At 61.2% G+C, this 57,510-nt stretch carries 52 protein-coding genes (1 of these 52 only partly in view); 37 read left to right on the plus strand and 15 right to left on the minus strand.

Annotated features, from left to right (window positions below):
• Positions 1-598: 598 nt before the first annotated feature.
• On the minus strand, positions 599-928 hold the full coding sequence (locus LQ215_RS10275) for an EscU/YscU/HrcU family type III secretion system export apparatus switch protein (protein WP_003199146.1): 330 nt from the start codon (positions 926-928) through the stop codon (positions 599-601).
• The gene (locus LQ215_RS10280) at positions 925-2,496 is read right to left on the minus strand and encodes a flagellar hook-length control protein FliK (protein WP_230149445.1); all 1,572 of its coding nucleotides are present in this window, start codon (positions 2,494-2,496) and stop codon (positions 925-927) included. The genes LQ215_RS10275 and LQ215_RS10280 overlap by 4 nt, the downstream gene beginning before the upstream one ends.
• Before the next feature lie 198 nt (positions 2,497-2,694).
• Here LQ215_RS10280 and ccmA point away from each other — a divergent pair, with 198 nt between their 5' ends.
• From ccmA to LQ215_RS10335, 11 genes are all read left to right on the plus strand, one after another.
• The gene (gene ccmA / locus LQ215_RS10285; protein WP_230149447.1) at positions 2,695-3,330 is read left to right on the plus strand and encodes a cytochrome c biogenesis heme-transporting ATPase CcmA; all 636 of its coding nucleotides are present in this window, start codon (positions 2,695-2,697) and stop codon (positions 3,328-3,330) included.
• Complete coding sequence (gene ccmB / locus LQ215_RS10290; RefSeq protein ID WP_003199151.1) at positions 3,327-3,995, plus strand: heme exporter protein CcmB; 669 nt, start codon at positions 3,327-3,329, stop codon at positions 3,993-3,995. The genes ccmA and ccmB overlap by 4 nt, the downstream gene beginning before the upstream one ends.
• A 94-nt stretch (positions 3,996-4,089) precedes the next feature.
• The gene (locus tag LQ215_RS10295) at positions 4,090-4,845 is read left to right on the plus strand and encodes a heme ABC transporter permease (RefSeq protein WP_003199153.1); all 756 of its coding nucleotides are present in this window, start codon (positions 4,090-4,092) and stop codon (positions 4,843-4,845) included.
• Positions 4,842-5,018 carry a heme exporter protein CcmD gene (gene ccmD, locus LQ215_RS10300; RefSeq protein WP_003199159.1) on the plus strand — a complete coding sequence of 59 codons (177 nt, stop codon included), beginning with the start codon at positions 4,842-4,844 and terminating at the stop codon, positions 5,016-5,018. Before LQ215_RS10295 ends, ccmD begins: the two co-directional genes overlap by 4 nt.
• The gene (gene ccmE, locus LQ215_RS10305) at positions 5,015-5,470 is read left to right on the plus strand and encodes a cytochrome c maturation protein CcmE (RefSeq protein WP_057448504.1); all 456 of its coding nucleotides are present in this window, start codon (positions 5,015-5,017) and stop codon (positions 5,468-5,470) included. The genes ccmD and ccmE overlap by 4 nt, the downstream gene beginning before the upstream one ends.
• Positions 5,471-5,473: 3 nt before the next feature.
• Positions 5,474-7,462 carry a heme lyase CcmF/NrfE family subunit gene (locus tag LQ215_RS10310; protein ID WP_230149449.1) on the plus strand — a complete coding sequence of 663 codons (1,989 nt, stop codon included), beginning with the start codon at positions 5,474-5,476 and terminating at the stop codon, positions 7,460-7,462.
• Positions 7,459-7,995 carry a DsbE family thiol:disulfide interchange protein gene (locus tag LQ215_RS10315; RefSeq protein WP_230149452.1) on the plus strand — a complete coding sequence of 179 codons (537 nt, stop codon included), beginning with the start codon at positions 7,459-7,461 and terminating at the stop codon, positions 7,993-7,995. The genes LQ215_RS10310 and LQ215_RS10315 overlap by 4 nt, the downstream gene beginning before the upstream one ends.
• Positions 7,992-8,465 (plus strand): cytochrome c-type biogenesis protein, encoded by a 474-nt coding sequence (locus LQ215_RS10320; RefSeq protein WP_057448501.1) that lies wholly within the window; start codon positions 7,992-7,994, stop codon positions 8,463-8,465. Before LQ215_RS10315 ends, LQ215_RS10320 begins: the two co-directional genes overlap by 4 nt.
• Positions 8,458-9,660: a c-type cytochrome biogenesis protein CcmI gene (gene ccmI / locus LQ215_RS10325; RefSeq protein ID WP_230149454.1), complete on the plus strand. Its 1,203-nt coding sequence runs from the start codon at positions 8,458-8,460 to the stop codon at positions 9,658-9,660. Before LQ215_RS10320 ends, ccmI begins: the two co-directional genes overlap by 8 nt.
• A gap of 14 nt (positions 9,661-9,674) precedes the next feature.
• The gene (locus tag LQ215_RS10330; RefSeq protein ID WP_230149456.1) at positions 9,675-10,082 is read left to right on the plus strand and encodes a hypothetical protein; all 408 of its coding nucleotides are present in this window, start codon (positions 9,675-9,677) and stop codon (positions 10,080-10,082) included.
• Between the two features lie 454 nt (positions 10,083-10,536).
• Positions 10,537-12,630, plus strand: coding sequence for an LTA synthase family protein (locus LQ215_RS10335; RefSeq protein ID WP_230149457.1), 2,094 nt, complete (start codon positions 10,537-10,539; stop codon positions 12,628-12,630).
• A 62-nt stretch (positions 12,631-12,692) separates the two neighbouring features.
• Here LQ215_RS10335 and LQ215_RS10340 read toward each other — a convergent pair whose 3' ends face one another.
• Positions 12,693-12,845 (minus strand): DUF3309 family protein, encoded by a 153-nt coding sequence (locus LQ215_RS10340; RefSeq protein WP_003183939.1) that lies wholly within the window; start codon positions 12,843-12,845, stop codon positions 12,693-12,695.
• 231 nt (positions 12,846-13,076) lie between these two features.
• On the opposite strand from LQ215_RS10340, the gene LQ215_RS10345 reads away from it, so the two are divergent.
• From LQ215_RS10345 to csrA, 3 genes are all read left to right on the plus strand, one after another.
• The gene (locus LQ215_RS10345; protein WP_230149459.1) at positions 13,077-13,892 is read left to right on the plus strand and encodes an SDR family oxidoreductase; all 816 of its coding nucleotides are present in this window, start codon (positions 13,077-13,079) and stop codon (positions 13,890-13,892) included.
• Between the two features lie 57 nt (positions 13,893-13,949).
• Entirely contained in the window at positions 13,950-14,282 is a 333-nt protein-coding gene (locus tag LQ215_RS10350) for a YnfA family protein (protein ID WP_063325143.1), read from the plus strand.
• Between the two features lie 150 nt (positions 14,283-14,432).
• Entirely contained in the window at positions 14,433-14,633 is a 201-nt protein-coding gene (gene csrA, locus LQ215_RS10355; protein WP_230149461.1) for a carbon storage regulator CsrA, read from the plus strand.
• On the opposite strand, the gene LQ215_RS10360 is transcribed toward csrA, so the two are convergent.
• The 5 genes from LQ215_RS10360 to mnmC form a co-directional block, all read right to left on the minus strand.
• Positions 14,622-14,849: a YheU family protein gene (locus tag LQ215_RS10360; protein WP_003199186.1), complete on the minus strand. Its 228-nt coding sequence runs from the start codon at positions 14,847-14,849 to the stop codon at positions 14,622-14,624. The genes csrA and LQ215_RS10360 overlap by 12 nt on opposite strands.
• 177 nt (positions 14,850-15,026) lie before the next feature.
• Entirely contained in the window at positions 15,027-16,217 is a 1,191-nt protein-coding gene (locus LQ215_RS10365; protein ID WP_436839567.1) for an osmoprotectant NAGGN system M42 family peptidase, read from the minus strand.
• Positions 16,218-16,417: 200 nt separating this feature from the next.
• The gene (gene ngg, locus LQ215_RS10370) at positions 16,418-18,163 is read right to left on the minus strand and encodes an N-acetylglutaminylglutamine synthetase (protein WP_230149462.1); all 1,746 of its coding nucleotides are present in this window, start codon (positions 18,161-18,163) and stop codon (positions 16,418-16,420) included.
• A gap of 3 nt (positions 18,164-18,166) precedes the next feature.
• Complete coding sequence (locus LQ215_RS10375; protein ID WP_230149464.1) at positions 18,167-19,939, minus strand: N-acetylglutaminylglutamine amidotransferase; 1,773 nt, start codon at positions 19,937-19,939, stop codon at positions 18,167-18,169.
• Positions 19,940-20,217: 278 nt separating this feature from the next.
• Positions 20,218-22,200, minus strand: coding sequence for a bifunctional tRNA (5-methylaminomethyl-2-thiouridine)(34)-methyltransferase MnmD/FAD-dependent 5-carboxymethylaminomethyl-2-thiouridine(34) oxidoreductase MnmC (mnmC, locus tag LQ215_RS10380; protein ID WP_230149466.1), 1,983 nt, complete (start codon positions 22,198-22,200; stop codon positions 20,218-20,220).
• 151 nt (positions 22,201-22,351) lie between these two features.
• Here mnmC and pap point away from each other — a divergent pair, with 151 nt between their 5' ends.
• Together pap and LQ215_RS10390 are read left to right on the plus strand one after the other, a co-directional pair.
• Positions 22,352-23,869, plus strand: coding sequence for a polyphosphate:AMP phosphotransferase (gene pap, locus LQ215_RS10385; RefSeq protein ID WP_230149468.1), 1,518 nt, complete (start codon positions 22,352-22,354; stop codon positions 23,867-23,869).
• Between the two features lie 103 nt (positions 23,870-23,972).
• The gene (locus LQ215_RS10390; protein WP_230149470.1) at positions 23,973-25,157 is read left to right on the plus strand and encodes a thiolase family protein; all 1,185 of its coding nucleotides are present in this window, start codon (positions 23,973-23,975) and stop codon (positions 25,155-25,157) included.
• A gap of 188 nt (positions 25,158-25,345) precedes the next feature.
• On the opposite strand, the gene LQ215_RS10395 is transcribed toward LQ215_RS10390, so the two are convergent.
• Entirely contained in the window at positions 25,346-25,543 is a 198-nt protein-coding gene (locus LQ215_RS10395) for a DUF6316 family protein (RefSeq protein WP_230149472.1), read from the minus strand.
• 189 nt (positions 25,544-25,732) lie between these two features.
• On the opposite strand from LQ215_RS10395, the gene LQ215_RS10400 reads away from it, so the two are divergent.
• Positions 25,733-26,683 (plus strand): DMT family transporter, encoded by a 951-nt coding sequence (locus tag LQ215_RS10400; RefSeq protein ID WP_230149474.1) that lies wholly within the window; start codon positions 25,733-25,735, stop codon positions 26,681-26,683.
• Between the two features lie 54 nt (positions 26,684-26,737).
• On the opposite strand, the gene LQ215_RS10405 is transcribed toward LQ215_RS10400, so the two are convergent.
• A complete protein-coding gene (locus LQ215_RS10405; RefSeq protein ID WP_230149476.1) occupies positions 26,738-28,132 on the minus strand; it encodes a class II fumarate hydratase in 1,395 nt (464 codons plus the stop codon).
• 202 nt (positions 28,133-28,334) lie between these two features.
• Between LQ215_RS10405 and LQ215_RS10410 the strand changes: the two genes are divergently transcribed.
• From LQ215_RS10410 to LQ215_RS10440, 7 genes are all read left to right on the plus strand, one after another.
• A complete protein-coding gene (locus LQ215_RS10410; protein ID WP_042732949.1) occupies positions 28,335-28,856 on the plus strand; it encodes a DUF2059 domain-containing protein in 522 nt (173 codons plus the stop codon).
• 12 nt (positions 28,857-28,868) lie between these two features.
• Positions 28,869-29,168, plus strand: coding sequence for a BolA family protein (locus LQ215_RS10415; RefSeq protein WP_014337210.1), 300 nt, complete (start codon positions 28,869-28,871; stop codon positions 29,166-29,168).
• Between the two features lie 279 nt (positions 29,169-29,447).
• A complete protein-coding gene (trhO, locus tag LQ215_RS10420) occupies positions 29,448-30,389 on the plus strand; it encodes an oxygen-dependent tRNA uridine(34) hydroxylase TrhO (RefSeq protein ID WP_003199207.1) in 942 nt (313 codons plus the stop codon).
• A 36-nt stretch (positions 30,390-30,425) separates the two neighbouring features.
• Complete coding sequence (locus tag LQ215_RS10425; RefSeq protein ID WP_230149542.1) at positions 30,426-31,028, plus strand: DsbA family protein; 603 nt, start codon at positions 30,426-30,428, stop codon at positions 31,026-31,028.
• On the plus strand, positions 31,021-32,847 hold the full coding sequence (locus LQ215_RS10430; protein WP_230149483.1) for an ABC transporter ATP-binding protein: 1,827 nt from the start codon (positions 31,021-31,023) through the stop codon (positions 32,845-32,847). Before LQ215_RS10425 ends, LQ215_RS10430 begins: the two co-directional genes overlap by 8 nt.
• 190 nt (positions 32,848-33,037) lie before the next feature.
• Positions 33,038-35,497, plus strand: a complete 2,460-nt coding sequence (locus LQ215_RS10435; RefSeq protein ID WP_230149485.1) for an EAL domain-containing protein — start codon at positions 33,038-33,040, stop codon at positions 35,495-35,497.
• 78 nt (positions 35,498-35,575) lie between these two features.
• Positions 35,576-36,346, plus strand: coding sequence for a TenA family transcriptional regulator (locus LQ215_RS10440; protein WP_436839568.1), 771 nt, complete (start codon positions 35,576-35,578; stop codon positions 36,344-36,346).
• Between the two features lie 284 nt (positions 36,347-36,630).
• Here LQ215_RS10440 and LQ215_RS10445 read toward each other — a convergent pair whose 3' ends face one another.
• From LQ215_RS10445 to LQ215_RS10465, 5 genes are all read right to left on the minus strand, one after another.
• Positions 36,631-37,557 carry a GGDEF domain-containing protein gene (locus tag LQ215_RS10445; protein WP_230149489.1) on the minus strand — a complete coding sequence of 309 codons (927 nt, stop codon included), beginning with the start codon at positions 37,555-37,557 and terminating at the stop codon, positions 36,631-36,633.
• A 355-nt stretch (positions 37,558-37,912) separates the two neighbouring features.
• Positions 37,913-38,653, minus strand: coding sequence for a YciK family oxidoreductase (locus tag LQ215_RS10450; protein WP_064106896.1), 741 nt, complete (start codon positions 38,651-38,653; stop codon positions 37,913-37,915).
• A 192-nt stretch (positions 38,654-38,845) separates the two neighbouring features.
• Positions 38,846-39,517 (minus strand): N-acetylmuramic acid 6-phosphate phosphatase MupP, encoded by a 672-nt coding sequence (gene mupP / locus LQ215_RS10455; protein ID WP_230149491.1) that lies wholly within the window; start codon positions 39,515-39,517, stop codon positions 38,846-38,848.
• A gap of 4 nt (positions 39,518-39,521) precedes the next feature.
• Positions 39,522-40,220 carry a bifunctional 2-polyprenyl-6-hydroxyphenol methylase/3-demethylubiquinol 3-O-methyltransferase UbiG gene (gene ubiG / locus LQ215_RS10460; RefSeq protein ID WP_003199224.1) on the minus strand — a complete coding sequence of 233 codons (699 nt, stop codon included), beginning with the start codon at positions 40,218-40,220 and terminating at the stop codon, positions 39,522-39,524.
• 61 nt (positions 40,221-40,281) lie between these two features.
• Positions 40,282-41,613: a TRZ/ATZ family hydrolase gene (locus LQ215_RS10465; protein WP_230149493.1), complete on the minus strand. Its 1,332-nt coding sequence runs from the start codon at positions 41,611-41,613 to the stop codon at positions 40,282-40,284.
• 106 nt (positions 41,614-41,719) lie between these two features.
• Between LQ215_RS10465 and mtnA the strand changes: the two genes are divergently transcribed.
• From mtnA to tviB, 13 genes are all read left to right on the plus strand, one after another.
• Positions 41,720-42,796, plus strand: coding sequence for an S-methyl-5-thioribose-1-phosphate isomerase (mtnA, locus tag LQ215_RS10470; RefSeq protein WP_230149495.1), 1,077 nt, complete (start codon positions 41,720-41,722; stop codon positions 42,794-42,796).
• A 443-nt stretch (positions 42,797-43,239) separates the two neighbouring features.
• Positions 43,240-45,912, plus strand: a complete 2,673-nt coding sequence (gene gyrA / locus LQ215_RS10475; protein WP_230149497.1) for a DNA gyrase subunit A — start codon at positions 43,240-43,242, stop codon at positions 45,910-45,912.
• A 304-nt stretch (positions 45,913-46,216) separates the two neighbouring features.
• Positions 46,217-47,302, plus strand: a complete 1,086-nt coding sequence (serC, locus tag LQ215_RS10480; RefSeq protein WP_230149499.1) for a 3-phosphoserine/phosphohydroxythreonine transaminase — start codon at positions 46,217-46,219, stop codon at positions 47,300-47,302.
• Positions 47,302-48,396: a prephenate dehydratase gene (pheA, locus tag LQ215_RS10485; protein ID WP_003199233.1), complete on the plus strand. Its 1,095-nt coding sequence runs from the start codon at positions 47,302-47,304 to the stop codon at positions 48,394-48,396. Before serC ends, pheA begins: the two co-directional genes overlap by 1 nt.
• A gap of 13 nt (positions 48,397-48,409) precedes the next feature.
• Positions 48,410-49,522: a histidinol-phosphate transaminase gene (gene hisC / locus LQ215_RS10490; protein WP_230149501.1), complete on the plus strand. Its 1,113-nt coding sequence runs from the start codon at positions 48,410-48,412 to the stop codon at positions 49,520-49,522.
• Between the two features lie 28 nt (positions 49,523-49,550).
• Positions 49,551-51,758 (plus strand): bifunctional prephenate dehydrogenase/3-phosphoshikimate 1-carboxyvinyltransferase, encoded by a 2,208-nt coding sequence (locus tag LQ215_RS10495; RefSeq protein ID WP_230149544.1) that lies wholly within the window; start codon positions 49,551-49,553, stop codon positions 51,756-51,758.
• The gene (cmk, locus tag LQ215_RS10500; RefSeq protein ID WP_436839569.1) at positions 51,752-52,444 is read left to right on the plus strand and encodes a (d)CMP kinase; all 693 of its coding nucleotides are present in this window, start codon (positions 51,752-51,754) and stop codon (positions 52,442-52,444) included. Before LQ215_RS10495 ends, cmk begins: the two co-directional genes overlap by 7 nt.
• Before the next feature lie 120 nt (positions 52,445-52,564).
• The gene (gene rpsA / locus LQ215_RS10505; protein WP_053120388.1) at positions 52,565-54,256 is read left to right on the plus strand and encodes a 30S ribosomal protein S1; all 1,692 of its coding nucleotides are present in this window, start codon (positions 52,565-52,567) and stop codon (positions 54,254-54,256) included.
• Positions 54,257-54,532: 276 nt separating this feature from the next.
• Positions 54,533-54,811, plus strand: coding sequence for a hypothetical protein (locus tag LQ215_RS10510; protein ID WP_230149503.1), 279 nt, complete (start codon positions 54,533-54,535; stop codon positions 54,809-54,811).
• Between the two features lie 135 nt (positions 54,812-54,946).
• The gene (gene ihfB / locus LQ215_RS10515; protein ID WP_003199243.1) at positions 54,947-55,243 is read left to right on the plus strand and encodes an integration host factor subunit beta; all 297 of its coding nucleotides are present in this window, start codon (positions 54,947-54,949) and stop codon (positions 55,241-55,243) included.
• A 26-nt stretch (positions 55,244-55,269) separates the two neighbouring features.
• On the plus strand, positions 55,270-55,494 hold the full coding sequence (locus LQ215_RS10520) for a lipopolysaccharide assembly protein LapA domain-containing protein (RefSeq protein WP_230149505.1): 225 nt from the start codon (positions 55,270-55,272) through the stop codon (positions 55,492-55,494).
• A 179-nt stretch (positions 55,495-55,673) separates the two neighbouring features.
• Positions 55,674-56,711, plus strand: a complete 1,038-nt coding sequence (locus LQ215_RS10525; protein ID WP_230149507.1) for an LPS O-antigen chain length determinant protein WzzB — start codon at positions 55,674-55,676, stop codon at positions 56,709-56,711.
• Between the two features lie 169 nt (positions 56,712-56,880).
• On the plus strand, positions 56,881-57,510 hold the 5' portion of the coding sequence (tviB, locus tag LQ215_RS10530; protein WP_230149509.1) for a Vi polysaccharide biosynthesis UDP-N-acetylglucosamine C-6 dehydrogenase TviB. The gene runs 654 nt beyond the window's last position; only the first 630 of its 1,284 coding nucleotides appear in the window; the start codon lies at positions 56,881-56,883; its stop codon lies off the right edge, out of view.

Here is a 57,510-nt window from a genome sequence, read left to right on the forward strand (position 1 = left end):
CCAGCCAGCGCATAACCCCTGTGGCGAGGGAGCTTGCTCCCGCTGGCCTGCGAAGCAGGCCCCAGCATTCCTTCAGGCTGATCGTATCGTCCGGTTTTGCGACTGCTGCGCAGCCGAGCGGGAGCAAGCTCCCTCGCCACGATTGCCCGCGCGCTGCCGCAGAACTCATGTGGGAGCGAGCTTGCTCGCGATAGCGGTGTGACAGTCAATAGCGATGTTGAATGTGGTCCGTCATCGCGAGCAAGCTCGCTCCCACAGGTTTTTCTGGCGCTTGCTTCTAATCATTCCTGCCAGCGCATAACCCCTGTTGCGAGGGAGCTTGCTCCCGCTGGCCTGCGAAGCAGGCCCCAGCATTCCTTCAGGCTGATCGTATCGTCCGGTTTTGCGACTGCTGCGCAGCCGAGCGGGAGCAAACTCCCTCGCCACGATTGCCCGCGCTCTGCCGCAGAACTCATGTGGGAGCGAGCCTGCTCGCGATAGCGGTGTGACAGTCAATAGAGATATTGAATGTGAGTCCGTCATCGCGAGCAGGCTAGCTCCCACAGGTTTTTCTGGTGCTCACAGGCTGGTTATTCCAACCCAGACACCGCCGCTTTGATCAATAGTCGTCACCGCGGTCGGTCACATCCTTTTCGACACTCGGTGCATTCGGGTCATAACCCTGGGGAAACTTGCCCTTGAGGTTCCAGGCAAAGGCAATGATTTCGGCAATCGTGCGGTACAGCTCTTCCGGGATGCTGTCCCCCAACTCCATCCGCGCCAACAGCTTCACCAGCTCGGCATTTTCATAGATTGGTACTTCGCTTTCGCGGGCGATGCGCAGGATTTCCTCGGCCAGGGCTTCGTCGCCCTTGGCGGTGAGGGTCGGGGCATGGTGGCCGTCATACTTGAGGGCGATGGCCTGGCGGGGTTCGGTGTGGGTTGTCATGCGGTTTCGTCCACCCAGCGTTGTTCCAGGCGAGTCTTGGGGCCTTGGGGCGGGGTGCCAAGATGGCAGTCCAGGTCGCCGACGTTCAGGCCACAGGTCAGCAGGCGTTCACGCAAGGCTGTCAGGTTGCTTTCAATCAGGCTCGCGGTGTACGGCCGCTCGGCCCACAACTGGCTGGACAGGCTGCCGCTGAGCAACTGCGCCTGAACCTGCAGTGGGCCGAGCGGTTCCATGTCGAACGCCAATTCCACCCGCCACAGCTGCTGTTTTGGCTCGCGTTCTTCCCGGCGCTCGTCTGGCTGCTCCCGGGGCGGGGTTTCCTCACGCTGGAACTTGACCTGCAACGGCACGATGTCCTGCAGGTTGCGCATCGGGATTTCCAATTGCCAGGTGCTCATCAGCCGACCGTCGTCGGTCAGGCCGGTCTGCTCCAGGCTCGACAACTGATGGCTTTGCAGGCGTGACACGGCGGCAGCGGCCAGGCGCAGCAGGTGCTCCAAGTCGCCTTCTTCGTCCTGGCCTTTCATCAGGCGCGAGGGCAGTGGAAAGCTGGTGGGTTGCGGCTTGGCGCTGACCTGGCCGAGGGTTCCCAGGGCGTTGCGGACAAAACTGGGCAGCACCTGGGCCAGGGTGTTAGCGGCAATGATGGCCGAGAGGTTGGTGGAGGCGGGCAGGGCCGGGGTCAGTTGGGCGATCAGCTTGAGCAGGTCGCCCTTGAGGTCCGGTGCCGGCCCCGGTGGCTGCCCGGCGAGCAACTTGCTTTCCAGGAACACACCGCTGGCGACCATGGCCTGGGCCAGCCCCTTGGGCGTGCTCAGCTGCTGGACATCCGGCAGGCTGGCCAACAGGCGTGTCACCGCGGCGCGCAGCTCGGCACCGGTGTCGTCGGTGGCCGGCAGGTTCTGCAGGACGGTGATCAGGCTGTCCAGCGAGCCCTGCTGGCTCATTTGCGTGACCAACTGCTGACTCACCGCCAATTGCTCCTGGCGGTTGCTCAGCGGAACGAATTTCAGCGTCTGGGTATCTTGCACCTGGGCACTCAACAGCGTGCCGATGCGCAGCGGCTGCGGGCTGTCGATGTCCAGGGTGCTGCCCGCCTGGGCGGTATTGAGCAAGGTTACCAACGACCGATACACCGCCGGTTGCCCCGGCAGCTGCGGCAACGCCTGGCTGGTCAGCACTTTGCCTTGCAGCAGGGTGCCGACTGGCAATTGCGCGGTGTCGATTCGGGTGAGGGTGGCGACGCTGGAGGCCACGGCCTGTTGCACGGCAATCGCCAGGTTGCTGGCGGACGGCTGGGTCACGGCCAGGCTGGTGCCTTGGGGCAATGGCTGGGTGCTGGTGGCCTGCACGGTGGTCTGGCGGCCGCTCTCCAGGGTGACCTTGAGCAACAGCTGGAAAGTCTGGTCGGCCTGCTTGAGCGACAGCACTTCGGCCTGGGCGGTCTGGCCCGAGCTGATCAGGCCTTCGGTCGGCACCAGCAGTTTGAGCAGCTCGCCACTGACCGCTGGCATACGCGTGGTTGCCGTGGCCTGGGGCAGCGGCAGGATGTTCATGTCGCCTGTCATTTGCGGTCTTACCTTGGGGAAATAAGCTCTCTTGAGAGTAGGTTAGGGCATGTATAATGCCGCCCGTCTTTCAGGGAGTGGCGAAAACCTTGCAATTGTTTGACGCAGCTCTGTGGAACAGGCCGTCAATGCATCTATGCTGCATCTCTTTAACGGCCGCTGCCCCGCCGACTTGAACCGTATAAGGCCCGCGATCCCTTGACCAGTCCTCTCCTGCAAACCGTCGGCCTCGCCTGTGAGCGAGACTTGCGACTGCTGTTCGAAAATCTCGAATTGAGACTCTCGCGTGGCGATATGGTGCAAATCAGTGGTCCCAACGGCAGCGGCAAGACCAGCCTGCTGCGCCTGCTGGCCGGGTTGATGCAACCCACCGCCGGCCAAGTGTTGCTCAATGGCCAGCCCTTGCACAGCCAGCGCGGCGAACTGGCCCGCAATCTGCTGTGGATTGGCCATGCCGCCGGCATCAAGGATTTGCTGACCCCCGAAGAGAACCTCAGTTGGCTCTGCGCATTGCATACCCCGGCCGGCCGCGAAGCGATCTGGCAGGCGTTGGCGGCGGTAGGTCTGCGCGGCTTCGAAGACGTGCCGAGCCATACTTTGTCCGCCGGCCAGCAACGCCGCGTGGCCCTGGCCCGGCTGTACCTGGACAGCCCACCGCTGTGGATTCTCGACGAGCCATTCACCGCCCTGGACAAGCAGGGCGTCGCGCAGCTCGAGGAACACCTGGCCCGGCACTGTGAAAACGGTGGCATGGTGCTCTTGACCACCCACCACACGCTGGCGCGGATGCCGGCCGGTTATCGCAACATTGATCTGGGGAACTGGGCCGTATGAGTGTGTTTGGCCTGTTGCTTGCCCGCGAGGCGCGCCTGCTGTTCCGTCGTCCGGCCGAACTGGCCAATCCGCTGGTGTTCTTCGCCATTGTCATTGCATTGTTCCCGCTGGCGGTCGGGCCGGAGACTCAATTGTTGCAAACCTTGTCTCCGGGACTGGTCTGGGTCGCTGCGCTTTTATCGGTCCTGCTCTCGCTGGACGGGCTTTTCCGCAGTGATTTCGAAGACGGCTCACTGGAGCAGTGGGTCCTTTCGTCGCACCCCCTGGCCCTTCTGGTTTTGGCCAAGGTACTGGCACACTGGGTTTTTTCCGGCCTGGCCCTGGTATTGCTCTCGCCACTGCTGGCGATGATGCTGGGGCTGCCCGGCGCGTGCATGCCGGTGCTGTTGGTGTCGCTGCTGCTGGGCACGCCGGTGCTGAGCCTGCTCGGTGCGGTGGGCGCGGCGTTGACGGTGGGGTTGAAGCGCGGCGGCCTGTTGCTGGCACTGCTGATCCTGCCGTTGTATATCCCAGTCCTGATCCTGGGCAGTGGAGCCTTGCAAGCGGCGTTGCAAGGCATGCCCGCGACCGGTTATCTGCTGTGGCTTGGGAGCCTGACCGCCCTGGCGATAACCCTGACACCTTTTGCAATAGCCGCTGGCCTGAAGATCAGCGTCGGCGAATAATAACGAGGCCTGGTCAAAAATTGACCACTTCTTTGGAAGTAAAGGCTGCCCCGGCGGTTCGTGACGGCGAGCCGCAACCGTGATGGAAACAGCAATGAACTGGACCTGGTTTCACAAGCTCGGCTCACCCAAGTGGTTCTACGGCATCAGTGGCAAACTGCTCCCATGGTTGAGCATCGCTGCACTGTTGTTGATTGGTTCTGGCGTGGTCTGGGGCCTGGCCTTCGCACCGCCGGACTACCAGCAGGGCAACAGCTTCCGCATCATCTACATCCACGTGCCCACGGCGATGCTGGCTCAGTCCGTCTACGTGATGCTGGCGGTGTGCGGTGTGGTCGGGCTGGTATGGAAGATGAAGCTGGCCGACGTGGCCCTGCAATGCGCCGCGCCCATCGGTGCCTGGATGACCGCGGTGGCGCTGGTCACCGGGGCCATCTGGGGCAAGCCGACCTGGGGTTCGTGGTGGGTCTGGGATGCGCGACTGACGTCGATGCTGATCCTGCTGTTCCTGTACTTCGGTCTTATTGCGCTGGGCAACGCCATCAGCAATCGTGACAGTGCCGCCAAGGCCTGCGCGGTACTGGCGATTGTCGGTGTGATCAACATCCCGATCATCAAGTACTCGGTGGAGTGGTGGAACACCCTGCACCAGGGCGCAACCTTCACCCTCACTGAAAAACCGGCGATGCCTGTCGAAATGTGGCTGCCGCTGTTGCTGACTGTGCTGGGTTTCTACTGCTTCTTCGGTGCGGTGCTGTTGCTGCGCATGCGCCTGGAAGTGCTCAAGCGCGAGTCCCGGGCCAGTTGGGTGAAGGCCGAAGTACAGAACAGCCTGGAGGCCGCTCGATGAGTTTCGCTTCATTCGGCGATTTCCTCGCCATGGGCCATCATGGCCTGTATGTCTGGTCAGCCTATGGCATCTGCCTGGTGGTGCTGGCCCTCAACGTGGCGGTGCCGATCCTGGCCCGCAAGCGGTATCTGCAACAAGAGGCGCGTCGTCTGCGCCGGGAGAACGGTCAGTGAATCCGCTGCGCAAAAAACGTCTTGTCATCATTCTTGCGATCCTGGTGGGTGTCGGTGCCGCAGTCGCCCTGGCCTTGAGCGCCCTGCAGCAGAACATCAACCTGTTCTACACCCCGACCCAGATCGCCAACGGCGAAGCGCCCAAGGACACCCGCATCCGCGCTGGCGGCATGGTGGAAAAAGGCTCGCTGGTACGCTCCGGGGATTCCCTGGACGTGAAGTTCAACGTCACCGACTTCAGCAAGACCGTGACCATCACCTATCGCGGCATCCTTCCGGACCTGTTCCGCGAAGGGCAGGGCATCGTTGCCCTGGGCAAGCTCAACGCCGACGGCGTGGTGGTGGCCGACGAAGTGCTGGCCAAGCACGACGAAAAATACATGCCGCCGGAAGTGACCAAGGCCCTGAAAGACAGCGGCCAGTCGGCGCCCGCTCCCGTGAAGGAGGGCTGATCGATGACTGCTGGCATCTTTATACCCGAGTTGGGCCACCTGGCGATGATCCTGGCCCTGTGTTTCTCCCTGGTACAGGCGGTGGTGCCCTTGCTCGGTGCCTGGCGCGGCGACCGCTTGTGGATGAGCCTGGCCCAACCGGCGGCGTGGGGGCAGTTCGCCTTCATGCTGTTCGCCTTCGGTTGCCTGACCTATGCGTTCATGGCCGACGATTTTTCCGTGGAATACGTCGCCAGCAACTCCAACAGCGCCTTGCCCTGGTACTACAAGTTCAGCGCCGTGTGGGGCGCCCATGAGGGTTCGCTGCTGCTTTGGGCGTTGATCCTGGCCGGCTGGACCTTCGCCGTCTCGGTGTTCTCCCGGCAGTTGCCCCAGGTGATGCTGGCCCGGGTGCTGGCGGTGATGGGCATGATCAGCACCGGTTTCCTGCTGTTTTTGATCGTCACCTCCAACCCGTTCGAGCGCATCCTGCCGCAGATGCCGACGGATGGCCGCGACCTCAACCCCTTGCTGCAAGACATCGGCCTGATCGTCCACCCGCCGATGCTCTACATGGGCTACGTCGGCTTTTCCGTGGCCTTCGCCTTCGCCATCGCCGCGTTGCTCGGTGGGCGCCTCGATGCGGCGTGGGCACGCTGGTCGCGTCCATGGACCATCGTTGCCTGGGCCTTCCTCGGCATCGGCATCACCCTCGGCTCATGGTGGGCCTACTACGAGCTCGGCTGGGGCGGCTGGTGGTTCTGGGACCCGGTGGAAAACGCCTCGTTCATGCCCTGGTTGGTGGGCACGGCGCTGATCCATTCCCTGGCGGTCACGGAAAAACGCGGTGTGTTCAAGAGCTGGACCGTGCTGCTGGCCATCGCGGCGTTCTCGCTGAGCTTGCTGGGGACGTTCCTGGTGCGCTCCGGCGTGCTGACCTCGGTGCATGCCTTCGCCTCGGACCCTGAGCGTGGCGTGTTCATCCTGATGTTCCTGCTGTTCGTGGTTGGCGGTTCGCTGACGCTGTTCGCCCTGCGTGCGCCGGTGGTCAAGAGCCAGGTCGGCTTCAACCTCTGGTCACGGGAAACCCTGTTGCTGGGCAATAACCTGGTGCTGGTGGTGGCCGCGTCGATGATCCTGCTGGGGACCTTGTACCCGCTGGTGCTCGATGCGTTGTCCGGCGCCAAGCTGTCGGTGGGGCCACCGTACTTCAATGCGTTGTTCATACCCCTGATGGCGATCCTGATGGTGGTGATGGCCATCGGCATGCTGGTGCGCTGGAAAGACACCCCGGTCAAGTGGCTGCTGGGCATGTTGACCCCGGTGCTGCTGGGCACCGCCGCCCTGGCCGTGGTGGCCGGCGTGGCGTATGGCGACTTCAACTGGGCGGTGCTGGCGACGTTCGTGCTGGCGGCCTGGGTGTTGCTGGCGGGTGTGCGGGACATCTTCGACAAGACGCGGCACAAAGGCTTGATCAAGGGCCTGCCAACCCTGACCCGCAGTTACTGGGGCATGCAGGTCGCACACCTGGGTATCGCCGTCTGCGCCTTGGGCGTGGTGCTGTCGAGCCAGAACAGCGCCGAGCGCGACCTGCGCCTGGCGCCGGGTGAGTCCATGGACCTGGCCGGCTATCAGTTCGTTTTCGAGGGCGCCAAACATTTCGAGGGCCCGAACTTCACGTCCGACAAAGGCACTGTGCGAGTCCTTCGCAACGGCCAGGAAATCACCGTGCTGCATCCGGAAAAACGGCTCTACACCGTGCAGAACTCGGTGATGACCGAAGCCGGCATCGATGCCGGTTTCACCCGCGATCTCTACGTGGCGCTGGGCGAGTCCCTGGGCGACGGCGCGTGGGCGGTGCGGGTCCACGTCAAGCCGTTCGTGCGCTGGATCTGGTTCGGTGGCTTGCTCACCGGCCTGGGTGGGGTTCTGGCGGCGCTGGATCGGCGTTATCGAGTCAAAGTGAAAACCCGGGTGCGTGAAGCCCTGGGCGTGACGGGAGCCCCTGCATGAAACGTTGGTTGATGTTGCTGCCGTTGGCGCTGTTCCTGTTGATGGCGGTGTTTTTGTACCGCGGGCTGTACCTGAATCCGACCGAGTTGCCCTCGGCGATGATCGGCAAGCCGTTCCCGGAGTTTTCCCTGCCCTCGGTGCAGGGCGATAAGACCTTGACCCGCGCCGACCTGCTGGGCAAACCGGCGCTGGTCAACGTGTGGGGCACCTGGTGCATTTCCTGCCGGGTCGAGCACCCGGTACTGAACAAACTGGCCCAGAACGGCGTGGTGATCTACGGCGTCAACTACAAGGACGTCAATGTCGACGCCTTGAAGTGGCTGGCCGAGTTCCACAATCCGTATCAACTGGACATTCGCGATGAAGACGGCTCCCTGGGCCTGAACCTGGGTGTCTACGGCGCGCCGGAAACGTTCTTCATCGACGCCAAGGGCGTTATCCGCGACAAGTTCGTCGGCGTGATCGACGAACAGGTCTGGCGCGAGAAACTGGCCGCCAAGTATCAGGCACTGGTGGACGAGGCCAAGCCATGAAGCGCTGGTTAGCCGCCGCCATCCTCGGCCTGAGCCTTGTCGGCGTGGCCCACGCCGCCATTGATACCTACGAATTCGCCAACGACGGCGAGCGCGAGCGGTTTCGTGAACTGACCAAGGAACTGCGCTGCCCCAAGTGCCAGAACCAGGACATCGCCGACTCCAACGCGCCGATTGCCGCCGACCTGCGCAAGGAAATCTTCCGCATGCTCGGCGAGGGCAAGGACAACCAGCAGATCATCGATTTCATGGTCGATCGCTACGGTGAGTTCGTGCGCTACAACCCCGCCCTGTCCTCCAAGACGGCGCTGCTCTGGTTCGGCCCCGCCGGGCTGTTGTTCGGTGGTTTCGTCGTCATTGCAGTGATCGTGCGCCGCCGCCGGGTCCAGCGCACGGCCGCCCCGGACACGCTTTCTGTCGAAGAGCGCCAGCGCCTCGACCAACTGTTGGATAAAACCAAGCATGATTGATTTCTGGCTCGCCGCAGGTCTGCTTCTTCTGGTTGCCCTGAGTTTTCTGTTGATCCCAGTACTGCGTGGTCGTCGCGCTCAACGCGAGGAGGACCGTACCGCGCTCAACGTGGCGCTGTACCAGGAGCGCGTTGCCGAACTGCAAGCCGAGCGGGAGGAGGGCGTGCTCAACGCCGCGCAACTGGACACTGGTCGCGCCGAAGCCGCCCGTGAACTGCTCGCCGACACCGAGGGCGCCGATGCGCCGCGCGAATCCCGATTGGGCAAGCCGTTGCCGTTGCTCGCCGCCGTGCTGGTGCCGGTGTTGGGCCTGGCGCTGTACCTGCATTTCGGTGCCAGCGACAAGGTCGAGCTGACCCGTGAATTCGCCCAGGCGCCGCAGTCGATGGAAGAGATGACCCAGCGCCTGGAACGTGCGGTGGCGGCGCAACCGGATAACGCCGAGGGCCTGTATTTCCTCGGGCGTACCTACATGGCGCAGGATCGGCCCGCGGACGCGGCAAAGATCTTCGAGCGCACCGTGGCGGTGGCCGGTCGACAACCCGAACTGCTGGGCCAATGGGCCCAGGCGCAGTATTTTGCCGATGGCAAGAAATGGTCGGACAAGCTCCAGGCCCTGACCGACGAAGCGCTGAAGCTCGATCCGAAGGAAGTCACCAGCCTCGGCCTGCTGGGCATCGCCGCTTTTGAGGGCGAGCGCTATCAGGACGCGATCGATTACTGGGGACGCCTGCTGGTGGAACTGCCGCAGGGCGACAAGTCCCGTGAAGCGCTGCAGGGCGGCATTACCCGTGCCACCGAGAAGCTGCAAGCCAGTGGCGGCAAGGTCGCCCAGGCTCCGGTGGCCAAGGCTGCGGCTCTGCTCAAGGTGCGCGTCGACCTGGCGCCGGCGCTCAAGGCCAAGGTGCAGCCGGGCGACAGCGTGTTCATCTTTGCCCGCGCCGTTTCCGGCCCGCCTGCACCACTGGCCGCCAAGCGCCTGACGGTCGCCGATCTGCCGGTCACGGTAGAGCTGGGTGACGCGGACGCCATGATGCCGCAGTTGAAACTGTCGAACTTCCCTGAAGTCCAACTGGTGGCGCGCATCTCCCGGGCCGGCCAGCCGACCGCAGGTGAGTGGGTCGGCCGCAGCCAGCCCCTGGCGAGCAGCACCACGGCGCAGCAACAACTGACCATCGACAGCCCGGACAAATAACAGGAATTCGCACCATGACCGCCATCGCTCGTATCACCCTGCTCACGCTCGTCATGGGCCTGAGCGCTTGTGCGGTCCAGCGTCCGTCGGAGCCGTCGGCGCCGCTGCCACCGATCCCACCGTCGACGCCGACCAGCAAACCGGCCCCGTCCACACCGTCGGGCAAGCCTGTCACACCGAACAAGCCGGCCAAGCCGCTGCCACGTACTTCTGCCAGCTTCGCCCCGCCGCCGGGTGGCAACAGCCATTGGGATGCCAAGCTTGGGGTCTATGTGCTGGATAACCAGACGAACACGTTCTATCGCCAGCGGACCTATTACCGCTGGAACAACGGTTGGAGCCGATCCGTCAGCCCGAATGGTCCATGGGAAGACACCACCATCGAAGGCGTGCCGGCTGGCCTTGGACGCCAGTTTCATTGACAGTGATCGTTTTCATACTGGACTGGAAGTGCTAGGCAACCCTGTGGCGAGGGGATTTATCCCCGCTGGGCTGTGTGTAGGAGCTGCCGAAGGCTGCGATCTTTTGATCTTTCGCTTGGGACTCAAGTGTCTGTGGAAAGATCGCAGCCTCGTTGCACTCGACAGCTCCTACAGAGCCGAGCGGGAGCAAGCTCCCTCGCTACAACAGCGTTCGGCTCAACTTCAGCAGCAGGCTGGGCTTTTTGTGTTTCTGAATATTCTTTGAACGAAATTTTCACCAAATCTTGCGGACAATCCCCCGCGCTCATATCGCCGCCGGTTATTTAATGGCAATGCCATAGCCGTTCGTGCAACATTTGCGCACTCGCGCAAGCCCCGAGGCCAGCTTTGGCCAATAGAGGGCGCGCCGTTGTTTCTTTTTGTCACTCCAACTCCGATAGGGTCCTTAAACGACATGGCAATCCCGGACGCCCTGAGTCAGCAGCGTACTACGCATCGCCTGCTGCAACCGACCGTCAAATCACACCTGGCCTACACGTTGCTCTGCGCCCTGGTGATGATGGTCATGTTCAGCCTGCTGCGCGTGGCGCTGCTGGTCTATAACCGCGAGATGATCCTCGACACCCCGGCCTCGACCTTCGTCGAAGCGTTCGTCAACGGCCTGCGTTTCGACTTGCGCCTGGTGGTCTACCTCTGCATCCCGTTGTTGCTGGCGTTGTTCAGTGCCAGGGCCATGGCCGCCCGTGGGTTCTTTCGTTTCTGGCTGACCGTCACTTCCAGCATCGCGCTGTTCCTGGGCTTGATGGAAATGGATTTCTACCGTGAATTCCACCAGCGCCTCAACGGCCTGGTCTTCCAGTATGTGAAGGAAGACCCCAAAACCGTGATGAGCATGCTCTGGTACGGTTTCCCGGTGGTGCGCTATCTGCTGGCCTGGGTCGGCGGCACCATCATCCTCAGCCTGGCATTCAAGGGCGCCGACCGCGCCACGCGCCCTCGTGGGCCGTTCAGTGGCGGCACCATCGGTACCCGGCAGATCGCCCCGTGGTATGGGCGTGTCGCGGTGTTCGTCGTTTGCCTGCTGGTGGCCGTGACTGCCGCGCGTGGCACCTTGCGCCAAGGGCCGCCCCTGCGCTGGGGTGACGTCTACACCACTGATTCGAACTTCGCCAACCAGTTGGGCCTCAATGGCACCTTGTCGCTGGTGGCCGCGGCCAAGAGCCGGATGTCCGAGGACCGCGACAACATCTGGAAAGCCACCCTTGAGCAACCGCTGGCACAGCAGACTGTGCGCGACATGCTGGTGATGCCTGACGATAAACTGGTGGACACCGCGACAGCCGCCGTGCGCCGCGACTACACGCCGCCAGCGGACAAGACCCTGCCGATCAAGAACGTGGTCGTGATTCTCATGGAAAGCATGGCTGGTCACTCGGTGGGCGCCCTGGGCGCGCCGGGCAACATCACGCCTTATCTGGACAAGCTGTCCAAGGAAGGCTTGCTGTTCGACCGTTTCTTCTCCAACGGCACCCACACCCACCAAGGCATGTTCGCCACCATGGCGTGCTTCCCGAACCTGCCGGGCTTCGAATACCTGATGCAGACGCCGGAGGGCAGCCACAAGCTGTCGGGCCTGCCGCAGCTGCTCAGCGCCCGTAACTACGACGACGTATACGTCTACAACGGCGATTTTGCCTGGGACAACCAGTCGGGTTTCTTCAGCAGCCAGGGCATGACTACATTCATCGGGCGTAACAACTTTGTGAACCCGGTGTTCTCCGATCCGACCTGGGGCGTGTCCGACCAGGACATGTTCGACCGTGGCCTGATCGAGCTCAAGGCGCGGGAAAACGGCAAGCCGTTCTATGCCTTGCTGCAAACCCTGTCCAACCACACCCCTTATGCGTTGCCAACGCCGTTGCCGGTCGAGCGGGTCACCGACCGTGGCAGCCTGAACGAACACCTGACTGCCATGCGCTACTCCGACTGGGCGCTGGGCCAGTTCTTCGAGAAGGCCCGCAAGGAGCCTTACTTCAAGGAAACCCTGTTCGTCGTGGTCGGCGACCATGGCTTTGGCAACGAACGCCAGATCACCGAGATGGACCTGGGCCGTTTCAACGTGCCGATGTTGTTGATCGGCCCGGGCGTCCAGGAAAAATTCGGCCAGCGTAACCACACCGTGGGCACCCAGGTCGACATCGTGCCAACCATCATGGGCCGGATTGGTGGGCAAGTGCGTAACCAGTGCTGGGGCCGTGACCTGTTGAACCTGCCGCAAGGCGATCCCGGTTTTGGTGTGATCAAGCCGTCGGGCAGTGATCAGACCACCGCGATCATCCGGGGTGACACCGTGCTGATGCTTCCGAAGGAAAAGGAAATGGCGCCGAAGATGTATCGCTATGAGCTGGGCGCCAATCCGCATGCGCAAATCATCCAGGATGCACCTGACGCTGCCGAGATGAAGCTCAAGCTCGAATCGTTCCTGCAAACCGCGACCAAGAGCCTGCTGGATAACACCGCCGGCGTCGTGGACGGCACGCCGGACTGATAAACGACGCACAAAAAAAAGAGGCCCGCGAAGGCCTCTTTTTTTTGTGCTTACTTAGTGGTTTATATCTTGCCCAGTAGTAGCAGGACCAACAGCACCACCAACACCACACCGATGATACCGGACGGGCCGTAACCCCAACTTCTGGAGTGCGGGAAGACTGGGAGACCACCGATCAGCAGGAGGATCAGGATAATGATAAGTATTGTGCCCATTGTAGATTTCCTTATTGGTCAGTTCTGGAGTGATGCAACTTCCAACTACCAGCGCGCATGCGTTAAATCCGGGCGGCTTAATAAGTCCGACCGTCGCACCTGGTAAAAAATTCAAAGTTTTTGTACGGCTATGGTTTGCCCTCGCCATTCAGCAATCTGATGGAGCGTGGGTCCGTTGAACGCCTTCGCTACACTCGGCCTATCTCTCCCGGAACAACAAGGCTGTCTGCTATGCAAAATCGCATGATGATCACTGGTGCCGGCTCCGGCCTGGGACGCGAAATCGCGCTGCGCTGGGCCCGCGAAGGATGGCGCCTGGCCTTATCGGATGTCAGCGAGCCGGGCCTCGTGGAAACCCTCAAGCAAGTGCGTACTGCCGGTGGCGACGGTTTCATCCAGCGCTGCGATGTGCGCGACTACAGCCAGTTGACTGCGTTCGCCCAGGCCTGCGAAGAGAAATTCGGCGGTATCGATATTATTGTCAACAATGCCGGCGTGGCCTCGGGTGGCTTCTTCAGTGAACTCTCCTTGGAGGATTGGGACTGGCAGATTGCGATCAACCTGATGGGCGTGGTCAAGGGTTGCAAGGCGTTCTTGCCGCTGCTGGAAAAGAGCCGCGGCAAGATCATCAACATCGCTTCCATGGCAGCCCTGATGCAGGGCCCAGCCATGAGCAACTACAACGTGGCCAAGGCCGGTGTCGTGGCGCTGTCGGAAAGCCTGCTGGTGGAGCTGGCGCAGCAGGAAATTGGCGTACACGTGGTGTGCCCGTCGTTCTTCCAGACCAATCTGCTGGATTCCTTCCGCGGCCCGACCCCGGCCATGAAAGCCCAGGTTGGCAAGTTGTTGGAAAGCTCACCGATCAGCGCCACGGATATTGCCGACTATATCTACCAGCAGGTCGCCCAAGGCCAATTCATGATCCTGCCCCACGAACAGGGACGCATGGCATGGGCCCTCAAGCAGAAGAACCCGCAGTTGCTGTACGACGAAATGACCGTCATGGCCGACAAGATGCGCGCCAAGGCCCGGCAAAACCTCAATTGACCTGGATGCCCGATGTCCTCAGGATGGCGCCATCCGGCCTTCCTGATGGACATCTGCATGCTCAATTACCTGTGGTTTTTTCTCGCCGCGCTGTTTGAGATCGCGGGCTGCTACGCCTTTTGGATGTGGTTGCGCCAAGGCAAGAGCGCCTGGTGGATTGCTCCGGCGTTGCTCAGCCTCACGTTGTTCGCCCTGTTGCTGACCCGCGTCGAAGCGACCTACGCCGGGCGCGCCTACGCCGCCTATGGTGGCCTCTATATCATTGCCTCGATCGGCTGGTTGGCGGTGGTTGAGCGAGTGCGGCCACTGGGGTCCGACTGGATTGGCGTGGCGCTCTGCGTGTTGGGCGCGAGCGTGATTCTATTCGGCCCGCGGTTCTCGGCGCCCTGACAAACCGGCGATCCGACAGGTTTTTGCAGGAAGTTTCCGTCAGTCACAAGAGCTTTGCTTGTAGGGCCTTACTGAATTCTTGCGGGTGTCTTGAGAACGCGAAACAGGCCGGGCATGGTCAGGGTCCAGACATTCTTAAGGACAAGAACCATGCTTGTATTAAGCCGCGCTGTAGGTGAGTTGATTTCCATCGGTGACGATATTTCCGTCCGTGTGCTGTCGGTCAGCGGCGGCACGGTACGTTTTGGCGTGGAAGCGCCACGGCACGTCGATGTTCATCGCTCTGAAATCTACGACAAGATTCAGAAGAAAAAGGCCCATGCCATTCGCAAGGCCTGTTCAATCGAATAGGTGTTTGGGCACGTCGTGCTTGAGCATCAGTTGGCACTGTTCACTTTCAGGGTCGAAGACGATCAACGCCTGGCCTTTGGTCAGGGCTTGCCTGACCCGCAGAACCCGTGTTTCCAGGGGCGTGTCGTCACCATTGTCGGTGCCGTCGCGGGTCACGAAATCCTCGATCAGGCGGGTGAGCGTGTCGACTTCGAGTTGGTCGTGGGGGATGAGCATGGGGTACCTCGGCTAGACAATAGGGGCGATGCTACGGCCAATGGGCTTTTGCGGCTAGCCTTGGGTTTTGTGGAGCCTGTCCTGGCCTCATCGCGAGCAAGCTCGCTCCCACAATGGAGCACCTTGTGGGAGCGAGCTTGCTCGCGATGGCAATAGCCCAGACAGTGAAATGTTGGGTCAGTTATCGGAGCGCTGCCCAATCAGGCTGTCCACCGACGGCACCCGGGTATCACTTTCCATCTGTGTATCGTGTTCGATCTGATGACTGAAGCGGTCCAGTGAGCCTTGGGCTGGTTGCGCGTCGCTGGCGAACACCGGCGGGCTGAGGATGTAGGCGCCGAGTAGGCGGCTGAGGGCGGCGAGGCTGTCGATGTGGGTGCGCTCGTAGCCATGGGTGGCGTCGCAGCCGAAGGCGAGCAGGGCGGTGCGGATATCGTGGCCGGCGGTGATGGCCGAATGAGCGTCGCTGAAGTAATAGCGGAACAGGTCGCGGCGTGCCGGCACCTCGTTCTCCTTGGCCAGTTTCAGCAAGTGCCGCGACAGGTGATAGTCGTAGGGGCCTCCGGAGTCCTGCATCGCCACGCTGACTGTATGTTCGCTGGAATGCTGGCCTGGCGCGACAGGCGCGATGTCGATGCCGACGAATTCGCTGACGTCCCAGGGCAGTGCCGCCGCCGCACCGCTGCCGGTTTCCTCGGTGATGGTGAACAGTGGGTGACAATCGATCAGCAGTTCTTCGCCGCTGTCGACAATCGCCTTGAGCGCCGCCAGCAGCGCCGCGACCCCGGCCTTGTCGTCCAGGTGCCGGGCGCTGATGTGGCCGCTTTCGGTGAATTCAGGCAGGGGATCGAAGGCGACGTAATCGCCGATGCCCACCCCCAGGGTTTCGCAATCGGCGCGGGTGGCGCAATAGGCATCCAGGCGTAGCTCGATGTGGTCCCAACTGATGGGCATTTCATCCACGGCGGTGTTGAATGCGTGCCCGGACGCCATCAACGGCAGCACGCTGCCGCGAATCACCCCGGTGTCGGTGAACAGGCTGACCCGGCTGCCTTCGGCAAACCGGCTGGACCAGCAACCCACCGGCGCCAGGGTCAGGCGGCCGTTGTCCTTGATGGCCCGCACCGAGGCACCGATGGTATCCAGGTGCGCCGACACGGCCCGGTCGGGGCTGCTCTTGCGGCCCTTGAGCGTGGCGCGGATGGTGCCACGGCGGGTCATTTCAAAAGCGATACCCAGCTCTTCGAGCCGCTCGGCGACGTAGCGCACGATGGTGTCGGTAAAACCGGTCGGGCTGGGGATGGCGAGCATCTCCAGCAGGACTTTCTGCAGGTATTCGAGATCCGGTTCGGGAATTTTACTGATCATGGAAACTCCTGATGGGTTGAGCGCATCGATGGTTTCGATGAGTGTGTCCGACTGTTGGATGGCGCTGCCTGAACTGGCCTCATCGCGAGCAAGCTCGCTCCCACAGAGATCCTACGATGAACACAGAATGTATAAACACTAGAAACCCATGTGGGAGCGAGCTTGCTCGCGATGGCGTCTGTTCAGGCACTACACCTCTGCTAGGCCACCGTCTGGCTATGGGGAAACAACAAGTCCACAAAGCGCTCGGCGGTGGGTTGTGGTTCGTGGTTGGCCAGGCCTGCGCGTTCGTTGGCTTCGATGAACACGTACTCGGGTTGATCGGCCGCCGGCACCAGGAGGTCGAGGCCGACCATGGGGATGTCCAGCGCCCGTGCGGCGCGCACCGCCGCATCGACAAGGGTCGGATGCAGGATGGCGGTGACATCCTCCAGCACGCCGCCGGTATGAAGGTTCGCCGTACGCCGTACGAACAGATGCTCCCCGGCGGGCAGCACGCTGTCGTAGTCGAACCCCGCCGCGCTGAGCGTGCGCAAGGTCTCGGCATCCATCGGGATTTTGCTTTCGCCGCCCGTGGCGGCTTGGCGTCGACGGCTCTGGGCTTCGATCAACGCACCGATGGTGTGCCGGCCATCGCCGATCACCTCCGCCGGGCGCCGGATCGCCGCCGCCACCACTTCAAAGCCGATCACCAGGATGCGCAGGTCCAACCCTTCGTGGAAACTTTCCAGCAAGACTCGGCTGTCGAACTGCCGGGCCGCTTCGATGGCACCCTGCACCTCCTCGATGGTGCGCAGGTCCACCGCCACGCCTTGGCCCTGTTCGCCGTCCAGCGGCTTGACCACCACCCGTTCGTGCTCGTCGAGGAACGCCAGGTTGTCATCGGCATTGCCTGCCAACTGTTGGGCCGGCAGGTTCAGGCCGGCGTTCTTCAGCACTTTGTGGGTCAGGCTTTTGTTCTGGCATAAGGTCATGCTGATGGCGCTGGTCAGGTCGCTCAGGGATTCGCGGCATCGCACCCGGCGGCTGCCGTGGACCAGGGTGAACAAGCCGGCCTCGGCATCGTCCACCTGCACGTCAATGCCTCGACGGTGAGCCTCTTCGACAATGATCCGCGCATAAGGATTGAACTGCGCTTCGGGGCCTGGCCCCAGGAACAACGGCTGGTTGATGCCGTTCTTGCGTTTGATGGCGAAGGTCGAGAGATTGCGAAAGCCGAGTTTGGCGTAGAGGTTTTTCGCCAGGCGATTGTCATGCAGCACCGACAGGTCGAGGTAACTCAAGCCACGGCTCATGAAATGCTCGATGAGGTGACGCACCAGCACTTCGCCAACACCGGGCCGCGGACATTGCGGGTCCACGGCCAGGCACCAGAGGCTGCTGCCGTTTTCCGGGTCGTTGAAGGCCTTCTGGTGATTCAGGCCCATGACGCTGCCGATCACCGCACCGGTGTCGTCATCTTCGGCCAGCCAGTAGACCGGGCCACCCTCATGGCGCGGGGTCAGGCGCAACGGGTCGATGGGCAACATGCCCCGGGCCTGGTAGAGCTGGTTGATGGCCTGCCAGTCGGTCTCGCCTTGGGCCCGGCGAATCCGAAAGCCGCGAAATACCCGCGTGGCCTGGCGATAGTCGCTGAACCACAGGCGCAAGGTGTCGGACGGGTCGAGGAACAGTTGTGCCGGTTCCAGCCCCAGCACTTGCTGGGGCGCGGCCACGTACAGGGCAATGTCGCGTTCGCCGGGTTGTTCGTTGAGCAGTTCCTGGGCCAGGCTTGCCGGGTCCGGGAAGGTATGGCCGATCAACAGTCGGCCCCAGCCGCAATGCACAGCGATCGGGTCGGCGCCCAATTCGCTGCCATCTTCGGCCAGGCGTGCCTGCAGGCGTTCGTAGGAGGGCGCCTGGCCGCGTAAGAGGCGTTGGTTGTGAACGGTTGCGTGAGGTTTCATCGATCAGATTCCTTGCTCGCTGAGCCACAGGTTCAGCGCCGCCAGTTGCCACAGCCGCGAGCCGCGCAACGGCGTGAGTTGGCCGTTGGGGTCGGTCAGCAGGCGGTCGAGCATGGCCGGGTTGAACAGGCCGCGATCCTGGCTCGGATCCAGCAGCAGCTCGCGGACCCAGGCCAGGGTATTGCCTTCCAGATGCTTGAGGCCTGGCACCGGGAAGTAGCCTTTCTTGCGGTCGATCACCTCGCTGGGGATCACCCGTCGGGCGGCTTCCTTGAGCACCTGCTTGCCGCCATCGGGCAGCTTGAACTTCGCTGGGACCCGGGCCGAGAGTTCCACCAGGCGGTAGTCCAGGAAGGGCGTGCGCGCTTCCAGGCCCCAGGCCATGGTCATGTTGTCGACACGCTTGACCGGGTCGTCCACCAACATCACGGTGCTGTCCAGGCGCAGGGCCTTGTCCACCGCCGCATCGGCCCCGGGCTGGGCGAAATGTTCTTTGACGAAGTCACCGGCCGCGTCATTGGCCGTCAACCATTTGGGCTGCACGGTGGCGGCATATTCTTCGTAGCTGCGGTCGAAGAACGCGGCGCGATAGGCCGCGTACGGATCGCTGGCGCCATCGACCTGCGGGTACCAGTGGTAACCGGCGAACAGCTCGTCGGCGCCCTGGCCGCTTTGCACCACTTTGCAGTGCTTGGCCACTTCCCGCGACAGCAAGTAGAAGGCGATGCAGTCGTGGCTGACCATCGGTTCGCTCATGGCACGGAACGCTGCCGGCAGTTGCTCGATGATCTCTTTTTCGTCGATGCGCAGTTGGTGGTGGCGGGTGCCGTAGTGCTTGGCGATCAGGTCCGAATACTGGAATTCGTCACCGCGCTCGCCGCCGGCATCCTGGAAACCGATAGAGAAGGTCGACAGGTCTTCCACGCCGACTTCCCGCAGCAGGCCCACGAGCATGCTCGAATCCACGCCACCGGAAAGCAGCACGCCGACATCCACGGCGGCGCGCTGGCGAATGGCGACCGCTTCACGGGTGCTGTCGAGCACGCGGTCGATCCAGTCTTCCAGGTTCAGGTGCTGTTCATCGGCCCGCGGGCCGTAGGGCAGGGTCCACCAGGTTTTCTGCTCGGTGCTGCCGTCGGCTTCGATGCGCATCCAGGTGGCGGGCGGCAGTTTTTCCACACCCGCCAGCAAGGTGCGGGGCGCCGGGACCACCGCGTGGAAATTCAGGTAATGGTTGAGGGCCACCGGGTCGAGCATCGGGTTGATATCGCCGCCCTTGAGCAGTGCCGGCAATGCCGAAGCGAAACGTAGCCGTTGGCCGGTGCGCGACAGGTACAGCGGCTTGACGCCGAGGCGGTCACGGGCGATAAACAGCCGTTTGGCATCGCGTTCCCAGATGGCGAAGGCGAACATGCCGTTGAGCTTGGGCAGCAGCGCTTCGCCCCAGGCGTGATAGCCCTTGAGCAGCACTTCGGTGTCGCCGCCGGAATAGAAGGTGTAGCCCAGGCCTTCGAGTTCGCTGCGCAGTTCCGGGTAGTTGTAGATCGCGCCGTTGAAGGCCAGGGACAGGCCCAACTGATTGTCGATCATCGGCTGGGCCGAGCCGTCCGACAGGTCCATGATTTTCAGGCGCCGATGGCCCAGGGCAATTGGCCCTTGGCTATGAAAGCCCCAGGCGTCGGGGCCGCGAGGGGCCAGGTGATGGGTGATTCGCTCTACGGCCGCAAGGTCCGCAGGTTGTTGATCGAAACGTAACTCTCCAGCTAATCCGCACATAAGTCCTTACCGGTTTTTCCGTTGGGGAGGGGTCAAGCCGCACCCGCCAAAAGGGCGGGTACCCTGAAACTGACCGGAGGGATTGCTGTGAGTTTTAGATCGATGCGTTATAAGCCGGCGGGTAGGGGGTTGCCCCATGCCTCACGGGATAAGACGAACCTGTGGGAGCGAGCTTGCTCGCGATAGCAGTGGGTCAGTCAACTCAGATGCCAACTGATCCACCGCTATCGCGAGCAAGCTCAGCTCCCACAGGATTTGTGGTGAGCCATCCATCTGTGTCAGGCCTTGCCCCGAATCAAGGCCCGCAACGCGAACCGGTTCGGGTGGCCGGCCTCGGCCACGCTGCGGGGCAGTGGCAGGGGTTCGTTGTCCAGCCAGGCGGCGATCAGTTCGCCCGACAGGGGCGCGGTGATCAAGCCTCGGGAACCGTGGCCACTGTTGATGTACAGGCCATCGAGCCACGGGCAGGGGGCGTCCGGCACTTGGCGGGCGTCCTTGCCCAGGGCCGCATAGGCTTCGGTAAAGGCCTGGCGGTCCGCTAATGGGCCGACAATCGGCAGGTAATCCGGGCTGGTGCAACGGAACGCCGCGCGGCCTTCTAGGCGTTCCGGGTCCAGGCTGCCAGCGTTCAGACGGTCCACGAGGTCCAGGGAGATTTCTTCGAGCATCTGCAGGTTGCCGGCGTGCTCGGCGGCGGTGGGCGTCAGGTCGTCGCTGTTGAAGTCGAAACTGGCGCCCAGGGTGTGCTCGCCCAGCCGCGGCGGGGCCACATAACCTTCGGCGCAAACCACGGTCGCCAGGCTCTGGCTGCGGGCGGTTTGCGGCAACCGGGTGATTTGCCCGCGAATGCGCTTGAGCGGCAAGTCGGCGGCCGGTTCGAAACGTTTGATTTCGGCAGCGCTGGCCAGGATCGCTACCGGCGCACTGGCCACGCAGCGTTCGCCGTCCCACGCCTGCCACTGACCGTCCACGCGGCGCAGGTGCAGCACGTCATGATGGGGCTGGACGTCAATCGCCGGCCCCGAGGCTTGCCAGCGACACAACGCCGGCGGATGCACCCAGCCGCCCTCGGGATAAAACAGACCACCACAGGCCAGGCCGATGCCGGAGCGGGCCTGGGCCTCGGACTGATCGAGGGGGTGCAGCAAATCCCTTGGGAACGCCTCGGCCAGTTGCGCCTGACGCTCGGCTTCCTTGCTGGTGAAGGCCAGTTGCAAGACGCCGCAGGCGTCCCAGTCAACGCCGCGTTGCAACTGCTCCAGCACGCGGCGGGTGTAGCCGAAGCCGCTGAGGATCATCTGCGACAACGCCGTGCCATGGGCCGACAGCTTGAGGTACAGCACGCCCTGGGGGTTGCCGGAAGCTTCCTCGGCCAACCCGGCATGACGCTCCAGCAGCGTCACCTGCCAGCCACGCGCGGCGAGGCTGGCGGCGCTGGCACAGCCGGCCAGGCCGCCGCCGATCACCAGTGCCCGGCGTTCGCCGGTGTGCGGCATGGGGCGGGCGTACCAGGGTTTTGCCGGAGACGGCATGGGTGTCTGCTCCGGCCAGCCGAGAAACACACCGCGCAGGATTTCCCACTTATGGCCGATGCCCGGCGTGCGCTTCATCTTGAAGCCCGCCGCGTTCAGCAATCGCCGGACCCAACCGGTGCTGGTGAAGGTGCTGAGGGTGGCGCCGGGTGCAGCCAGCCGGGCCAGTTCGGCGAACAGCTCGGCGGTCCACATCTCGGGGTTTCGGGCCGGCGCGAAACCGTCGAGGAACCAGGCGTCGATCTGCCCGTCCAGCTGCGGCAATTGCTCCAGGGCATCGCCGATCAACAGGGTCAGCGTCACCCGTCCGTTCGCCAAGACCAGGCGTTGGAAACCCTGGTGGATCGCCACGTACTGCTCAAGCAATTGCGCCGCCTGAAGGCTCAGTTGCGGCCACAGGGCCAGGGCCCGGCGCAGGTCCTCGGGGCTCAAGGGGTACTTCTCGACACTGACGAAATGCAGCCGGGCGCCTGCCGGTGCGCACTGCTCGAACAGTTGCCAGGCGCAGAGGAAATTCAGGCCGGTGCCAAATCCGGTTTCGCCGATCACCAGCCGCCCGTCATCGGCCAGGGCCGCGAAACGCTCGGCCAGGTTGTTCTGCTCAAGGAACACATAACGGGTTTCTTCCAGCCCCGACTGGTCGGAAAAATACACATCGTCGAACACCCGCGAACGCGGGCGACCCTGATCATCCCAGTCGAGTTGGGCGTGTTGCTGGATGGGCGTCATGGCTGGCTCGGTCAAAACTGAGCGGCCATTCTAGCCGATCGGTATCGGCATGCTTGACCCATCGCAACAGAGCGCGCATCTGGATGGAATCTGCTGCACAGCGCCGCATCCAATCCGCTAGTCTTGCCCCAATCCCTGGAAGGAGCTGCCCATGTTCGAATCCGCTGAAATCGGTCACGTCATCGATAAAGACACCTTTGAGGCCGAGGTGCCGGCCCTGCGTGAAGCACTGCTGGAAGCGCAGTTCGAGTTGCAGCAGCAGGGCCGGTTTCCGGTCATCGTGTTGATCAACGGCATCGAAGGTGCGGGCAAGGGCGAGACGGTGAAGTTGCTCAACGAGTGGATGGACCCACGGCTGATCGAAGTGCGTACCTTCGACCAGCAGACCGACGAGGAACTGGCGCGACCTCCGGCGTGGCGCTATTGGCGGATGCTGCCGGCCAAGGGGCGCATGGGGATTTTCTTCGGCAATTGGTACAGCCAGATGCTGCAAGGCCGGGTCCATGGCGAGTTCAAGGACCCGCGGCTCGACCAGGCGATTGCCGGTGCCGAGCGCCTGGAAAAAATGCTCTGTGACGAAGGTGCGCTGATCTTCAAGTTCTGGTTCCACCTGTCCAAGAAACAGATGAAGGCCCGGCTCAAGGGGCTCAAGGATGACCCGCTGCACAGCTGGCGCATCAGCCCGCTGGACTGGCAGCAATCCCAGACCTACGACAAATTCGTCAAATACGGCGAGCGCGTGTTGCGCCGCACCAGCCGCGATTACGCGCCGTGGCATGTGATCGAAGGCATGGACAGCTGTTATCGCAGCCTCACTGTCGGACGGATTTTGCTCGACGGCTTGCGCCAGGCCCTGGACCGGCCGAAGGTCAGGCCGCAAAAGGTCAGCGTGGCGCCGCTGCCCGCGCTGGACGGACAGGTCACGCTGCTCGACAGCCTGAACATGACCCTGCGCCTGGACAAGGCCGATTACGAAGAACAACTGATCACCGAGCAGGCGCGGTTCTCCGGTCTGCTGCGGGACAAACGCATGCGCCGGCATGCCTTGGTGGCGGTGTTCGAAGGCAATGACGCGGCGGGCAAGGGCGGGGCGATCCGGCGGGTCACGGCGGCCCTGGACCCGCGCCAATACAGCATCGTGCCGATTGCCGCGCCCACTGAAGAAGAGCGCGCCCACCCCTACATGTGGCGGTTCTGGCGGCATATTCCCGCCCGCGGCAAGTTCACCATGTTCGACCGCTCCTGGTACGGCCGGGTGCTGGTGGAGCGGGTCGAAGGGTTTTGCAGCCAGGCCGACTGGCTGCGGGCCTACGGAGAAATCAACGATTTCGAAGAGCAGATTGCCGATGCCGGCGTGGTGGTGGTCAAGTTCTGGCTGGCCATCGACAAGCAAACCCAGCTGGAGCGTTTCCAGGAGCGCGAAGACATTCCGTTCAAGCGCTTCAAGATCACCGAGGACGACTGGCGCAACCGCGACAAGTGGGACGCTTACCGGGCCGCGGTGTGTGACATGGTCGACCGCACCAGCACCGAGATTTCCCCTTGGACGTTGGTGGAAGCCAATGACAAGCGCTGGGCGCGGGTCAAGGTGTTGCGCACCCTCAACCAGGCGCTGGAGGCGGCTTTCGAGCGGAGCGCCAGGCAAGCTCGCAAGGAAAAGAAGGGCTAGGGCGATGGGTGCGCATACGCGGGGTGAATGATTGTCGCGGTCGGTTATGCAGTGGATTTATGCTCGATTCACTCTCAACCGACTACAACAATGAGGTACAGCCATGCGTGAAGTGGTGATCGTCGACAGCGTACGGACCGGCCTGGCCAAGTCTTTTCGCGGCAAGTTCAACATGACCCGTCCAGACGACATGGCGGCCCATTGTGTCGATGCCTTGCTGGCGCGCAACGACATCGACCCGGCCAGTGTCGAGGACTGCATCGTCGGGGCCGGGTCCAATGAAGGCGCCCAGGGCTACAACATCGGGCGCAACGTGGCGGTGCTCTCGCGATTGGGCACCGGCACCGCCGGCATGACCCTCAACCGCTTCTGTTCCTCGGGCCTGCAAGCCATTGCCATCGCCGCCAACCAGATCGCTTCCGGTTGCAGCGACATCATCGTGGCGGGCGGCGTGGAATCCATCAGCCTGACGATGAAAAGCGTCAATACCGACAACCTGATCAACCCGCTGCTCAAGGAGCAGGTGCCCGGGATCTATTTCCCCATGGGCCAGACGGCCGAGATCGTCGCCCGCCGTTACCAGGTCAGCCGCGAGGAGCAGGACCGCTACGCCTTGCAGAGCCAGCAGCGCACCGCCGAGGCCCAGGCGGCCGGGTTGTTCGATGACGAAATCATCCCGATGGCGGTCAAGTACCGGGTCGAGGACAAGAATACTGGCGCTGTGCAGGTGCTCGACGGTGTGGTCGATCGCGACGATTGCAATCGCCCGGACACCACCTATGAAAGCCTGGCCGGGCTGAAACCGGTGTTTGCCGAAGACGGTTCGGTGACGGCGGGCAACTCGTCGCAGTTGTCCGACGGGGCCTCGATGACCTTGGTGATGAGCCTGGAAAAAGCGCTGGCGCTGGGGCTCAAGCCCAAGGCGTTTTTCCGCGGCTTCACCGTGGCCGGTTGCGAGCCGGACGAGATGGGCATCGGCCCGGTGTTTTCGGTGCCCAAGCTGCTCAAGGCCAAGGGCTTGCAGATCGCCGATATCGACCTGTGGGAACTCAACGAGGCGTTTGCTTCCCAGTGCCTGTACAGCCGCATCCGGCTGGAAATCGATCCCGAGAAATACAACGTCAACGGCGGCTCGATCTCCATCGGCCACCCGTTCGGCATGACCGGCTCGCGGCAAGTGGGGCACCTGGTGCGCGAGCTGCAACGACGCAACCTGCGCTACGGCATCGTGACCATGTGCGTGGGCGGCGGGATGGGGGCTACGGGGGTGTTTGAGGCGGTGAGATAACCACGAGCTTCAGGAACTAGCGGCTTTTGTGACCATGGAGCTTTTGTGGCGAGGGAGCTTGCTCCCGCTCGGCTGCGCAGCAGGCGCCTACCGGTTGATGTGTTTGTTGATGGGCAGGGGGGCCGCTTCGCGACCCAGCGGGAGCAAGCTCCCTCGCCACAGGAGCGCGGCGCCGCCATGGGTTTGACTTAGCTGGCAACCTGAGTCAGCCGCTGCATCCGCTGGATATATGCTGCTATCTCAGCTTCTGCCGCTTCGCGGGTGGCGAATGGACCCTCCTGGGTGCCCTCGCGTGTATTGAAATAAAACTCGCCGTTAACCCGGCAGATCCGGTCACTGCGAAAAATAGTCGTAGGGGCAGGATCCAAGGCGCGTTTTCCAAGCATGTCGGGTCTCCAGAGTGCAGCGAGGTCTGTTTCAAATGAGCATATGTGTTGTCCCTGATTCCCGCCTGTCCAGCCGATCGACGGCTACGACCCATACAATCCCATGGGCGGCCTCTGCCCAACTGTCCCTGTGTCGTGGCGCCATAGACGCCTAGAATGGCTGTTCATGTCTGGAGCTTCGAGGGTTGCATGCACATATCGTCCGGTCGCTGGGTCTACGGCCTGTTCCTTGCCCTGTTGACTGCCCTGCTCTGGGGAATCCTGCCGATCAAGCTCAAGCAAGTGCTGCAAGTGATGGACCCGGTCACCGTGACCTGGTTTCGCTTGCTGGTGTCCGGCGGGTTGCTGTTCATCTATTTGGCCAGCACCCGGCGCCTGCCGAGTCACAAGGTCCTGGGCCCACGCGGCGGCTGGCTGGTGGCGATGGCGGTGCTCGGGTTGGTGGGCAACTATGTGCTGTACCTGATGGGCCTGAACCGCTTGAGCCCCGGCACCGCGCAACTGGTGGTGCAGATGGGGCCGATCATGTTGCTGGTCGCCAGCCTGTTCGTGTTCAAGGAGCACTTCAGCGTGGGGCAGGGCATCGGCCTGCTGGTGCTGCTTATCGGTTTTACGCTGTTTTTCAACCAGCGCCTGGGCGAGTTGCTGACGTCCCTGAGTGACTACACCGCCGGGGTGCTGATGGTGTTGCTGGCGTCGACGGTCTGGACATTTTATGCCCTGGGCCAGAAGCAATTGTTGACGGTGTGGAATTCGTTGCAGGTGATGATGGTGATCTACCTGTTCTGCGCGTTGCTGCTCACGCCTTGGGTGCATCCGTTGGAGGCACTGCAGTTGAGCCCGTTGCAAGGCTGGCTGTTGCTTGCATGTTGCCTCAACACGCTGATTGCCTATGGTGCGTTTGCCGAGGCCTTGGCCCATTGGGAGGCGTCGCGGGTCAGCGCGACCCTGGCGATCACGCCGCTGGTGACGTTCGCCGCAGTGGCGATGGCAGCCTGGTGGTGGCCTGATTATGTCCATGCCGAGCAGATCAATCTGCTGGGGTATGGCGGGGCGGTGCTGGTGGTGCTGGGCTCGGCGCTGGTTGCCCTGGGCCCGTCGCTGATCGCCGGGCTCAGGGCCCGACGCGTGGGGCGTTAGCCCCTTGTGGGAGCGAGCCTGCTCGCGATGGCGGCCTATCGATCAACGCAAGACTCAGCCCTGGCTACCGGCCTCCAGCATATTTTCCGGCCGCACCCAGGCATCGAACTCTTCATCGGTCAGGTACCCCAGCTGCAACGCCGCCTCACGCAGGGTCAGCCCTTCGCCGTAGGCTTTCTTGGCGATTTCTGCAGACTTGTCGTAGCCGATGTGCGGGTTCAGCGCCGTCACCAGCATCAACCCACGCTCCAGGTGCGCGGCCATTTGCACGGCATCCGGTTCGAGCCCGGCGATGCAGTGCTGCTGGAAGTTGCTGCAGCCATCGGCCAGCAGGCGAATCGATTGCAGCAGGTTGTGGATGATCACCGGTTTGAACACGTTCAACTGCAAATGGCCCTGGCTGGCGGCAAAACCGATGGTCACGTCGTTGCCCATGACCTGGCAGGCCAGCATGGACAAGGCTTCGCACTGGGTCGGGTTGACCTTGCCGGGCATGATGGAACTGCCCGGTTCGTTGGCCGGCAGCTTCACCTCGGCAAACCCCGCCCGTGGTCCGGAGCCCAGCAGGCGCAGGTCGTTGGCAATTTTCATCAAGGTCACGGCAAGGGTTTTCAGTGCGCCGGACAAGGACGTCAGGGGTTCATGGCCGGCCAGCGCGGCGAACTTGTTCGGCGCGGTGACGAACGGCAGGCCCGACAGCGCCGCGAGTTCAGCGGCAATCGCTTCGCCGAAACCATGGGGGGAATTGAGCCCGGTGCCGACCGCCGTGCCGCCCTGGGCCAGTTCGCAGACCGCCGGTAGCGCGGCACGGATCGCCCGTTCGGCGTAATCGAGTTGGGCAATGAATGCCGACAGTTCCTGGCCAAAGGTGATTGGCGTGGCATCCATCATGTGGGTACGGCCGGTCTTGACCAGTTTCATGTGGCGCGCCGCCAGTTCCGCCAGGCCGCCGGACAGTTCGTTGATGGCCGGGAGCAATTGCTGGTGGACGGCCTGGGCGGCGGCAATGTGCATCGCGGTGGGGAAGCAGTCGTTGGAACTCTGCGAGCGGTTGACGTGGTCATTGGGGTGCACCGGGCTCTTGCCGCCGCGGGGGTTGCCGGCCAGTTCGTTGGCGCGCCCGGCGATCACCTCGTTGACGTTCATGTTGCTCTGGGTGCCGCTGCCGGTCTGCCAGACCACCAGTGGAAACTGGTCGTCATGCTGGCCGGCCAGCACTTCGTCGGCGGCCTGTTCGATCAGGCGAGCGATGTCGGCGGGGAGGTCGCCATTGCGATCATTGACCCGCGCGGCGGCTTTCTTGATCAGTGCCAAGGCGTGCAACACCGACAGCGGCATGCGTTCATTGCCAATGGCAAAGTTGATCATGGAACGCTGCGTCTGAGCGCCCCAGTAGGCGTCGTCCGGGACTTCAACCTGGCCAAGGCTGTCGGTTTCGATACGGCTCATCGGGTCAAACTCCTTAAGGGCTGAATGCGCAGTTTAGGCCCAGATGGGCGCCACCGGTTCCCTCAATCATCCCTCAATCCAGGAACGGTGGGTTCGACCCGTCAATCGGACCTGGCAAGCATCGGGGTTGAGGCCCGGCGTTTTTTAGGCGCAGAATGGTCGCCCTTGGGGTTTTACCTCGCCTGTAATGAAAGGAAACTCGATGACCCGTCTTCGTGCCATCTGTACCGCAGTTGCTCTGGTGTGTGCCAGCGGCCCTGTTTTCGCCGATACCGCCAGCCACAACGCCAGCGCCGAAGCGTTCCTGACCCTGGCGCACGCTGACAAACTGGGCACTCCGGTATACATGCAAGTGCAGCAGATGTTTGCCCAGCGCTTTGAACAGACCAAGGCCCCTGAGTCGAAAAAAGCCACCCTGGAAACCTACCAGGCCAAGGCCAATGCCGCGCTGGACCAAGCCATCGGCTGGAACAAGCTCAAGCCGGACATGGTCAAGCTCTACACCAGCAACTTCAGCGAGTCGGAGCTCAAGGACCTGGTCGCTTTCTATCAATCGCCACTGGGCAAGAAAGTCCTCGAGAAAATGCCGCAGTTGACCCAGCAATCGGCCCAGCTGACCCAGGCCAAGCTTGAAAGCGCGGTCCCGGTGGTCAACAAACTGCTGGCGGACATGACGGCCGAGCTCGAGCCAAAAGCTGCCGCCCCTGCCAAGAAAAAGCCGTAAGCGGAGCCTGGTATGAGCATGCAACAACGCATCGAATCGACACTCGGGCTCTTGCAGCCCGAGCATTTGCAAGTGCTGGATGAAAGCCACATGCACAGCCGTGGCCTGCAGACCCACTTCAAGGCCGTGGTGGTCAGCCAGCAGTTCGAAGGGCTCAATCGCGTCAAGCGTCACCAGAAGGTCTACGGCACGCTGGGCGAACTGATGGGTGAGTTCCATGCGTTGGCGCTGCACACCTACACCCCCGAAGAATGGGCGCAGATCGACGCGGCCCCGGCTTCGCCGACCTGTGCTGGTGGCAGCAAGCACTAAGTGGGCAACCTGTTTTTGGGTGAAGAAGTTTTTGTGGCGAGGGAGCTTGCTCCCGCTGGGCTGCGAAGCGGCCCCCAAACCAATCAGCGTCGTGTCAGGCTGATCCCAATCAGGTTTTGGGGCTGCTGCGCAACCCAGCGGGAGCAAGCTCCCTCGCCACAAAGGCTCCTCCTAAAGCCACATTGTTTTGTTAGAATCCGCAACGCGCCGCTTACCCGGCGCGTTTTTTTTTCGCATCCGGTTCACCCTTTACGAGGGTAGCCACCTGGAGAAACACCCATGGCACAACCCATTGTCGTGGCGGCACTGTATAAGTTCGTCACCCTTGAAGATTATGTCGAGCTGCGTGAGCCCTTGCTCAAGGCCATGCTCGACAACGGCATCAAAGGCACCTTGCTGATTGCCGAAGAAGGCATCAACGGCACGGTCTCCGGCACTCGCGAAGGCATCGACGGCCTGCTGGCCTGGCTCAAGAACGATCCGCGCATGATCGACATCGACCATAAAGAGTCGTACTGCGATGAACAGCCGTTCTACCGCACCAAGGTCAAGCTCAAGAAAGAAATCGTCACCCTCGGCGTCGAAGGCGTGGACCCTAACAAGCAGGTCGGCACTTATGTCGAACCGCAGGACTGGAACGCGCTGATCAGCGATCCGGAAGTGCTGTTGATCGACACCCGTAACGATTACGAAGTGTCCATCGGCACCTTCGAAGGCGCCATCGACCCCAAGACCACCAGCTTTCGTGAGTTCCCTGAGTACATCAAGGCCAACTTCGACCCGGCCAGGCACAAGAAAGTCGCGATGTTCTGCACCGGCGGCATTCGTTGTGAAAAAGCCTCAAGCTACATGCTCGGCCAGGGTTTCGACGAGGTCTATCACCTCAAGGGCGGCATCCTGAAATACCTCGAAGAGGTCCCTCAGGAAGAAACCAAGTGGCGCGGCGACTGCTTCGTGTTCGACAACCGCGTCACCGTCCGCCACGACCTCAGCGAAGGGGACTACGATCAATGTCACGCCTGTCGTACCCCGGTAAGCGTAGAAGACCGCGCCTCGGAGCACTATGTGCCGGGCATCAGTTGCCCGCACTGCTGGGATAAACTGAGCGAGAAGACCCGTCGCAGCGCCATCGACCGACAGAAGCAGATCGAGTTGGCCAAGGCTCGCAACATGCCGCACCCGATCGGCTACAACTACAAGCAAACATCTTCCGAGGCTTGAATCATGGCGTCACGCCTGCTCTATGTGATGGACCCGATGTGTTCCTGGTGCTGGGGCTTTGCGCCAGTGGCCGAGGCGTTGGTAGAGCAGGCGCAGGCCGCGGGGGTGGAGTTGCACCTGGTGGTGGGTGGTTTGCGCACCGGCAGCGGTTCGGCGCTGGAGCCGACCACCCGGCGCTACATTCTTGAGCACTGGCAGGCCGTTACCCAGGCCACGGGCCAGCCCTTCAAGCTGGAAGGGGCGTTGCCGGATGGTTTCGTCTACGACACCGAGCCTGCCTGCCGGGCACTGGTGACGGCCCGCAGCCTGGCGCCGGACCTGGCCTGGCAGTTGGTGAAGCTGATCCAGCAGGCTTTTTATGTGCAAGGCCGCGACGTGACCCACGCCAGCGTCCTGGTAGAGCTGGCCGAACAGGCCGGGCTGCCGCGTATCGAATTCGCCGCGGCCTTCGATCGCGCCGACCAACATGCGGCCACCGCTGCGGACTTCACCTGGGTGCAGGACTTGGGCATTGCCGGGTTCCCCACACTGTTGGCCGAACGTGATGGCCAGTTGGCCCTGCTGACCAACGGTTACCAACCCCTGAGCCAACTCTCGCCTTTGCTTGGCCGCTGGCTGGAGCGCGCGACCTGTGCCTGACCGGCCGCCAGATACATCGGCCTCGCAGCGCATCGACCGGTTGAGTTGGGCGGAAATCCGTCGCCTGGCCCTCAAGCATAAAAAAGCCCTGTGGATCGCCAACGGCGTGGCCGTCCTGGCGACGCTGTGCAGCGTGCCGATCCCGTTGCTGTTGCCGTTGCTGGTGGATGAAGTCCTGCTGGGGCATGGCGATGCGGCCCTGAAAGTCATGAACCAGGCGTTGCCCATGGGCTGGCAGCGCGCGGCCGGCTACATCGGGCTGATGTTGCTGGTGACCCTGGCCCTGCGCTGTGGCGCCCTGCTGTTCAACGTGTTGCAGGCGCGCTTGTTCGCCCGCCTGGCCAAAGACATCGTCTATCGCATTCGCATCCGCTTGATCGAACGTCTCAAGCGCATTTCCCTGGGCGAGTACGAAAGCCTGGGCAGCGGCACCGTGGCGGCCCACCTGGTCACCGACCTGGATACCCTGGACAAATTCATCGGCGAAACCCTCAGCCGTTTCCTGGTGGCGATGCTGACCCTGGTGGGCACCGCCGGGATCCTGGTGTGGATGCACTGGGAGCTGGCGCTGCTGATCCTGCTGTTCAATCCGTTGGTGATCTACGCCACGGTGCAGTTGGGCAAGCGGGTCAAGCACCTCAAGAAACTGGAGAACGACAGCACCTCGCGTTTCACCCAGGCCTTGACCGAAACCCTGGATGCCATCCAGGAAGTGCGCGCCGGTAACCGCCAGGGTTATTTCCTTGGCCGCTTGGGAATGCGCGCCAAGGAAGTCCGCGATTACGCCGTGAGTTCGCAGTGGAAAACCGATGCCTCGAACCGCGCCAGTGGTTTGCTGTTCCAGTTCGGCATCGATATTTTTCGCGCGGCGGCCATGCTTACCGTGGTGTTTTCCGACCTGTCCATCGGCCAGATGCTGGCGGTGTTCAGCTACCTCTGGTTCATGATCGGTCCGGTCGAGCAACTGTTGAACTTGCAGTACGCCTATTACGCCGCCGGCGGTGCCTTGAACCGGATCAATGAGCTGCTGGCCCGGGCTGACGAGCCTCAGTACACGGGCGTCGTCGATCCGTTCAAGGGCCGGGACACCGTGGGCATCGAGATTCAGGGGTTGAGTTTCGGTTACGGCGAGGAGCTGGTGCTCAACCAGTTGAACCTGTCCATCACGCCGGGCGAGAAAGTCGCCATCGTCGGCGCCAGCGGCGGTGGCAAGAGCACCCTGGTGCAGTTGTTGCTGGGGCTGTACACGCCGCAATCGGGCAGCATTCGTTTCGGTGGCGCCACGCAACAGGAGATCGGCCTGGAGACCATCCGGGAGAATGTTGCAGTGGTGTTGCAACATCCGGCGCTGTTCAACGACACGGTGCGGGCCAACCTCGCCATGGGCCGTGAGTGCAGTGACGACGACTGCTGGCGGGCTCTGGAAATCGCCCAGCTCGACGCTACGGTGCGGGCGCTGCCACAGGGCCTGGATAGCGTAGTAGGGCGTTCCGGGGTGCGGCTGTCGGGCGGACAGCGTCAACGGCTGGCCATCGCCCGTATGGTATTGGCCGACCCGCGGGTGGTGATTCTCGACGAAGCCACCTCGGCACTGGACGCTGCGACCGAGTACAACCTTCACCAGGCACTGGCGCGTTTTTTGAGCGCACGCACCACGCTGATCATCGCCCACCGGCTCTCGGCGGTGAAGCAGGCCGATCGGGTATTGGTATTCGACGGTGGGCAAATCGCCGAAGACGGCGACCATTTGCAGCTGATTGCCGAAGGTGGCCTGTACGCCCGACTCTATGGTCATTTGCAACAGATTCAGCAGCCTTGAGTTTCTAGCGCTTTTCTGCGCTTAGTATCGAAAAAAAAGCGGGCAAACACGCCGATTTTTCTGAATTCCACGCAAAGTCTGTCGATCTGTTCATCCATTCATTCGAAGGGTTGAAAACTAGCCTAGGCTACTGAGTCAGGAGCGGAATTCTGGCGGGTGTTCATCCGGCAATACCTGTGCAAGGGACCTCATGAAGCAAAAGCAGACTCTCGGAACACCACGGCTGCTGGGCATCGTCTGGCCCTTCATCGCCGTCGTGCTATTTCAGGCATTGCTTGGCGGCGTCAGCCTTTATGTGCTGTCCGCCGTTCGCGGCTATGTGGCGGGGGAGAGTCTCTGGTCCAAGGGCCAGAAAGACGCCATCTATTACCTCAATCTCTACGCCGACAGCCGTGACGAGGCGATTTTCCGCAAATACCAGCAAGCCATTGCCGTACCTGAGGGCGGCCATGAACTGCGGGTGGCACTGGACCGCGAACCGCCGGATCTCGAAGCAGCACGGGCCGGGATTCTCCAAGGTGGCAACCATCCGGATGACGTGTCCAGCGTGATCTGGTTGTACCTCAATTTTCGCCACTTCAGTTACCTGGAAGAGGCCATCGATCTCTGGACGGTAGGTGACGGCTACCTGATCGAGCTGGATAACGTCGCTCGCCAGATGCACAGCAGCATTACCGCCGGCCAGGCGTCGGAGGTGGATATCCGCGGCTGGAAAGCGCAGATCTTTGCGATCAACGATTCCGTCACCCCGGCTGCCAAGGCATTCAGCGACGCACTGGGCGAGGGCTCGCGTTTCATCCTGCGGCTCTTGCTGGTGACCAATTTCGCCACCGCCCTGGGATTGATCGTCCTGGCGTTGTTGCGCACCCATAAATTGCTGACCCAGCGGCAAGTGTTCGCCAATGCGCTGCAGGTGGAGAAAGAGCGAGCGCAGATCACCCTGCAATCCATTGGCGATGGGGTCATCACTACCGACGTCGAGGGTGCCATCGCCTACATGAACCCCGCTGCCGAAGCGATGACCCACTGGAAGGCTGAACACGCCACGGGCTTGCCCCTGGCCGCGCTGTTCAATTTGCTCGATGACAATGCCCAGAGCGAGGGGCTGACCCTGATCGAGCACATTCTCAGCGGCCGGCTCAGCGGTGCCAGTGAACATTCGAAGTTGATCCAGCGCCTGGATGGCAGCACCGTGTCGGTCACCCTGGTGGGCGCGCCAATCCGTCATGCGGGCAAGGTCAGCGGCGCCGTACTGGTGTTGCATGACATGACCCAGGAACGCCAATACATCGCCAACCTGTCGTGGCAGGCCACCCATGATGCCCTGACCGGCCTGGCGAACCGCCGGGAATTCGAGTATCGCCTCGAACAGGCCTTGCACAACCTCACTCGCCAGGTCGGGCGCCATGCCTTGATGTTTCTCGACCTGGACCAGTTCAAGCTGGTCAACGACACCTGCGGCCATGCAGCCGGTGACGAATTGTTGCGTCACATCTGCGCCTTGCTGCAATCAGGGCTGCGAGAAAACGACACCCTGGCGCGGCTGGGCGGGGATGAGTTCGGGATCTTGCTGGAGAACTGTTCACCGGAAGCGGCGGAAAAGATTGCCGAAGGGCTGCGCCAGACCGTGCAGAACCTGCACTTTGTCTGGAAGGGCCGGCCGTTCGTGACCACCGTGAGTATCGGCCTGGTGCATATCGCCCAGACGCCGACGACCCTCGAGGCGTCCCTGCGGGCTGCCGACATGGCCTGCTACATGGCCAAGGAAAAGGGGCGCAACCGGGTTCAGGTCTATCATGCCGACGACTCGGAGCTGTCCCTGCGCTTTGGCGAGATGGCCTGGGTCCAGCGCCTGCACATGGCCCTGGAGGAAAACCGCTTCTGCCTCTACGCCCAGGAAATCGCCGCGCTGGGGCCGGGCGACCATGGCGGCGGGCACATTGAAATCCTGCTGCGCCTGCATGACGAAGCCGGGCGGATGATCCTGCCGGACAGTTTCATTCCCGCGGCGGAACGCTATGGCCTGATGACCTCCCTGGACCGTTGGGTGGTGGAAAATGTCTTCAAGATCATCCGCCAGTGCCTGAATGATTCCAGCCAGGGGCCCATGGCGATGTGTGCGATCAATCTGTCAGGCACAACTATCGGAGATCAGGCGTTCCTCGACTTCCTGCGTAAACAGTTCGCGGCTTATTCGATTCCGCCAGAAATGATTTGTTTTGAAATTACAGAAACCAGCGCTATTTCGAATTTGGGCAGTGCGATCCGCTTTATCAATGAACTCAAGGGCTTAGGATGCTATTTCTCGCTGGATGATTTTTGCGCCGGAATGTCTTCATTCGCTTACCTGAAACATTTACCTGTAGACTTCCTGAAGATCGACGGGAGTTTCGTAAAGGATATGCTGGACGACCCGATTAACCGCGCAATGGTCGAAGTGATCAATCACATCGGCCACGTCATGGGTAAGCGTACGATTGCCGAGTTCGTTGAAACCGCCCAGATTGAGCAGGCATTGCTTGAAATAGGGGTGGACTACGCTCAGGGGTATGTGATCGAACGCCCGCAATTGTTTACCTGCGACACGTTGCAATGTCGGCCGGCCCGGCCCCAGCCGCTGTTATTCAAGGCCCCCGGCACGTTCCGCTGAACCTCTTGTTGATCCGAGAAAATCACAATCAAAAGGAGCCCGACAGTGATCGACACATTCAACCGAACAGGCCCGCTCATGGACGCCACGAGCTATCCGAAATGGGCACAGCAGCTCATTACCGATTGCAGCGAGAGCAAGCGCCGGGTTGTCGAACACGAACTGTACCAGCGCATGCGCGACAACAAGCTCAGCGCCAAGACCATGCGCCACTACCTCATTGGTGGTTGGCCGGTCGTCGAACAGTTCGCTTTATACATGGCACAGAACCTCACCAAGACCCGCTTTGCCCGCCACCCCGGCGAGGACATGGCGCGTCGCTGGCTGATGCGCAACATTCGTGTCGAACTCAACCATGCCGACTACTGGGTCAACTGGAGTGCCGCCCATGGCGTGACCCTGGAAGACCTGCAAGCCCAGCAGGTGCCGCCAGAGCTGCATGCCTTGAGCCACTGGTGCTGGCACACCAGTTCCTCGGATTCGCTGATCGTGGCCATTGCCGCGACCAACTATGCCATTGAGGGGGCCACAGGCGAGTGGTCGGCGCTGGTGTGTTCCAGCGGTGTCTATGCGGCCGCTTTCGCCGAGGAAGACCGCAAGCGCGCCATGAAATGGCTGAAGATGCATGCCCAGTACGACGATGCCCATCCATGGGAAGCCCTGGAAATCATCTGTACGCTGGCGGGGATGAACCCGAGCAAAGCCCTGCAAACGGAGCTGCGCCAAGCCGTATGCAAGAGCTATGACTACATGTACCTGTTCCTGGAACGTTGCATGCAACTCGAGCAGGCGGAGACGGTGAGCAAGTCCTCATCCACCCGTGAGCGCCTGGCATTGGCCGGAAGCTGATTTCTACCGCTACAGATAGCCACAACCCATGTGGGAGCGGGTTTGCTCGCGAAGAGGTCTGACAGTCGACGGGGAGGTTGACTGCCAGACCGTCATCGTCGAATCGCCGCCCGGAGCAAGCCCGCTCCCACAGTTGTTTTGGGTGACTGTGGCTTGTGATCGCCGCAAGACTTTGTGGGAGCGAGCTTGCTCCGGGCGGCGATCCGACGATAGCGGTGGGTCAGTTTCCACAGATGTTGGATGTGCAGCCGTCATCGCGAGCAAGCTCGCTCCCACCATTGTTTTCAGCCTGCCATTGCCAGTCGATTACGTCCTTCGCGCTTGGCCACGTACAGCGCGCTGTCAGCCCTGCGCAGCAGGCTTTCCGATGATTCCCCCGGCAGCAGGGTGGAGCAACCCAGGCTGACCGTCAGCTCGATCCTTGTGCCTGCGGCGAAGTAATCCTGGGCCTGGGCGGCGTAACGCAGTCGTTCCCCGACCATGGCCGCAGCATCCCGGCTGGTATTGGCCAGCAGGATCAGAAACTCTTCACCGCCGAACCTGAACACCATGTCCACGTTGCGCAGCTGGCTCTTGATCGACTCAGCCACGGCCTTGAGCACTTCGTCGCCAACGCCGTGACCATGGCTATCGTTGATACGCTTGAAATGGTCGATGTCGAGCATCAGCACCGACAAGGGCTGCGAATGACGCTTGGCCATGTCGATCTCACGCATCAGCGTCTGGTCCATGGCAATGCGATTGCCGGTACCGGTCAACGGATCGCGCAGGGCGCTCTGGGTAGCGGCGCGATAGAGCAATGCGTTGCGCAGCGGATACAGCAGCGTCGACATGATGGATTCAAGGTCGCTCTGTTCCGCTTCGGTGAAGCGTTGGTTGCGACGGAAGACCAGTTCACCCAGATGTTCTCCCTCATGGCTGAGGTTATAGCTGAGGGAGTGATGCCCGCGCTGCCCGAATTCCAGGCGCAGATCACTGGCTTTGTGCTGGTAGGCCACCGCATCCAAGGGCACCAGCCGCTGGATTTCCCGAAAAAACAAGCCGAGGATTCGCTGTGGCTCAAGGCTGGTCTGCAACTGCTGGCTCAGTTGCTGGCGCAATTGCGAAAGACTGACGGAGCGTGCCGCGAGCGGCGATGGCTGTCCAAGGCCCAGACGCTGCAATTTCGCGTTGTCGAAGTCAATCGCGTTGATCTGGGTGGGCGTTTTCATATGGCGTTAGCCCCTAAGCTAAATCTGTCCTGGCAGGCTGGGTGTGGCGGCTTTGGGCTGCGCGTCGTACTGGTCCTTCAGTCCCGTAGGACAATTGATCTAAGTTTAGTCCGCTTTCCCTGTCAGGCATCAATCTCGTCTCAATGTCCGTTACCCGCCGAACATGGCGTGTTTGAGGATATTTAGAGCGAAAGTCGTGCCATTCGGTTCACTTCAATAAAAACCGATTAGGAATCAATGGATTGATGGCCAATTGGCGACATTCCCAGCGACGTAGGTTTGGCGGACGAGCCTGGCTGGGCATCGAATAGGGCCTGCGCCGCGACGGTAAGTCGCCGCGCCGCAGGTCAGGCCATTATTGCGCGTTGAACGCCTGGCCGTTGACGCCGGAGCTGTCCGGGCCCATGAGGTACAGGTAGACCGGCATGATCTGCTCGGGCGTCGGATTGTTGAGCGGGTTTTCCCCCGGGTAGGCCTGGGCGCGCATGCTGGTGCGGGTGGCGCCGGGGTTGATGCTGTTGGCGCGCACGGCGGCGACGGTGTCGACTTCGTCGGCCAGGGTCTGCATCAGCCCCTCGGTGGCGAACTTGGACACACCATAGGCGCCCCAATACGCCCGGCCCTTGCGCCCGACGCTGCTGGAGGTGAATACCACGGACGCATCCTTGGACAGCTTGAGCAGGGGCAGCAAGGTGCTGGTGAGCATGAACATCGCGTTGACGTTGACGTGCATCACCCGCATGAAATTCTCTCCGGACAACTGTTCCAGGGGAGTACGCGGGCCGATGATCGAGGCATTGTGCAGCAGGCCGTCCAGATGACCGAACTCGGTTTCGATCATGGCTGCCAGTTCATCGTACTGATGAGGCAGCGCGGTTTCGAGGTTGAACGGGATCACCGCCGGCTGCGGATGACCGGCCGCTTCGATTTCATCGTAGACCTGGGTCAGGTTGGCTTCGGTCTTGCCCAGCAGCAGCACGGTGGCGCCATGGGCGGCGTAGGCTTTCGCGGCAGCGGCGCCGATCCCGCGGCCGGCGCCGGTGACCAGAATCACCCGGCCATTGAGCAGGTCGGGGCGGGCGGAATAATCAAACATAAAAAAACCTCAACAAATCAATCTGTTGGCAGAAGCTGTAGTGGTCAGGGGACTGAGCCCCGCTATTGGGAGCAGGCTGTGGGAGCAAAGCTTGCTCGCGAAACAGGCGCCTCGATTTCTGAACGAGCGCATCGCCTGCATCGCGGGCAAGCCTTGCTCCCACATAAACCCCTTCATCACAAGACAGTCACATCAGCAACCGCACAGCGCGTTATCCAGCACCTCGCGCAGCGCCGACGGGTGATCGATCACCACATCCGCGCCCCAGTGCCTGGGGTTGTCGTCCGGATGGATGTAGCCATAGGTCACCGCGCAGGTCTTGGTGCCGGCACTGCGACCGGACTCGATGTCCCGCAGGTCATCACCCACGAACAGCACGCTGGCCGGGTCCAGGTCGAGGAGCTTGCACGCCAGGGTCAGCGGTTCCGGGTCTGGCTTGCTGTTTTTCACGTGGTCAGGGCAGATCAGCACTTTCGAGCGTTCGGCCAGGCCCAGTTGCTGCATGATCGGTTCGGCGAAGCGCACCGGCTTGTTGGTGACCACGCCCCAGATCAGGTTGGCCGCTTCGATATCGGCCAGCACCTGGGCCATGCCATCGAATAAATGGCTGTGGACCGCGCACCCCTTGAGGTAGCGGTCGAGGAACTCCTGGCGCAGTTCCTCGAACCCCGGTGATTCCGGGTCCATGGAAAAGGTCACCGCGACCATCGCTCGGGCGCCGCCGGAAATCTCGTCGCGAATGTGCTGCGTGTTCATCGGTGGCAAGCCGCGGTCGGCGCGCATGGCCTGGCAGATGGCGATGAAATCCGGCGCGGTGTCGAGCAGCGTGCCGTCCATGTCGAAGAGAACCGCTTTGAGACGCATCGACTTACTCCTCGCGCAGGGTTTGGATCATGTAGTTGACGTCAACGTCGGCGGCCAGCTTGTAGTGCTTGGTCAGCGGATTGTAGGTCAGGCCAATGATGTCCTTGACAGTCAGCCCGGCCGCGCGGCTCCAGGCGCCCAGTTCGGAAGGACGGATGAACTTCTTGAAGTCGTGAGTGCCGCGAGGCAGCAGCTTCATGATGTATTCGGCGCCGACGATGGCGAACAGGTAGGCCTTGGGGTTGCGGTTGATGGTGGAGAAAAACACCTGGCCGCCCGGCTTGACCATGCGAAAGCACGCGCGGATGACCGATGACGGGTCTGGCACGTGCTCGAGCATTTCCAGGCAGGTGACCACGTCGAATTGGCCGGGCATTTCTTCGGCCAGGGCTTCGGCGGTGATCTGCCGGTATTCCACGCTGACGCCCGACTCCAGCTGATGCAGTTGTGCAACTGCCAGTGGCGCCTCGCCCATGTCGATACCCATCACCGTCGCCCCGCGCTGGGCCATGGCTTCGCTGAGGATGCCGCCGCCGCAACCGACGTCGAGCACTTTCTTGCCCGCCAGGTTGACCCGTTCGTCAATCCAGTTGACCCGCAGCGGGTTGATGTCGTGCAGCGGCTTGAACTCACTTTCACGGTCCCACCAGCGATGGGCCAGGGCTTCGAATTTGGCGATTTCGGCGTGGTCGACGTTGCTCATGTGCAGATCCTCGAAAAGCTTGAAAAATCAGGTGCCCCGAGCCGTGGCTCAAGGGGCGTGGTTATTCGTCGTGGCCGCTGATGCGGCGACCCCAGGCCTGGGCCGTGGCGATCAGTCTTGATTCGTCCATGCGGGTCAGTCGGCCATCTTCCAATAACGGCTTGCCGCCCACCCACAGGTGTTTCACGCAATCGCGCCCAGTGGCATAAATCAGTTGCGACACCGGGTCGTAGATCGGCTGCTGGGCCAGGCCCGACAGATCGAAGGCCACCAGGTCGGCGGCCTTGCCTACTTCCAGCGAGCCGACAGTCGCTTCGATGCCCAGCGCCCGGGCGCCATTGAGTGTGGCCATGCGCAGCGCCCGATGGGCATCCAGGGCCGTGGCCGAACCGGCGACGGCCTTGGCCAGCAGGGCCGCGGTGCGGGCTTCGCCGAGCAGATCCAGGTCGTTGTTGCTTGCCGCGCCGTCGGTGCCGAGGGCGACATTGACGCCGGCCTGCCACAGGCGCTCCACCGGGCAGAAACCGCTGGCCAGCTTCAGGTTCGATTCCGGGCAGTGGATCACGCTGCAATTGCTTTCTACCAGCAAGGCTTGGTCTTCGTCGCTGATTTGAGTCATGTGCACGGCCTGAAAGCGTGGCCCCAGCAAGCCCAGTCGTCCCAGGCGAGCCAGCGGTCGCTCCGCAGTGTTATCCACAGCCTGCTGCACTTCGAAGGCGGTTTCGTGAACGTGCATATGAATGGCTGCGTCCAGCTCCTCGGCGATCACGCGGATTTTCTCCAGGTTCTCATCGCTCAGCGTGTAGGGCGCGTGCGGGCCGAATGCGACTTTGATCCGTGGGTGGTGCTTGAGGTCGCCAAACAATTCGATGCCCTGACGAATGGCTTCGTCGGCGCTGGCGGCACCGGGGATCGGGAAGTCGAGGATTGGAATGGCGATTTGCGCACGAATACCGCTGTCGTGGACACATTCGCTGGCGACCTTGGGGTAGAAATACATGTCGCTGAAGCAGGTGATGCCACTCTTGATCTGCTCGGCAATGGCCAGGTCGGTGCCATCGCGCACGAAATCTTCATCGACCCATTTGGCTTCCGCCGGCCAGATGTGCTGTTCGAGCCAGGTCATCAAGGACAGGTCGTCGGCCAAGCCGCGGAACAGGGTCATGGCCGCGTGGCCGTGGGCATTGATCAGGCCGGGGCTGAGCAGCATGCCGGGCAGCTCACGGACCTGGGCGGCGTCACACTTGAGGGCTTCTGCCCGTGGACCGATGAACACGATGCAGCCGTCGCGAATGCCCAGGCCATGCTCCTTGAGCACTACACCGGCGGGTTCGACAGGCACCAACCAGGTCGGCAGCAATAATAAGTCGAGCGCAACGGCGGGCTTGGGCATCGTGGAACGGTTCCATGGGGTATAAAGGATGGCGAAGTATACCCGAGCGTCTTCGCGGAGGGATCGCTATAATCGGCGGCTTTTGTTCATGAGTACGGGGTGAAGGATGCGCGATCGACTATTGGCTGCGGAGAAGGTGAAGGCCATCGATTGGCGCGATGGCGTCCTGTACCTGCGGGACATGCGTGTCTTGCCGTTCGAGGAGAGCTGGATCGCCTGCACCTGCGCCGCCGATGTGGCCGAGGCCATTGGCTCGATGGCCGTGCGCGGCGCGCCGGTCATCGGCATCAGTGCGGCGTATGGCGTGGTGTTGGCGGCGCGGGCCAGGATGGCCGAAGGCGGCGATTGGCAAGCGGCGCTGGAGGCTGATTTTGCCTTGCTGGCCGAGGCCCGGCCGACGGCGGCAAATCTCTTCTGGGCGCTGGATCGGATGCGCGACCGGCTAGGGCGCTTGAAAGAGCAGGCCGAGCCGCTAGCGGTGCTTGAGGCCGAAGCCATCGCGATCCACGAGAGTGACCGCGAAGCCAACCTGACCATGGCCCAGTTCGGTGTCGACCTGATCCGCAAGCACCAGGGCAATGCCCAGGCCATCCTCACCCACGGCAACACCGGCGCCCTGGCGACCGGCGGCTTCGGCACGGCCTTGGGCGTCATCCGTGGCGCGTACATCGAAGGCATGGTGGAGCGCGTCTATGCCGACGAAACCCGTCCATCGCTGCAAGGCTCGCGCCTGACGACGTGGGAGCTGGCCCGCGAGGGCATCCCGGTGACCCTCAACACCGATTCCGCCGCCGCCCACATCATGAAGACCAAAGGCGTGACCTGGGTGATCGTCGGGGCCGACTGCATCGCCGCCAATGGCGACGTGGCGAACAAGATCGGCACCTATCAACTGGCCGTCTGTGCCATGCACCATGGCGTGCGTTTCATGGTCGTGGCGCCGAGTTCGACCATCGACATGAGCCTGGCCAGCGGTGATGACATTCCGGTCGAGGAACGCGATGGGCGTGAACTGCTGGAAATTGCTGGCAAGAGGCTTGACGCGCAGGTGGACGCCTTCAACCCGACGTTCGATGTCACCCCGGCGGATTTGATCGACGTCATCGTCACGGAGAAGGGCATCATCGAGCGCCCGGACACCGCCAAGCTGGCGCAGTTGATGTGCCGTAAGCGGTTGCACTGAAGAATTTCAGGGGTTGATCTGCCGCCATCGCGAGCAAGCTCGCTCCCACAGTGGATGGGGTTTGTATGAAATTTCGGACATAAGAAATCCTTGTGGGAGCGAGCTTGCTCGCGATGAGGTCCTCAAAGGCAACAAATGCCTTGCATTTTCGCCCTGATTCTCCATCCGTAGCGCCTCTAAGCCCCTCTGATCCCATATCAGCCTGTCACCGGTCAACTAACTACGCACCATGCGCATCTGGGGGATAGGTGCGTGGCGGCTCTTGTGATAACATCCGGCGGTTTCCAAGGCTGCCTCGCGAGGTGGCCTTTACTGCGCAGATCCATGGCATAACTCGTTGATTTGTCGTAAGTCGCTGCACGGCACTTGTTCTGCAGCGGCGAGCTTCGTTCGTCCCATCTGGATGTGACGAGGTTTCACCAGAAAAAGGAATCAGGCTTCTCATGGGCGAACTGGCCAAAGAAATCCTCCCGGTCAATATCGAAGACGAGCTGAAACAGTCCTACCTCGACTACGCAATGAGCGTGATCGTCGGGCGGGCGCTGCCGGATGCGCGCGATGGCTTGAAGCCCGTGCACCGGCGCGTGCTGTTCGCGATGAGCGAGCTGGGCAACGACTTCAACAAGCCGTACAAGAAATCTGCCCGTGTCGTCGGCGACGTGATCGGTAAGTACCACCCCCACGGCGACACTGCCGTGTACGACACCATCGTTCGTATGGCGCAGCCATTCTCCTTGCGCTACCTGCTGGTAGACGGCCAGGGCAACTTCGGTTCCGTGGACGGCGACAACGCCGCGGCCATGCGATACACCGAAGTGCGCATGACCAAGCTGGCCCACGAACTGCTGGCCGACCTGCACAAGGAAACCGTGGACTGGGTGCCGAACTACGACGGCACCGAAATGATCCCGGCGGTCATGCCGACCCGTATCCCGAACCTGCTCGTCAACGGCTCCAGCGGTATCGCCGTGGGCATGGCGACCAACATCCCGCCGCACAACCTCGGTGAAGTCATCGACGGTTGCCTGGCCCTCATCGACAATCCCGAGCTGACCGTCGATGAGCTGATGCAATACATCCCCGGTCCGGACTTCCCGACCGCCGCGATCATCAACGGTCGCGCCGGCATCATCGAAGCCTACCGCACCGGCCGTGGCCGCATTTACATGCGCGCCCGCTCCACCGTCGAAGACATCGACAAGGTTGGCGGCCGCCAGCAGATCGTCATCACCGAGCTGCCGTACCAGCTGAACAAGGCCCGCCTGATCGAGAAGATCGCCGAGCTGGTGAAAGAGAAGAAGCTCGAAGGCATCACCGAGCTGCGTGACGAGTCCGACAAGGACGGCATGCGCGTCGTGATCGAGCTGCGTCGTGGCGAAGTGCCCGAGGTGATCCTCAACAACCTCTACGCCCAGACCCAACTGCAAAGCGTGTTCGGCATCAACATCGTTGCGCTGATCGACGGCCGTCCGCGGATCCTGAACCTCAAGGACCTGCTGGAAGCCTTCGTACGTCACCGTCGCGAAGTGGTCACCCGCCGTACCGTGTTCGAACTGCGCAAGGCTCGCGAGCGTGGCCACATTCTTGAAGGCCAGGCCGTTGCCCTGTCGAACATCGACCCGGTGATCGCCTTGATCAAGGCTTCGCCAACGCCGTCGGAAGCCAAGGAAGCGCTGATCAGCACCCCTTGGGAGTCCTCCGCTGTGGTGGCAATGGTCGAGCGCGCTGGCGCCGACTCGTGCCGCCCGGAGAACCTCGATCCGCAATACGGCCTGCGCGAAGGCAAGTACTTCCTGTCCCCTGAACAGGCGCAAGCCATTCTGGAACTGCGCCTGCACCGCCTGACCGGCCTGGAGCACGAGAAGCTGCTGGCCGAGTACCAGGAAATCCTCAACCAGATCGGCGAGCTGATCCGCATCCTCAACAGCGCCACGCGCCTGATGGAAGTGATCCGCGAAGAGCTGGAAGTGATCCGCGCCGAATACGGCGACGTGCGCCGCACCGAGATCCTCGATGCGCGCTTGGACCTGACCCTGGGTGACATGATCCCGGAAGAAGAGCGCGTGGTGACCATTTCCCATGGTGGCTATGCCAAGACCCAGCCGCTGGCCGCCTACCAGGCCCAGCGTCGCGGCGGCAAAGGCAAGTCGGCGACCGGTGTCAAGGACGAGGACTACATCGCTCACCTGCTGGTCGCCAACAGCCACACCACGCTGCTGCTGTTCTCCAGCAAAGGCAAGGTGTACTGGCTCAAGACCTACGAAATCCCGGAAGCGTCCCGTGCCGCACGTGGTCGTCCGCTGGTCAACCTGTTGCCGCTGGACGATGGTGAATACATCACCACCATGCTGCCGGTGGAGGAATACACCGAAGGTCACTACATCTTCATGGCCACCGCCAACGGCACCGTGAAGAAGACCCCGCTGGAATCCTTCAGCCGCCAGCGCAGTGTCGGCCTGATCGCCCTGGAGCTGGACGAAGGCGACGTGCTGATTTCCGCCGCCATCACCGACGGCGAGCGTGAGGTCATGCTGTTCTCCGACGGCGGCAAGGTCACTCGCTTCAAGGAATCCGACGTGCGTGCCATGGGCCGTACCGCCCGCGGTGTGCGCGGCATGCGCCTACCGGAAGGCCAGAAGCTGATTTCCATGCTGATCCCCGAAGAAGGCAGCCAGATACTCACCGCTTCGGCGCGTGGTTATGGCAAGCGCACGGCCATTAGCGAGTTCCCTGAGTACAAGCGTGGCGGCCAGGGCGTGATCGCCATGGTTAGCAACGAGCGTAACGGTCGCCTGGTGGGCGCTGTCCAAGTGCTCGATGGCGAGGAGATCATGTTGATTTCCGACCAGGGCACCCTGGTGCGTACGCGAGTCGCCGAAGTGTCGAGCCTGGGTCGTAACACCCAGGGCGTGACGCTGATCAAGCTGGCCAGCGATGAAACGCTGGTCGGGCTTGAGCGGGTCCAGGAGCCATCGGAAGTCGAAGGCGAGGAGCTGGAAGGCGAGGAAGGTGAGAACGGCGTGGCGTTCGACGGCACCCTGGGTGCCGACGTCGACGACATGACCGACGACCAATCGCTCGACGCTGCCGCAGACGAAGAAGAACCGCAGGACTAAGCGGGCACGCAGGGGGCGGATGAAGATTCGCCCCCTTGTTGTTTGTCCTGTTTGAAAATTTGCGACACTGCACGTTCTCCTGTGGGGGTTAATGCTGCTCTCTTTAGGCTTGTTTGATTCATTGTGGCGAGGGAGCTTGCTCCCGCTGGGTTGCGCAGCAGCCCCTTTTTTATGAGCGCTTCGCACTCAAGCGGGAGCAAGCTCCCTCGCCACGGATTCATCCTTACCTGAAGTGAGCAATACCCACATTGATAGATGTGTTGAACAAGATTTATGTGACCACCAGATCAGAGCGAGATTGGATGTGAGCAAGAGAGCCTATAACTTCTGTGCCGGCCCGGCGGCGCTTCCTGAGGCGGTTCTGAAGCGTGCCCAGGGTGAACTTCTCGACTGGCACGGCAAGGGCCTGTCGGTCATGGAAATGAGCCATCGCAGCGATGAGTTCGTGTCCATCGCCACCAAGGCCGAGCAGGACCTGCGTGATCTGCTGAACATCCCGTCCAACTACAAGGTGCTGTTCCTGCAAGGCGGCGCCAGCCAGCAGTTCGCCCAGATCCCGCTGAACCTGCTGCCGGAAAGTGGCAAGGCAGACTACATCGATACCGGTATCTGGTCGCAGAAAGCCATCGAAGAAGCCTCGCGCTACGGTCACGTCAACGTGGCTGCCACCGCCAAGCCCTACGACTATTTCGCGATTCCTGGCCAGAACGAATGGAACCTGTCCAAGGACGCGGCCTACGTTCACTACGCACCGAACGAAACCATCGGTGGCCTGGAATTCAACTGGATCCCGGAAACCGGCGACGTGCCATTGGTGGCCGACATGTCCTCGGACATTCTCTCGCGGCCTGTGGATATCTCCCGTTTCGGCATGATCTACGCTGGCGCCCAAAAGAACATCGGCCCAAGCGGCATCCTGGTCAGCATCATTCGTGAAGACCTGCTGGGGCGTGCCCGTTCCCTGTGTCCGACCATGCTCAACTACAAGGTCGCGGCCGACAACGGCTCAATGTACAACACCCCGCCGACCCTGGCCTGGTACCTCTCCGGCCTGGTCTTCGAATGGCTGAAGGAGCAGGGCGGTGTCGAAGCCATCGGCAAGCTCAACGAAGTGAAGCAGCGCACGCTGTATGACTTCATCGACGCCAGCGGTCTCTACAGCAACCCGATCAACAAGAGCGATCGTTCGTGGATGAACGTGCCGTTCCGCCTGGCCGACGACCGTCTGGACAAGCCGTTCCTGGCCGGTGCCGACGAGCGTGGCCTGCTGAACCTCAAGGGCCACCGTTCGGTCGGTGGCATGCGTGCCTCCATCTACAACGCCGTCGACATCAACGCCGTCAATGCGTTGATCGCCTACATGGCAGAGTTCGAGAAGGAACATGGCTGATGTCTGAGCAAGAACTCAAGGCGCTGCGCCTGCGCATCGATGCCCTGGACGAAAAAGTCCTGGAGCTGATCAGCGAGCGTGCGCGCTGTGCCCAGGAAGTCGCCCGGGTGAAGATGGCCTCCCTGGCCGAAGGTGAAGTGCCGGTGTTCTATCGTCCTGAGCGTGAAGCTCAGGTGCTCAAGCGTGTCATGGAGCGCAACAAGGGGCCGCTGGGCAACGAAGAGATGGCGCGGTTGTTCCGCGAAATCATGTCCTCGTGCCTGGCGCTCGAACAGCCGCTGAAAGTCGCCTACCTGGGCCCGGAAGGGACTTTTACCCAGGCTGCCGCCATGAAGCACTTTGGTCACGCCGTGATCAGCAAGCCGATGGCGGCCATTGACGAAGTCTTTCGTGAAGTGGCGGCTGGCGCGGTGAATTTCGGCGTGGTGCCGGTGGAGAACTCCACCGAAGGCGCGGTCAACCACACGCTGGACAGCTTCCTGGAACATGACATGGTGATCTGCGGCGAAGTCGAGCTGCGTATCCACCATCACCTGCTGGTCGGCGAGAACACCAAGACCGACAGCATCAGCCGGATCTATTCCCACGCCCAGTCGTTGGCCCAGTGCCGCAAGTGGCTGGACGCCCATTACCCGAACGTCGAACGCGTGGCGGTATCGAGCAACGCCGAGGCGGCCAAGCGGGTCAAGGGTGAGTGGAACTCGGCGGCGATTGCTGGCGATATGGCGGCCGGCCTGTACGGGCTGACTCGCCTGGCCGAGAAAATCGAGGATCGCCCGGACAACTCCACGCGGTTCCTGATGATCGGCAGCCAGGAAGTGCCTCCGACCGGCGACGACAAGACATCGATCATCGTCTCCATGAGCAACAAGCCTGGTGCGCTCCATGAGCTGCTGGTGCCGTTCCATGACAACGGTATCGACCTGACGCGGATCGAGACCCGTCCGTCGCGCAGCGGTAAATGGACCTACGTATTCTTCATCGATTTTGTCGGCCACCACCGCGATCCGCTGGTAAAAGGTGTGCTGGAGAAAATCAGTCAGGAAGCAGTGGCACTCAAGGTGCTGGGTTCCTACCCCAAGGCAGTTCTTTAAGGGCGGATAGCAAATGAGTGGCAACTTCCTCGCTCTGGCTCAGCCAGGCGTGCAACAACTCTCGCCTTACGTTCCGGGCAAGCCCGTGGATGAACTGGCCCGCGAGCTGGACCTGGATCCGGCCAGCATCGTCAAGTTGGCGAGCAACGAAAACCCGTTGGGCGCAAGCCCCAAGGCACTGGCGGCGATCCGCGACGAACTGGCCGAGCTGACCCGTTACCCCGATGGCAATGGGTTTGCATTGAAAAGCCTGCTGGCCGAGCGCTGTGGCGTGGAGCTCAACCAAGTGACGCTGGGCAACGGCTCCAACGACATTCTGGAGCTGGTGGCGCGCGCCTACCTGGCGCCAGGGCTCAATGCCGTGTTCAGCGAGCACGCGTTTGCGGTCTATCCGATCGCGACCCAGGCCGTGGGCGCGGATGCCCATGTGGTTCCGGCCAAAAACTGGGGGCACGACCTGCCGGCCATGCTGGCTGCCATCGACGCCAACACGCGGGTGGTCTTCATTGCCAACCCGAACAACCCGACAGGCACCTGGTTCGACGCCCAGGCCCTGGACGACTTCCTGCAGGACGTGCCCGCGCACGTGCTCGTGGTGTTGGACGAGGCCTACATCGAATACGCCGAAGGCAGCGATTTGCCCGATGGCCTGGATTTCCTCGCGGCCTACCCGAACCTGCTGGTTTCGCGCACGTTCTCCAAAGCTTACGGCCTGGCTTCGCTGCGGGTTGGCTACGGCTTGTCCACCGCCGTGGTGGCCGATGTGCTGAACCGCGTGCGCCAGCCATTCAACGTCAACAGCTTCGCCCTGGCAGCCGCCTGCGCCGCCTTGCAGGATGAGGCCTACCTGGCCGAAAGCCGTCGCCTGAACGCGGCCGGCATGCAGCAGTTGGAAGCAGGCATGCGTGAGCTGGGCTTGAGCTGGATTCCATCCAAAGGCAACTTCATCTGCGTCGACCTGGGACGTGTCGCCGCGCCGGTGTACCAGGGGCTGCTGCGCGAAGGCGTGATCGTGCGTCCTGTGGCCAATTACGGCATGCCGAACCACCTGCGCATCACCATCGGCCTGCCGGCGGAAAACAGCCGTTTCCTCGAGGCGTTGAGCAAGGTCCTCGCTCGTGGTTGATGTCACTTCGCTGCAACCTGCTGCCCCTATGATCGGTCGCCTGGTAGTGGTCGGCCTGGGGTTGATTGGCGGTTCGTTTGCCAAGGGCTTGCGTGAAAGCGGTCTGTGCCGCGAGGTGGTCGGTGTCGACCTGGATCCGCAGTCGCGCAAGCTGGCCGTGGAGCTGGGGGTGGTCGATCGCTGCGAGGATGACCTGGCGGTCGCTTGCCAGGGCGCGGACGTGATCCAGTTGGCGGTGCCGATCCTGGCCATGGAAAAACTGCTGGCGCGCCTGGCGACCATGGACTTGGGGCAAGCGATCCTGACCGATGTCGGCAGCGCCAAGGGCAACGTCGTGCGTGCGGCCACCGAGGCTTTCGGCGGGATGCCGGCGCGCTTCGTGCCCGGCCATCCGATTGCCGGTTCCGAGCAGAGCGGGGTGGAGGCCTCCAACGCCGAGCTGTTTCGTCGCCACAAAGTGATCCTCACGCCGCTGGACCAGACGGATCCAGCCGCGCTGGCGGTGGTGGACCGTTTGTGGCGCGAGCTGGGTGCCGATGTGGAGCACATGCAGGTGGAGCGTCACGACGAAGTGTTGGCCGCCACCAGCCACTTGCCGCACCTGTTGGCGTTCGCCCTGGTGGATTCGTTGGCCAAACGCAATGAAAATCTTGAGATCTTCCGTTACGCTGCCGGCGGTTTCCGCGATTTCACGAGAATCGCCGGAAGCGACCCGGTCATGTGGCACGACATCTTCCTCGCCAACCGCGAAGCTGTCCTGCGCACACTCGATACATTTCGCAGCGACCTCGACGCCTTGCGCGACGCGGTCGATGCAGGGGACGGGCACCAATTGCTGGGCGTTTTCACACGCGCCAGGGTGGCCCGCGAGCATTTCAGTAAAATCCTGGCCCGTCGGGCCTATGTGGACGCTATGAACTCCAACGATCTGATTTTCCTGGCACAACCTGGTGGCTCCCTGAGCGGGCGTATTCGTGTACCGGGCGATAAATCGATTTCCCACCGTTCGATCATGCTCGGCTCCCTGGCCGAAGGCGTGACCGAGGTGGAAGGCTTCCTCGAGGGTGAAGACGCCCTGGCGACGCTGCAAGCGTTTCGCGACATGGGGGTGGTCATCGAAGGTCCGCACCACGGTCGCGTGACCATCCATGGTGTCGGCCTGCACGGCCTCAAGCCGGCCCCGGGCCCCATCTACCTGGGTAACTCCGGGACCTCGATGCGCCTGTTGTCCGGCCTGCTGGCCGCGCAGGACTTCGACAGCACCCTGACCGGTGATGCTTCGTTGTCCAAGCGCCCGATGAATCGCGTCGCCAACCCGTTGCGGGAGATGGGCGCGGTCATCGAAACGGCCGCTGACGGTCGTCCGCCAATGATCATCCGCGGTGGCAACAAGCTCAAAGGCCTGACCTACACCATGCCAATGGCCAGCGCCCAGGTGAAATCCTGCCTGCTGCTGGCCGGTCTTTACGCCGAGGGCAAGACCATTGTCACCGAGCCGGCCCCGACCCGCGACCATACCGAGCGCATGCTGCGCGGCTTCGGCTATCCGGTCACGGTCGATGGCGCCACGGCGTCCGTCGAATCCGGTAGCAAGCTGACCGCGACCCACATCGAAGTGCCGGGCGACATCTCGTCGTCGGCATTTTTCCTGGTGGCCGCCTCGATTGCCGAAGGCTCCGACCTGGTGCTCGAGCACGTCGGTATCAATCCGACCCGTACTGGCGTGATCGACATCCTGCGCTTGATGGGCGCTGACATCACCTTGGAAAACCAGCGTGAAGTGGGCGGCGAACCCGTGGCGGACTTGCGCGTACGAGCGGCTAAACTCAAGGGTATCGAGATTCCGGAGGCGCTGGTTCCGCTGGCCATCGACGAATTCCCGGTGCTGTTCGTGGCGGCCGCCTGTGCAGAAGGGCGCACCGTATTGACCGGCGCCGAAGAACTGCGGGTCAAGGAATCGGATCGCATCCAGGTGATGGCTGATGGCTTGCTCGCCCTTGGCGTCAAGTGCCAGCCGACGCCGGACGGCATCATCATCGACGGCGGCCAGATCGGCGGCGGCGAGGTCCATGGTCACGGTGACCACCGTATCGCCATGGCCTTCAGTGTTGCGTCTTTGCGCGCGAGCGCGCCGATTCGCATCCATGATTGCGCCAACGTCGCGACGTCGTTCCCGAACTTCCTGGCGCTGTGCGCGCAGGTCGGTATCCGAGTAGCGCAAGAGGCACAATCGTGAACATCAAGGCACCGGTCATCACCATCGATGGCCCAAGCGGTTCGGGCAAGGGCACCGTCGCCGGGATCCTGGCCAGGCAGCTGGGCTGGAACCTGCTCGATTCGGGTGCCTTGTATCGTCTATTGGCATTCGCCGCCGCCAACCATGGCGTCGACCTGACCAATGAAGAATTGCTCAAGGCGCTGGCTGCTCATCTGGACGTGCAATTCATTGCCGCGACCGACGGTCAGCTCCAGCGCATCATTCTGGAAGGTGACGAAGTCAGCGACGTCATTCGTACCGAAAGCGTGGGCGCCGGGGCCTCCCAGGTTGCCGCGCTGCCAGCGGTGCGCGAAGCCTTGCTGCAACGCCAGCGCGCATTCCAGGAGCCGCCGGGGCTAGTGGCGGACGGTCGCGACATGGGCACGGTGGTGTTTCCCGATGCGCCGTTGAAGATATTCCTCACCGCCAGCGCCGAGGAGAGGGCGCGCCGCCGATATTTGCAGTTGAAGGGCAAAGGCGAGGATGTTAGTCTGTCGAGTCTGCTAGATGAGATCCGTGCACGCGATGAGCGTGATACCCAGCGCGCAGTAGCCCCGCTCAAGCCGGCGGCCGACGCGATACAGCTGGATTCCACGGAGTTGTCCATCGACCAGGTGCTGCAACGCATCATGAGCGAGATCGCCATTCGCGATATCGCCGGGTGACCAGGAAGCTTCGCAGGGGACCAGTCATAGTCCTGCGATGCTTCTTTTATATGAAACTAACCCACATCGTCTGGGATGTGGAGGCGGGCGTATTCTTCGCCCTAATCAACAGGAATTAAAATGAGCGAAAGCTTTGCGGAACTCTTTGAAGAAAGCCTGAAAACCCTGAACCTTCAGGCAGGCTCCATCATCACCGGTGTTATCGTTGATATCGATTACCAAGCTCGCTGGGTAACCGTTCACGCTGGTCTGAAGTCTGAAGCACTCATCCCGCTTGAGCAGTTCTACAACGACGCTGGCGAACTGAACATCAACGTCGGTGACGAAGTTCACGTTGCGCTGGACTCGGTTGAAGATGGCTTTGGTGAAACCAAGCTGTCCCGTGAAAAAGCCAAGCGCGCTGAATGCTGGATCGTTCTGGAAGCGGCTTTCGCAGCTGAGGAAGTGGTCAAGGGCGTTATCAACGGTAAGGTTAAAGGCGGCTTCACTGTCGACGTTAACGGCATCCGTGCGTTCCTGCCAGGTTCCCTGGTTGACGTCCGTCCAGTGCGCGATACCACGCACCTGGAAGGCAAAGAGCTGGAATTCAAGGTCATCAAGCTGGACCAGAAGCGCAACAACGTTGTCGTTTCCCGTCGCAGTGTCCTGGAAGCCGAGAACTCCGCCGAGCGTGAAGCTCTGCTGGAATCGCTGCAGGAAGGCCAGCAGGTCAAAGGTATCGTCAAGAACCTCACCGATTACGGCGCATTCGTCGATCTGGGTGGCGTCGATGGCCTGCTGCACATCACCGACATGGCCTGGAAGCGTATCAAGCATCCTTCGGAAATCGTCAACGTTGGCGACGAGATCGATGTCAAGGTTCTGAAGTACGATCGCGAGCGCAATCGTGTTTCCCTGGGCCTCAAGCAACTGGGTGAAGATCCATGGGTCGCTATCAAAGCCCGTTACCCAGAAGGCACCCGCGTTACTGCCCGTGTTACCAACCTCACCGACTACGGCTGCTTCGCTGAGCTGGAAGAAGGCGTTGAAGGCCTGGTACACGTTTCCGAAATGGACTGGACCAACAAGAACATCCACCCTTCGAAAGTCGTACAAGTCGGCGACGAAGTGGAAGTCATGGTTCTGGACATCGACGAAGAGCGTCGTCGTATCTCCCTCGGCATCAAGCAGTGCAAGTCCAACCCATGGGAAGACTTCTCTGGCCAGTTCAACAAGGGCGATAAAATCTCCGGCACCATCAAGTCGATCACCGATTTCGGTATCTTCATTGGTCTGGACGGCGGCATCGACGGCCTGGTTCACCTGTCCGACATCTCCTGGAACGAAGTGGGCGAAGAAGCCGTACGCCGTTTCAAGAAGGGCGACGAGCTGGACACCGTTATCCTGTCGGTTGACCCAGAGCGCGAGCGTATCTCCCTGGGTATCAAGCAACTGGAAAGCGATCCGTTCTCCGAGTACGTTCAAGAGAACGACAAAGGCGCAATCGTTAAGGGCATCGTGAAAGAAGTTGACGCCAAAGGCGCCATCATCACCCTGGCCGACGATATCGAAGCGACTCTGAAAGCCTCCGAAATCAGCCGTGACCGCGTTGAAGACGCGCGCAACGTTCTGAAAGAAGGCGAAGAAGTAGAAGCCAAGATCATCAGTGTTGACCGCAAGAGCCGCGTAATCCAGCTCTCCATCAAGTCGAAAGACGATGCTGAAGAGAAAGAAGCAATCCAGAGCCTGCGCGACAAGCCAGCCGCTGACATTGCTGCTGGTCCTACCACGCTGGGCGACCTGCTGCGTGCACAAATGGAAAAACAGAACTGAGTTCTGTCAGACCATAGAAAAAGGGCGACTTCGGTCGCCCTTTTTTGTGCTCGCAATTCAGGAGAGTCGGGCTTTACTCATTCCAGGTGCGCTGTCTGGTCTCGCTGTGAAACCAATCCTGCAAGCCAGATGTCTCTTCCTTTAAGCGGATCAATCATCTATCAAGGCTGGATTACAGATGTCATGGCTCCCCCGGAACAATGTGGGAGCGAGCTTGCTCGCGATGGGGCCAGGTCAGACACCACCCAGTCGAGTGTTGGATATTTAAGGAGATGAATGAACAGGCTCATCCTGATATTCGCAATATTGGCATTGCCAGCTTGCACCACAAGCGCCAAGACCCACGCCGTGCGTGGTGTCAGTGGTATCGAGGTTGATTGCTCAGGGTTGGGCTCTGGCTGGGAGAAGTGCCATAAGAGAGCCGCAAGAGAGTGTAAGGGGGCTGGCTACAAGGTCATTACCCGATCCGACGACGCGAAGGATGAAGATTGGTACCCATTTGGTTTCAATCCGGCGGGCTATATCACTCGTACAATGCTGGTCATCTGTCGATAGCATCTCCCTGCTTGCGCGAAAGAGGCGGTAGGGGAGTCAAGAAGAATGTCAATACTCGGGCTGTTCAAATCCCTCCGGTCATGCTAAAACCTTTTCAAGCGATTTTCCTAGCTGCTTGAAAAAGAAGGGAAAAATATGACGAAGTCGGAGTTGATCGAACGAATTGTCACCCATCAAGGGCTACTCTCATCCAAGGATGTGGAGCTGGCCATCAAGACCATGCTTGAACAGATGTCCCAGTGCCTGGCGACTGGAGATCGCATCGAGATCCGCGGTTTCGGCAGCTTTTCCCTGCATTACCGCGCTCCGCGGGTGGGGCGCAACCCTAAAACGGGTCAGTCCGTCAGTCTTGATGGAAAGTTCGTCCCTCATTTCAAGCCAGGCAAAGAGCTTAGGGATCGGGTGAATGAGGAGGAGGGGGATGAGCTCTGACGCAGCGCCAAAACAAAGGAGTTTTCATGCGCAACTTTAAACGTCTTGCACTTGCCGTATTTGCACTGCTCGTGGCCTCAGCTATCGTCCTGTTCGTGCTTGAAAACAACCAGCCGGTTGCACTCCTGTTTCTGGGCTGGTCAGCTCCGCAGCTTCCTGTCTCGGTTTTCGTGATCCTGGCGCTTCTCGCTGGTATGATAGTCGGGCCGTCGCTTGCGTGGTTTGTGGGGGCGCGTCGACGATTGAGATAATGGATGTGTGAGCCCAGTAGTCTTGGTAAGGATCACTGTGTGCAATTTTTCTGACTGTGGGTGCGTTTTGTTCGTATTTAATCTAACTCAGTTTGCCGCTGTGTCCGGTGCGGCCTTGCCCGTCTTGCCCTTTGATGCGTTTGGTGTGTACGCGAACGTGATGCCAAGCGAGGCTTCTCATGCAAAATGATCGTATGGATGCGCGTCGCGATGATGAAATTGATCTGATCGAGCTGGTCCGGGGGCTATGGGCTCAGAAATGGTTGATTTTGGGTATGACTCTCTTGGTTACTGTTGGCGCGGGTCTTTATGCGTTTCTCAGTAAGCCTGTCTATGAAGCCAAGCTTTTTATTATGCCGCCTACTCAGAACGATATTGCTGAACTCAATTATGGTAGGGGCAAAAGTAGCGAACTCGACGTCTACTCCATAGATCACGTGTACGAAGTTTTTGCTCGTAACTTACAAGCAGAGTCACTTCGTCAGAAATTTTTCAACGAGGTTTATCTTCCATCATTGAGTGAATCGCAACGAGAAGGGGCGCTCGATCAAGTCTACTTGCGTTTTTCTCGTGAGCTGGTCATCAAGCCGCCAGGCAAGGATTCTCCGGATCGTTATCTAGTGGCAGTGAACAACGAAGACCCCGTTCGCGCCAAAGAGTGGGCTAAAACGTATGTGAAGCTCGCCAGCGAAGCGGCCGAATCTGAGCTCATAAAGAACGTAAAGACAGAAGCGTCGGTTCGAGCGCGGAATCTGGGGCAGCGGATTATCAGCTTGCGAGAAAATGCCCAGCGCATTCGAGAGGATCGGGTCCAGCAGCTACGTGAAGCCTTGAATATAGCCCAGGCAATTGGCCTCGCAACGCCCAGCTTGAACTCTACGATTACGGTCGACACAGGAAACAAGCTGGACTATCAACGAGGTAGTAAAGCGCTGGCTGCTGAGGTTGACGCCCTGCAGGCCCGCTCTTCTGACGATGCCTTTATTCCTGATTTGAGATCGCTTCAGATGCGATACTATTTTTATAGCAAATTGAATATCGATCCTGAGAGCATATCGGTTTACCGCCAAGACGGCACAGTAGAGCTGCCTGAGAGCCCCATTAAGCCGAAGAAGATGCTGATCCTGCTCTTGGGTGTGATTACTGGCATTTTGCTAGGCTGCTTTGTTGCGTTGCTTCGTCTCTTGTTCATCCGAAGTGAAAAGAATCCGGCTTAAGCGTTATTCTTGGAGGGGCGCTGGACGTTGTGCAAGCGACCCCTCACCGATGGCGAAGGGCCGGGTTTCCTGGATATCGCGCTTGTATGTTATCAGCCGGCAATGATTATTATTCTACAATGATAGATTTCAATGCTGCGCTCACTACCAATTTATAGTGGATATGAAATTGAATAGTCAAAACTTTGAAAGTGTAAAACTTGGAATCGTAGGCTTGGGTTATGTGGGGCTGCCTCTTGCTGTGGAGTTTGGCAAGCATTATTCCGTTTTGGGTTTCGATATCAGTGAGCGTAGGATTAAAGAGCTTAGTGGTGGCCGGGATTCGACGCTGGAAGTCAGTGAACAAGAGCTGAACGAAGCTAAGAATCTTCAGTTCTCCTCCAGTGTGGAGGAGCTGGGTAGTTGCAATATCTTCATAGTGACCGTTCCAACGCCTATCGATCAGTATAATAATCCGGATCTGACCCCGCTGCTGAAGGCGTCTGAGACTATTGGATGTGTGTTAAAAAAAGGTGACGTAGTAATCTATGAGTCAACTGTGTATCCCGGGGCAACCGAAGAGGATTGTGTTCCAGTTTTAGAGCGTGTATCAGGTCTGAAATTTAATTTGGATTTCTACGTTGGATATAGCCCTGAAAGGATTAATCCGGGCGATAAAGAGCATCGCGTCGCCACGATCATGAAAGTAACGTCGGGCTCCACACCGGAAGTGGCGAGCAAAATTGATAATCTGTATAAAAAAATCATCATTGCCGGAACACATAAGGCCAGCTCAATAAAAGTCGCTGAAGCTGCTAAA

This window comes from Pseudomonas brassicacearum (assembly GCF_918698105.1).
Lineage (GTDB): Bacteria > Pseudomonadota > Gammaproteobacteria > Pseudomonadales > Pseudomonadaceae > Aquipseudomonas > Aquipseudomonas brassicacearum_F.

Coding starts and splice junctions, on each gene's coding strand:
- ngg (WP_230149462.1), bottom strand. CDS start 18,163: ATGAAACCTCACGCAACCGTTCACAACCAACGCCTCTTACGCGGCCAG.
- LQ215_RS10390 (WP_230149470.1), top strand. CDS start 23,973: ATGCGTGAAGTGGTGATCGTCGACAGCGTACGGACCGGCCTGGCCAAG.
- rpsA (WP_053120388.1), top strand. CDS start 52,565: ATGAGCGAAAGCTTTGCGGAACTCTTTGAAGAAAGCCTGAAAACCCTG.
- LQ215_RS10365 (WP_436839567.1), bottom strand. CDS start 16,217: ATGATCAGTAAAATTCCCGAACCGGATCTCGAATACCTGCAGAAAGTC.
- LQ215_RS10445 (WP_230149489.1), bottom strand. CDS start 37,557: ATGAAAACGCCCACCCAGATCAACGCGATTGACTTCGACAACGCGAAA.
- LQ215_RS10360 (WP_003199186.1), bottom strand. CDS start 14,849: ATGCTCATCCCCCACGACCAACTCGAAGTCGACACGCTCACCCGCCTG.
- ccmI (WP_230149454.1), top strand. CDS start 8,458: ATGATTGATTTCTGGCTCGCCGCAGGTCTGCTTCTTCTGGTTGCCCTG.
- LQ215_RS10395 (WP_230149472.1), bottom strand. CDS start 25,543: ATGCTTGGAAAACGCGCCTTGGATCCTGCCCCTACGACTATTTTTCGC.
- mnmC (WP_230149466.1), bottom strand. CDS start 22,200: ATGACGCCCATCCAGCAACACGCCCAACTCGACTGGGATGATCAGGGT.
- ihfB (WP_003199243.1), top strand. CDS start 54,947: ATGACGAAGTCGGAGTTGATCGAACGAATTGTCACCCATCAAGGGCTA.
- pap (WP_230149468.1), top strand. CDS start 22,352: ATGTTCGAATCCGCTGAAATCGGTCACGTCATCGATAAAGACACCTTT.
- ccmB (WP_003199151.1), top strand. CDS start 3,327: ATGAGTGTGTTTGGCCTGTTGCTTGCCCGCGAGGCGCGCCTGCTGTTC.
- mtnA (WP_230149495.1), top strand. CDS start 41,720: ATGCGCGATCGACTATTGGCTGCGGAGAAGGTGAAGGCCATCGATTGG.
- LQ215_RS10510 (WP_230149503.1), top strand. CDS start 54,533: ATGAACAGGCTCATCCTGATATTCGCAATATTGGCATTGCCAGCTTGC.
- LQ215_RS10295 (WP_003199153.1), top strand. CDS start 4,090: ATGAACTGGACCTGGTTTCACAAGCTCGGCTCACCCAAGTGGTTCTAC.
- LQ215_RS10410 (WP_042732949.1), top strand. CDS start 28,335: ATGACCCGTCTTCGTGCCATCTGTACCGCAGTTGCTCTGGTGTGTGCC.
- ccmD (WP_003199159.1), top strand. CDS start 4,842: ATGAGTTTCGCTTCATTCGGCGATTTCCTCGCCATGGGCCATCATGGC.
- LQ215_RS10405 (WP_230149476.1), bottom strand. CDS start 28,132: ATGAGCCGTATCGAAACCGACAGCCTTGGCCAGGTTGAAGTCCCGGAC.
- LQ215_RS10350 (WP_063325143.1), top strand. CDS start 13,950: ATGCTCAATTACCTGTGGTTTTTTCTCGCCGCGCTGTTTGAGATCGCG.
- mupP (WP_230149491.1), bottom strand. CDS start 39,517: ATGCGTCTCAAAGCGGTTCTCTTCGACATGGACGGCACGCTGCTCGAC.
- csrA (WP_230149461.1), top strand. CDS start 14,433: ATGCTTGTATTAAGCCGCGCTGTAGGTGAGTTGATTTCCATCGGTGAC.
- LQ215_RS10415 (WP_014337210.1), top strand. CDS start 28,869: ATGAGCATGCAACAACGCATCGAATCGACACTCGGGCTCTTGCAGCCC.
- LQ215_RS10435 (WP_230149485.1), top strand. CDS start 33,038: ATGAAGCAAAAGCAGACTCTCGGAACACCACGGCTGCTGGGCATCGTC.
- LQ215_RS10400 (WP_230149474.1), top strand. CDS start 25,733: ATGCACATATCGTCCGGTCGCTGGGTCTACGGCCTGTTCCTTGCCCTG.
- trhO (WP_003199207.1), top strand. CDS start 29,448: ATGGCACAACCCATTGTCGTGGCGGCACTGTATAAGTTCGTCACCCTT.
- LQ215_RS10425 (WP_230149542.1), top strand. CDS start 30,426: ATGTGTTCCTGGTGCTGGGGCTTTGCGCCAGTGGCCGAGGCGTTGGTA.
- LQ215_RS10520 (WP_230149505.1), top strand. CDS start 55,270: ATGCGCAACTTTAAACGTCTTGCACTTGCCGTATTTGCACTGCTCGTG.
- LQ215_RS10450 (WP_064106896.1), bottom strand. CDS start 38,653: ATGTTTGATTATTCCGCCCGCCCCGACCTGCTCAATGGCCGGGTGATT.
- LQ215_RS10310 (WP_230149449.1), top strand. CDS start 5,474: ATGACTGCTGGCATCTTTATACCCGAGTTGGGCCACCTGGCGATGATC.
- LQ215_RS10465 (WP_230149493.1), bottom strand. CDS start 41,613: ATGCCCAAGCCCGCCGTTGCGCTCGACTTATTATTGCTGCCGACCTGG.
- LQ215_RS10275 (WP_003199146.1), bottom strand. CDS start 928: ATGACAACCCACACCGAACCCCGCCAGGCCATCGCCCTCAAGTATGAC.
- LQ215_RS10440 (WP_436839568.1), top strand. CDS start 35,576: ATGGACGCCACGAGCTATCCGAAATGGGCACAGCAGCTCATTACCGAT.
- LQ215_RS10525 (WP_230149507.1), top strand. CDS start 55,674: ATGCAAAATGATCGTATGGATGCGCGTCGCGATGATGAAATTGATCTG.
- LQ215_RS10340 (WP_003183939.1), bottom strand. CDS start 12,845: ATGGGCACAATACTTATCATTATCCTGATCCTCCTGCTGATCGGTGGT.
- LQ215_RS10280 (WP_230149445.1), bottom strand. CDS start 2,496: ATGACAGGCGACATGAACATCCTGCCGCTGCCCCAGGCCACGGCAACC.
- gyrA (WP_230149497.1), top strand. CDS start 43,240: ATGGGCGAACTGGCCAAAGAAATCCTCCCGGTCAATATCGAAGACGAG.
- hisC (WP_230149501.1), top strand. CDS start 48,410: ATGAGTGGCAACTTCCTCGCTCTGGCTCAGCCAGGCGTGCAACAACTC.
- LQ215_RS10495 (WP_230149544.1), top strand. CDS start 49,551: ATGATCGGTCGCCTGGTAGTGGTCGGCCTGGGGTTGATTGGCGGTTCG.
- LQ215_RS10375 (WP_230149464.1), bottom strand. CDS start 19,939: ATGTGCGGATTAGCTGGAGAGTTACGTTTCGATCAACAACCTGCGGAC.
- pheA (WP_003199233.1), top strand. CDS start 47,302: ATGTCTGAGCAAGAACTCAAGGCGCTGCGCCTGCGCATCGATGCCCTG.
- LQ215_RS10330 (WP_230149456.1), top strand. CDS start 9,675: ATGACCGCCATCGCTCGTATCACCCTGCTCACGCTCGTCATGGGCCTG.
- ubiG (WP_003199224.1), bottom strand. CDS start 40,220: ATGAGCAACGTCGACCACGCCGAAATCGCCAAATTCGAAGCCCTGGCC.
- LQ215_RS10315 (WP_230149452.1), top strand. CDS start 7,459: ATGAAACGTTGGTTGATGTTGCTGCCGTTGGCGCTGTTCCTGTTGATG.
- LQ215_RS10345 (WP_230149459.1), top strand. CDS start 13,077: ATGCAAAATCGCATGATGATCACTGGTGCCGGCTCCGGCCTGGGACGC.
- LQ215_RS10335 (WP_230149457.1), top strand. CDS start 10,537: ATGGCAATCCCGGACGCCCTGAGTCAGCAGCGTACTACGCATCGCCTG.
- LQ215_RS10320 (WP_057448501.1), top strand. CDS start 7,992: ATGAAGCGCTGGTTAGCCGCCGCCATCCTCGGCCTGAGCCTTGTCGGC.